We start from the raw sequence: 57,671 nt of genomic DNA, 5'->3' as shown, positions 1-57,671 counted from the left end.
CGACCGTCAATCTCTCCAGCGATGCCGCTGGCCGTCGCGTCGCGGTGGTCACGTGGACGACGGGTCCGCGCGCAGGCATCTACACCTTCACCTCGGGGCGCCTCACCGCGATCGAAGGCACGCCGGAGCCGCCGGTCGTCGCCAGGCCGGTGAAGCCGAAGGCGAAGAAGAAGGCGGCGACCTGACAGGTCGCCGGGGCGGCTATGATCGCCCGTTCATTGCATCTTCGAACGACAGGGGGTGGCCGCTCCGTCCCCGGAACGTGATTGTTTCGGACTAAGTGGTTCCGATCTCGCTGAGCAGCTGGCGTGCGAGCGGTCTCCAATCCGCATCCGGCTTTTGCGAGTAAATGCTCAGCGTCATGCCTTCGTCCGCAAGAGGAGAACGCGAGTACGCGAGCCATGGCGCGTCGTAAACGTCGATGTTAACTCCGGCATCGTTGCACAGGTTCAGGCTGCGCCACATCAGGCGTCCTTCTTGCGTGTGTTCATCGCGCAGAAGCGACAGCTCATGCGCTTGACCAAAGTCAGCAAATTTTTGCTCGAGCTTTTGCCAGGCGTCGGCCGGCACTTTCAGATTTGCGAAGATTTCTGTTCGGGCCGACGTGAAGATGACGTGGCAGCTTCTATCCCTCACGACGATGGGGAGTATGAATATGCCGCAGGTCAGCGCAGCGGCGGCAGACACGATGCTCCACGATTTCGCAATGGACTCGGAGGGCCGCGTGGTTGCCCAAAAGGCGACGCCGCCGACAAGGCCCGACAACCCCGCGAGTCCCACGCTTCGGACGTAATCAGTCCAGCCAAACTCAGTCGGCAAGTCATTGCTGAATGTCGGCTTGCCGCCACTGATCATGGACAGCAATGCCAGGATGCCAAATGGCGTTGCGCCGACGAGGAAGCCTCCGAGCGCGCAGGCAACAATCCCGACGCGCGACCGTTTGCGGCGGACCAGCAGAAAGAGTGGAAGACCAAACAGCAGGGCGTGCGCAATTGCGGCCGTGAACATCATCATGGCCGCGTTCAGACCTTGCGTCACAAGAACGATGGTGATCGCGTCCTCGACCTGCAGAAAATGCGGGATGACTGCAAGCGTCGCCGCGAACGACGCGAAAACGGCGGCGGCAAGCAGGCGCATCACTTGCTGGACTCGCATCTCCATGCGCTCATCCTTGGCGCCGACCGCCAGGATGCGAGGGGACAGTACCACCAATCATCAGGCGGCCTTGCGTCCCTTGATCGCGGTGGCCGATGCATGCACCGTGATCGCACCAGACGCGCTTGACGGCAGTCGCGACTGTAGTCGGCGCCTGAGCTCCGCGCTCTCCGCGTCCGAGAGCTTTCCCACGATGCCGCTCGGGCTGCTCACCACCATCGACAGCCAATAGTCGTCGAAATCGGCAAATGTCCGCTCGACGACCAGCTCGCGTGTCTCGACCTCGCGCAGACCGAGCTCCGCCCAGAGCGCCTTCAGCGCCTCAAAGCGAGAGATATCCGCACTCGGCGGGCGCGCCGCGGGGATGCGCAGGGCATCCAATTCTTCCCACAGCGGCTGCGTGGGCGTGCCGCCCCGCATGATGTCCCAGGTATAGGACGCAACCATGCCGCCGGGCTTGGTGACGCGGACCATTTCCGATGCACCCTTGCGCGGGTCGGGAACGAAAAACAGGACCAGCGCCATCACCGCGACGTCGAAGCGATTGGCGTCGTAGGGAAGGGCCATCGCATCGCCGATCGACAGCTCGACTGGCTTTGCCGTGAACTTTTGCCGCGCCGTCGCAATCTGTGCGTCGGAGGGATCGATCGCGCAAACCGACGAAGGAGTGGCCTTCGCAAGAATAAGCTCGGTGAACGCACCGTTGCCGGCGCCTATATCCGCCCAGGCCAGTCCCGGGCGCCTTACCAACCAGTCGAGGAACAGATTGCCGGCCGATCGGCTCCAAGGCGCCATGAAACGTTCGTAAGCCGCGCCGTCGGTGAATCTGATCGGTTCAGGTGACGACATCTGCGATCTCCCTCAAAATTGCCTATTCAAAAATGTTCCTTGGCCGAAAAGGTTACTGCCTGCTCCGTAGCACGGTGCGCGACCTGCCGCAGCAAATTCCGCAAAGGCATCTTTACCGAGCGTGTCGACATAGTTTCGCAATGCGAACCGAGCGCATCGCAACGTGCGCGCGCCATCACGTCCGCCGCGGTCCAAGATCGGCGCGCAGGAAATCTGGAGGAAATCTCCAGAAATAAACACGCCCGTCTCAAGCAGCCATTCAAGAATGTCGTGTTCGCGGCTGCTACGCCTCGAAGGAGGGGCTAGATCGATCGAAGGATAATTTGGATGTCTATTACCTCGGTTTTTTCCCCGGTTACGGGGCAACTCACCATCTTCGGCGACAGTGCGAATAACGGCCTCGTGATCGGTCGCGACAAGTCCGGTCGCATCCTGGTCAATAACGGTTCTGTGAAAACGGTCGGTGGCGATCCCACTGTTGCCAACACCAACGCGATCGAGATTTTCGGGCAAGGCGGCGACGATACGATCACCGTCGACGAAAGCCACGGACCGATGCCGGCGGTTCAGATTTTCGGAGGCGACGGCAACGACAGGATCACGGGCGGCTCGGGCAACGATCTTCTGTTCGGTCAGGCCGGCGACGATGTGATCAAGGGCGGCGGCGGCAACGATCTGCTGTTCGGCGGCGCGGGCAACGACACGCTCGACGGCGGCAGCGGCAATAACCAGCTTTTCGGCGAGGCCGGTAACGACCTCATGATCTGGAATCCCGGCGGCGGCAGCAACGTGTTCGAGGGCGGCGACGGCAACGACACCGCGCAGATCAACGGCAGCAATGCCTCGGAGACCTTCACCATCACGGCAAACGGGACGCGCGTGCGGTTCGACGAGACGAGCCCGGCGCCATTTTCGCTCGACATCGGCACGACGGAAAATCTCGTGTTGCACGCCGGCGGCGGCGACGATGTCATCACGGCCGGCAACGGTCTCGGCAGCCTGATCTCGCTCACGCTCGATGGCGGCGCCGGCAATGATACGATCACCGGCGGTGACGGCAGTGATCTCTTGATCGGCGGCTCCGGCAACGACATCGTCAGCGGCGGACGCGGCAACGACGTCGCCCAACTCGGCTCAGGCGATGACACCTTCATCTGGAATCCCGGCGACGGCAGCGACACGGTAGAGGGCGGATCCGGCAACGACAAGCTCGTGTTCAATGGCGCCAATATCAACGAAAACATCGATATCTCGGCCAATGGCGGCCGGGTACGCTTCACCCGCGATGTCGCCAACATCACAATGGACCTCAACAGCATCGAAGCGATCGAGTTCGATGCGCGCGGTGGCGCCGACAACGTCAACGTTGGCGACCTTACCGGGACCGGCGTTAAGCAGGTGCTGGTCGATCTCGGTGCCGTTCCCGGCGGCACGCAAGGCGACGGCGCGGCCGATACGGTGACCGTCAACGGGACCAACGGCAATCAACATATCCAGGTCACGGCCGTCGGCACTACGGTCACGGTCACCGGTTTGCCTGAAGTCGTGACCATCGCGAATGCGGAGGCCGCCAACGACCGGCTGGTTATCCAGGCGCTCGGCGGCAACGACGTCGTTGACGCATCCACGCTCGCAGCGGTGATCGGCCTCACCATCGACGGCGGCGCAGGCAACGACACCATCACCGGCAGTCAAGGTGCCGACCTCCTGATCGGCGGCGATGGCAACGACAAGGTCACCGGCGGCCGCGGCAATGACGTGGCGCTCCTCGGTGCGGGTGACGATCTCTTCACCTGGAATCCCGGTGACGGCAGCGATACCGTCGAGGGAGGGGCGGGAACGGATACGCTCGTGTTCAACGGCTCTAATGTAGCCGAGAACATGTCGATCTCGGCGAACGGAAGCCGTGCGCTTCTCGCCCGTGACGTCGGCGCTGTGACCATGGATCTCAACGGCGTCGAGCACGTGCAGATCGCCGCGGCCGGCGGTGCCGACAACATCACGGTCAACGACCTCTCCGGCACCGACGTCACGCAGGTCGCCATCGACCTCAGCGCCGGCCCGGGCAGCCAGAGCGGCGACGGTGCTGCGGACCGCGTGACGGTCAATGGCACCGCCGGCGATGACACCATCAAGGTTGTGACCTCAGGCGGATCGATCGTGGTCAACGGTCTGGCCGCCCAGGTGACGGTCGCGCACGCCGATGCCGGTGATGTGCTCGCCGTCAACGGCGGAGGTGGCAACGACGTCATCGATGCTTCCGCGATCAAGGCCGGCCAGCTCGCCAGCTTCAACATCAACGGCGGCGACGGCAACGACATCATTACCGGGAGCGCCGGCAATGACATCGTAAATGGCGGACGCGGCAACGATGTCGCCAATCTCGGCGCCGGCGACGATACCTTCGTCTGGAATCCCGGCGACGGCAGCGACACCGTCGAAGGCGGCAAGGGCACCGACACGCTGCTGTTCAACGGGGCCAACATCAACGAGAACATCGGCATCTCGGCCAATGGCGATCGGGTGCTATTCACCCGCGACGTCGCCAGCATCGCGATGGACCTGCACGGGGTCGAACACATCGACTTCAACGCGCTCGGCGGCGCCGACAACATCACCGTCAACGATCTCTCCGGCACCAGCGTCAACCAGGTCAATCTCGACCTCGGCGCTAACGACGGCGCCGCCGATACTGTGACCGTCAACGGAACCGCCGGCAGCGACGTCATCACGGTGACCGAGCACGACGGCATCATCACGGTGTCGGGCCTCGGCCAGGACATCAACATCACCGATGCGGGGGCCGGCGACCGGCTCGTCATCAACGGCCTCGACGGCGATGACGTCATCACAGCCTCAGGCCTGCAGGGTGGCATCCAGCTGGTTGCCAACGGCGGCAATGGCGACGACGTCCTGATCGGTGGCTCCGGCAACGATACGCTGCTGGGTGGGGCAGGGGACGATGTTCTGATCGGTGGCCCCGGCCAGGACGTCCTCGATGGCGGCACCGGCAACAACGTCCTCATCCAGGATGGCGCGGCGATGGCGGCCGCGATGCTGCTCAACCAGGCCATGGCGGGGAGCTTCGTTCCCGCAGGCGATGGCCATGGCGCAATGCCCCTGGCCGATCCGCACACGGCGCAGACCCAGACGCTCGCTCCGCCACAGCACGCCTGACGGCAAGGCCGGCCGGAATGAGCCCGTCCAGCGCGCCGACGAAGGTGCGTTCCCTCCCCCCTTGTGGGGGAGGGCTAGGGAGAGGGGTAGCCCAGAAAAAGGTGCAGGTTGTTGATGACGCAGCAAGCGCGAAAGCGACGGAAAGAGTCCCCGTATGGCACCCCCCTCCCTGACCTCGAGAGCGAGCTTCGCTCGCCTCGGACCCCACAAGGGGGGAGGGAACGGAGAGAGTGCTGCCGTGGGCCAAACTCGATTCAATGTAGACCCGTCTCGCTCAAGCCGCTCCACTCCAGAGAACGCCCATGGCAGTGAATGCGGTGTCTACCGATACCGGTCTCGACGCTCTCCTGACCTTGCTTCATCTGCAAGGCGTGGCCGCCGACCGCGATCAGCTCAGGCACCGGCAAGGTGCGGCAAGCTTCGGCGCAGCGGACATCATCCGCTGCGCCAGATCTCTTGGACTGAAAGCCCGGACCTATCGCACGCGGTGGAGCCGGCTGGCGGACAGCCCGCTGCCGGCGATCGCGGTCCTGCGTGACGGCAGCTTCATGGTCATCGCCAAAGCCTCCGCCGACAAGGTGCTGGTGCAGTCGCCGCATGCGCAGCGGCCGGTATTGATGGAGCGCGACGAGCTGTCTGCCATCTGGGACGGCGGCTTGATCCTGATGACCCGGCGGGCCGGGTTATCCGACCTCGGACGGCGTTTCGACATCACCTGGTTCATCGCCGCGATCGGCAAATATAGAAGGCTGTTCGGCGAGGTGGTGGCGGCCTCGTTCTTCCTCCAGCTCTTCGCGCTGGTCTCGCCTTTGTTCTTTCAGGTCGTGATCGACAAGGTGCTGGTACATCGCTCGCTGTCCACGCTCGATGTGCTCGTCATCGGTCTCGTCGTCGTCTCGCTGTTCGACACCGCGCTCGGCATTCTGCGCAACTATCTGTTCTCGCATACGACCAACCGCATCGACGTCGAGCTGGGCGCACGCCTGTTCCATCATTTGCTGGCCCTGCCGATGGCCTGGTTTCAGGCGAGGCGCGTCGGCGATTCCGTGGCGCGGGTCCGCGAGCTCGAGAACATCAGAAATTTCATCACCTCGTCGTCGCTGACGCTGCTGGTCGACCTGGTCTTCACCTCGGTGTTCCTGGCGGTGATGTTCGCCTATTCGCCCGTGATGACCTGCATCGTGCTGGCCTCATTCCCGTTCTACATCGCGATCTCGGCGGTGGCGACGCCGCTGTTTCGCCGCCGGCTGGAGGAGAAATTCCGCCGCGGTGCCGAGAACCAGGCGTTCCTGGTCGAAAGCGTCAGCGGCATCGAGACGCTGAAGGCAATGGCGGTCGAGCCGCAGATGCAGCGCCGCTGGGAGGAGCAGCTTGCAGGCTACGTCTCCGCGAGCTTTGGCGTCACCAGTCTCGGCAACACCGCAAGCCAGCTCGTGCAGCTCGTCAGCAAGGTCGTCACCGCGGCGATCCTCTATGCCGGAGCGCGGCTGGTGATCGGCGACGCCCTGACCGTCGGCGAACTTGTGGCCTTCAACATCTTCGCGGGGCGCGTCTCGGCGCCGGTGCTGCGGCTGGCGCAGGTGTGGCAGGATTTTCACCAGGCGCGGCTCTCGATCGCGCGTCTTGGCGACATCCTCAACAGCGCGGCGGAGCCAGCCTATTCCGCTGGCCGCGCCGGGCTGCCACCGCTCCGGGGCAACATCCGCTTCGAGCGCGTCGCGTTTCGCTACCGGCTCGAAGGGCCGGAAATCTTGCACGACGTCTCGTTCGAAATTCCGGCCGGCCAGACCGTCGGCATCGTCGGCTCCTCGGGCTCGGGCAAGAGCACCTTCGCAAAACTGGTGCAGCGGCTCTACGTGCCGCAGAGCGGCCGCGTGCTGATCGACGGCATGGATCTGGTGATGACTGATCCAGCCTGGTTGCGGCGGCAGATCGGTATCGTGCTCCAGGAGAACATGCTGTTCAACCGCTCGGTGCGCGACAACATTGCGCTGGCCGATCCGACCCTGCCGATGGACCGCATCATGGAGGCGGCAAGGCTTGCGGGCGCGCATGATTTCATTCTGGAGCTGCCCGAGGGCTACGACACTGTGGTCGGCGAGCGGGGCTCGACACTCTCGGGCGGGCAGCGCCAGCGCATCGCGATCGCCCGCGCACTGGTGACCAATCCACGCATCCTGATTTTCGACGAAGCGACCAGCGCGCTCGACTATGAGAGCGAGCGGATCATCCATGACAACATGAAGGAGATCGCGAAGGGGCGCACCGTCCTGATCATCGCGCATCGTCTCTCCACCGTTCGCGGCGCCGATCGTATCTTCACGCTGGAGCACGGCCGCCTGGTCGAGGACGGCACGCATGACGCGCTCATCAGGAACGGCGGCCGCTACGCCACCCTGCACAGGCTTCAGGGAGGGATTTATGAGGTCGGCTAGATTAGTGCCGGCCTCGAAGCCGGAACCGTCAGTCGTTCCCTTCAGGAGCGGGAAGAGCCGGCGAGCCGAGGAAACCGCCTTCCTGCCCGCAGCGCTGGAGATCACCGAGACCCCGCCGTCACCGCTCGGCCGAGGAATCGCGTTTACGTTGATGGCCCTGGTCTGCGTGGCGCTCGCATGGTCCGCCTGGGGCACGATCGACATCGTGGCGTCAGCGACCGGCAAGGTCGTGTCGAGCGGGCGAAGCAAGGTGGTGCAGCCGTTTGAGACGGGCGTTGTGCGCGCCATCCACGTGCAGGACGGGCAGGTAGTCAAATCGGGCGACGTGCTGATCGAGCTCGATCCGACCGTGAATGCAGCCGAGCGCGACCATCTGCACGACGATCTCATGGCCGAACGGCTCAACAGCGCGCGCCTCCGCGCCGCCTTGAGCGCCGGCGAAGATGGCGCCGCTGATCTCGTTCCGCCTGATGATGCCGATCCGTTGCTGGTCGCGACGCAGCGGCAGCTTCTCGCCAGCCAGGTCGGCGAGCACCGTGCCAAGCTCGCCTCGCTCGAGCGTCAGGAAGCGCAGAAGGAGGCCGAGCATCAGACCATCGCAGCGACGATCCACAAGCTGGATGCACTGCTCCCCGTGACCGAGCAGCGCGTCGATATCCGCAGGACGCTGATGGAGAAGGAGATCGGCTCGAAGCTGACCTATTACGAGACGCTTCAGCTCCAGATCGAGCAGCAGGAGGAGCTTGGTGTCCAGCGCAGCCGTTTGAAGGAAGCCGAGTCGGCCGTCGCCGCGATCCGGGAGACCCGCATCCAGGCGGTGGCCGAATATCGCAAAAGCCTGTCCGACGAGCTCGCCAAGAGCGAGCAGAAGGCAAATGGCCTCGCGCGCGACCTGATCAAGGCGCAGCAGCGGACCAACCTCCAGCAGTTGACATCACCGGTCGACGGCGTCGTCCAGCAGCTTGCGGTCCATACTGTCGGCGGCGTGGTCACGCCGGCGCAGTCGCTGCTCGTGATCGTGCCGTCAGACACGCACCTCGAGATCGAGGCGATGATCTCCAACCGCGACATCGGCTTCGTCGAGGCCGGGCAGGGCGCCGCGATCAAGATCGACACCTTCAACTTCACTCGCTACGGCCTGCTGCAAGGCCGCGTCGTCAGCGTCTCGCAGGACGCGATCATCCGCGACCGTCCGCCGGAGCGCGGCGACCGCGCGCCGGGCGCGCAACACGACAGCAGCGAGCCGAACGGGCAGGAACTCAGCTACAGCGCGACCATCGCGCTCGATCGCACACAGATGCAAGTGGACGACCGGCTCGTCAACCTGACCCCGGGTATGGCGGTGACCGCCGAGATCAGGACCGGCTCACGCACCATCCTGAGCTACCTGCTGTCGCCGCTCCAGCGCTACCGGCACGAAATCATGCGGGAACGCTAGCTTCGCCAAGCTATAGCTATTTCAATAGGTTGTGTCGCGGCTCCAGGGCGCTCCCGCAGCGGCCCGAGAGGCGGGTCTCAGCGAGTGCCGATGATTGCGATTGTGAGCATTGCGACAGCAATTGGTGATGTCTGTTCCCAATTGAGATGATTTATGCGTGGCGCCGGATGAAAGAGCCATCGGCGAAACCACATCAGCAAATCTCCCGCGATTTAGTCGTTTAGCTTTCGAGTGATGCTCAATTGCGGACCGATTGATCGGGGCGCTTGCGTTGCGCTGGATCAATTCGGGCTCTCAACACCTCCGTTATCGTCACGTGCTCGTACTGTGGAGGCTGGCATGCGCATGGCGTCCGAACATCATTCAATGTTCAAGAAGTCAATGAGCGGGAGCAGGGCTCGTCCCGTTACGGGCGCGGTTCATCCGGCCAGTCAGCGTCCGGCGCGCGGGTTCAAGCGGACGATCAGATCGGTGTTCCTTGCGTTGCTGGTCTCGCTTGCCGCCGCGGCGCCAGCGCTGGCGCAAGTGGTCGCCGACGGCAATGCCGCGCTTACCGGTTTCTCCGGCGTGACGCCGCCGGTGGTGGTGGCGCCTGGCGTCAATCCGCTCGACAAGACCTATATCGATCCCAACGGCGTATCGGTGCGCGTCGTCGATTTGCAGAGCATGGGCGGGCCGCCGCAGGCGCAAGTTGTGACTGCGCCGAAGCCGTTCGCGGCCACGGCCGCACAGGTCGGCCAGGTGTTCGGCATCACGCTCGACAATGCCAGCCCGCCAAACATCTATGTCGCGGCGACATCCGCCTACGGCCTGCCGATCGTGGTGCCTGACAAGGACGGCGATGGCTTGGCCGATCGTGTGCAGCAGGGCGCCGCGAATGCCAGCTTCATGAGCGGCCTGTTCGGTCCGTCGTCGGGCGGTCCCGGTTCGATCTGGCGCATCGACGGCACAAGCGGCGCGGTGCAGTTGTTTGCCAATGTCACGCTCAACGGCGCCGCCAATCCCGGTCCCGCGCTCGGCGGGCTCGCCTTCGATGGCGCTTCGCAGTCGATCTTCGTCGCCGACCGCGCGACCGGCATGATCCATCAATTCGGACTCGACGGTAGCGAGCGTGGCCGCTTTGATCATGGCGTGCAGGGCCGCCCGGCGGCCGGCGCGCAGCCGGTTCCGTACAATCCTGCGATGCGGCTTGATATTACTGCGCCCGCGTTCTCGACCGAAAATCCGGCGACCTGGCGCTACGCGCCGGCGGCGCGGCTGGTGTTCGGCCTCGCGGTGCATGACGGCCGTCTTTACTACGCGGTGACGGAAGGCCTGCAGGTGTGGTCGGTCTCGATCGCCGGTGGCAGCTTCGGCAAGGATCCGCGGATCGAGGTTACGGTGCCGCCGAGCCTGGCGCCGACCGAGATTTCCAAGATCCTGTTCGATGCGCGCGGCAACATGCTGCTCGCCGAGCGCGCCGCGCCGACCGGTGACTACGCCATGGTCGCGCTTGCCCAGGAGGGCGTTTCGCGCGTGCTGCGTTACACGCCGGTCTCAACCGGCAATCCGTCGGGACCGCGCTGGCAGGCCCAGCCCGATCAGTACGCGATCGGTTTCCCGGCGCAGATGACCAACGGCAATGGCGGCATCGCGATCGGATATCGATACGCGGCCGATGGTGCCATCGACCGCACGAGTTGCGGCGGCTTCCTGTGGTCGACCGGCGAGCGCTTGCGTGTCGCCAACGACACCGCGACCACGCTGAGGCTTTCACTCGGCGGCCCCGCCAATGTCAACGGCATGCAGGGCAATGGCGTCGAAATGGTTGCACCCGCCAACGTGCCGCCGTGGTCGAGCTATTTCATCGATAAGGACGATCGCTTCGACGATCCGGCCGCGCGCGGCCAGATCGGCGACATCGCGATTCCGCTTGGCTGCGCGCGCGTGACGCTGCGCCTGCCGCCGATCCTGCGCCCCTGGTATCCCGGCTTTGGTTTCGGCATCGGACTGCCGCTGCCGCCGGCCGGACCGTTCTGCCCGTGGCCAGGATCGCATGGCTGCACCTGCCTGCCGGGTCAGCCCTGCATCTGCCCGCCTGGCAGCAGCCAGCAGCCCGGCTTGCAATGCTGCCCCAGCTTCCAAACACCGGGGCCCGGCGGCCAGTGCACGTCGTTGTGTGCGAACGGCGCTAACGATGCGGCTTCGAGCGCGATGTGCTTCTTCGGCGCCATGCCGCCGCCGGATCCGAACAATATCGATTACACCGACATCACCTGTTTCGACGGCACGCAAATCAATGCACAGACCGGCGGTCTTTGTCCCAAGCCACCCGGTGCGGTGTGTATGGCCGGCTTCACGCTGGTCCCCGCCAAGCACGACGGCGGCGACATGTGGACGGACTACACCTGCGAGTCGACTCCACAGGAGAACATGTGTGCGCAGCCTGGACCGAATGGTCATCTCCAACAGATCGGGCTCGACGGCCAGTGTCACGAGCTGTGCTCGGGCGATTCGCTGGCATTCCCGACCACACAATGTTGCCCGGCCGGCATGGTGCCGAACGCGTTCGGTGTCTGCGGCCCGCAGCAGGGAGGCTGCCCGCCGCAGCAGCTGACCTCGACGGGCAAGTGCTGCCCGCAAGGTCAGAAACCGTTGCCCAACGGCGAGTGCGTCATAACGCTGAACTTCTGTCCGCCGCAGCAATTGACCTCGACCGGCCAGTGCTGCCCGCAGGGCCAGACGCCGCAGCCGGACGGCAGCTGCAAGCAGCAGCAATGTCCGCCGCAGCAGCTGACCATTTCGGGCCAATGCTGCCCGCAGGGCCAATTCCCGCAAGCCAACGGCAGCTGCGGCGGCCAGCAGCAGGTCTGCCCGGTCGGCCAGCTGACCTCAACGGGCGTGTGCTGTCCGGCGGGAGAGACGCCGCAAGCTGACGGGAGCTGCGGCCAGCACAGCTGGTTGCCGTCCTGTCCGCAACAGCAGATCAGCAATACCGGCATCTGCTGTCCGTCGGGCACCACGCCGCAGACTGATGGGAGCTGTCAGGGCTGTCCGGCCGGCACGGTCGCCAGCCCGCTGACTGGTGCCTGCATGCAGCAGCAGCCCTGCCCAAGCAATACCGTGCAGAAGGCGAACGGGCAGTGTTGTCCGTCGTCGCCGGGTATCGTCGCCGCTGGAGCCGCGCCGGCCTGCTTCTGCCCGACCGGACAGACCTTCGACGGCCAGAAGTGTGTCGGCGGCAGCCAGGCTGCAACCGGCTGCTTCCCCGGCTACACGCAACTGCCTGGCGGCGGCTGCTGTCTCGCGAGCCAGGCGACGCTTGACGGCGTCTGCTGTCCGCCGGGCCAGCATCCCGACGCCAACCGTCGCGCCTGCGTCGGGACTGCACCCTTGCCGCACGTCGCGCCGCCCATCATCAGGGCACCGCCGGTCGTGGTGCCTCCGCCCAAGGGCGTCGTCGTGCCGCCTCCGCACGTCGGCATCACTCCGCCGCCGCGTATCGGGGTGACCCCGCCACCGCCGAATATCGGCGTGAAACCGCCGCCGCGCATCATCGTGACGCCCCCGCCGCATATCGGGGTCACCCCGCCGCCCCGGGGCGGCACCTTCGCCCCCCGCAAGGAGCCGGAGAAGGTTCGCTGAGCAGAATCAGCATTAAGCAAGCAAAGAGGGCCGGTTGGCCCTCTTTGCACGATCAGGGTTTGCCGCGAGGTGCAGGCCTCGTCTGGCAAATCCCTCGGCTACTGTGCATGGGGTTGTTTTCAGATTTTAACGGGACGCCTAATCGGCCGGTCGCCAAAGCTAGCTGGCCGCCTCGTCGAACTGTGCGCTCGCCTCCAGCCACTGCTCCTCCGCCCGCGCCAGCGCGTCGGCGGCGTTGGCGCGCGCCTTCGACAGTTGCGCGGCCTGCTTGGGGTCGCGCGTGAAAATGTCGGGGAGGGCGAGCGCGGTGTCGATCTTGGAGATGATCTCGGTGACCCGGGCGATCTCGCTCTCGGCTTCGGCGATGCGTTTCTTCAGCGAGCCGCGATTGTCTGATTTCACACGCTGAGGCTTTTCGATTTGAGCGCTGCGCTCGCGCTGAGCGGGTTCCGCATTGCGCGCGGACAGCACCAGGCGCCGATACTCGTCGAGGTCGCCGTCGTAATTGGTCACGGTGCGGTCGGCGACGATCCAGAGCTGGTCGGCGCAGGCCTCGATCAGATAGCGGTCGTGCGAGACCATGATGATCGCGCCGGGAAACTCGTTGATGGCCTCGGCCAGCGCGGCGCGGCTGTCGATGTCGAGATGGTTGGTCGGCTCGTCCAGGATGATCATGTTGGGGCCGAAGAAGGTGGCAAGCCCCAGCAGCAACCGCGCTTTCTCGCCGCCCGAGAGCTTTCCCGCCTTGGTGTCGGCGGCCTTGCCGGAAAAGCCGATCGCGCCGGCGCGTGCGCGGACCTTGGCTTCGGGTGCATCGCTCCCCATCAGCTTGCGGACGTGGTCGTAGGTCGAGGCGTCCTCGTTCAGCTCGTCGAGCTGGTGCTGCGCGAAATAGGCGATCGACAGCTTGTCGGCGCGCGTCACCTTGCCGGAGAAGGGCGCAAGACGCGCGGCGAGCAGCTTGACCAGCGTCGACTTGCCGTTGCCGTTGGCACCTAACAGCGCGATGCGATCGTCATTGTCGATGCGCAGCGTGACGCGATTCAGCACCGGCGTTGCCGGATCGTAGCCGACGGACACGTTGTCGACGGCGATGATTGGCGGCGATAGCAATTTCTCAGGTGCCGGAAAGGTGATCTCGCGGACGTCCTCGGTCACCAGCGCCGTGATCGGCTTGAGCCGCTCCAGCATTTTCACGCGAGACTGTGCCTGGCGCGCCTTGGACGCCTTGGCCTTGAAACGGTCGACGAAGGCCTGCAGGCGGGCGCGTTCGGCCTCCTGCCGCTTGACGGCCTTGGCATCGAGCAGCTCGCGTGCGGCGCGCTGCTCCTCGAAAGAGGAGTAGCCGCCCTTGTAGAGCGTGAGCTTGCCGCGCTCCAGATGCAGGATCTGGTCGACCGAGCTTTCAAGCAGGTCGCGGTCGTGGCTGATCACGATCACCGTGCGCGGGTAGTGCGCGAGATGATCTTCCAGCCACAGCGTGCCTTCGAGATCGAGATAGTTGGTGGGCTCGTCGAGCAGTAGAAGGTCGGGGGCCGCGAACAACGTCGCGGCGAGCGCGACGCGCATACGCCAGCCGCCGGAAAATTCGGCGCAGGGACGCAGCTGGTCCGCGGCGGAAAAGCCGAGGCCCGAGAGAATTGCGGCGGCGCGGCTCGGCGCTGAATGGGCGTCGATGTCGACGAGGCGCGTCTGGATCTCGGCGATCCGGTGCGGATCGGTGGCGGTCTCGGCCTCAGTGAGCAGCGCTTCGCGTTCGAGGTCGGCCTTGAGCACGACCGAGATCAGGCTTTCGGGCCCGTTCGGGGCTTCCTGCGCCAGACTGCCGATACGCCAGCGGGGCGGCAGGGTCACCGAGCCGTGCTCGGCCGAAAGCTCGCCGCGGATCACCTTGAATAGCGTCGATTTGCCGGTGCCGTTGCGCCCGACCATGCCGACGCGTGCGCCCGGCGTGATCTGCACAGAGCTGTCGTCGATCAGAAGGCGTCCGGCGAGACGGACGGAGAGGTCGGTGATGGTGAGCATGCGGCCTTGTCACCGCAGGCGGGATCAAACGCAACCCGATTTTTTGTCAGTGCGGATCGAGGTCACGCTTCCTCAGCTCGTTCAAGAGCTGCTCGAGATGCGTCGGGAGCCGGGGTTCGGGGCGCATGCTCTGCTGAAGCCGCTCGCCCACGGCATCGCAGATGGAGCGGCTGGTGCGCCGGTCGATCTGTTCGCTGTCATCGGCAAAAAGGCCAGCCATCTCAGGGTTCCCAGTGTTCAAAGTAACGACACGGTACCAAGTCATTGGCCCCCAAAATGGTTTCGCCAAGCGTTGGGGATGGCTGGGATTCTAGTAAAAATTGTATGAATTCGCTGTATCTGCCCAAAGATAAGGCCCCGGTGGGGGGGGATCACCGGGGCCTCTCTTGGAAGGTACTGCGGGGGGAACAGTACCTCGGGTTGTCAGGGAATGAGTTGTTCGGGCTCAGTAGCACCGGTTGATCAGCCGCCAGCGGGGTCCCCAGGGGGTCGGGACCAGCCGGCGCACATAGCAGCCGCCGTAACCGTAGGAGACGGGTGCAGCGTAGACGCGCGGTCCGCCCCAGCCCCAGCCCCCGCCGTGATACCAGCCGCCGCCATGCCAGCCCCAGCCGCCATGCCAGTGAGCGGAGGCGGAGGTGGGGGCGAGTGCGGCCCCCAGGGCGACCGCGGCGACTGCAGCGAGCGAAAGTTTCCTCAACATCGTGATCTCCTCAAAACTGCCGGCGCGGGGCAATCGCGTCGATGGAAAGGCCGCCGAAACGGTCCGCCTCGTCAGAAGGCTTCGGTTTCGATGGAGCTGACGATACGCCAGCGAGGCTGAACCAAACCCTGACAGGGCCTTCAGATTGGGTTCATCTGGGTGAAATCGTTGTAATCCATGTTGGAATCCGGCCGGGATTTCAGGTCTTCGCCCGCGGCGAAGCGCCCTTCGGGGCGTTCCGGCACTCGCTTGCCGGATCGCAAAGGCGCCGATATAAGCCCCGCAACTCCGAACGACCCTTTTTCTCTTCAAGGACAAGATCATGGCCATCGAACGCACTTTCTCGATCATCAAGCCCGACGCCACCGCGCGTAACCTGACCGGCGCCGTGAACGCCGTGATCGAGAAGGCGGGCCTGCGCATCGTTGCACAGAAGCGCATCCGCATGACCAAGGAACAGGCCGAAACCTTCTACGCCGTCCACAAGGCCCGTCCGTTCTTCGGCGAACTGGTCGAGTTCATGACCTCGGGCCCGGTCGTGGTTCAGGTGCTGGAAGCCGAGAACGCCATCGCCAAGTACCGAGACGCCATGGGTGCGACCGATCCGTCGAAGGCGGCCGAGGGCACCATCCGCAAGCTCTACGCCAAGTCGATCGGCGAGAACTCGGCTCACGGCTCGGATGCTCCGGAGACCGCTGCGATCGAGATCGCGCAGTTTTTCTCGGGCAACGAGATCGTCGGCTAACCAGCCGATCGGTTAAGTCGACAGGGGACTCATTGTGAACTGGCTCGGGCAGATCTTCGATCCCGCCACGATCGGGGCATTCTTCACCCAGTTCCGCAATGAGATGGCTGAGCCGACCTTCTGGATCGCGGTCGGCAAGATCATCTGGATCAACATCCTGCTCTCAGGCGACAACGCGCTGGTGATCGCGCTTGCCTGCCGCGGCCTCAAGCCGCGGCATCGGCTGTGGGGCATGGCGCTCGGCGCCGGCGCGGCCGTCCTGCTGCGGATCATCTTCACCGGCGTCGTCGCAAGCCTGATGGCGCTGCCGTACCTGAAGCTGGTCGGCGGCCTGGCGCTGATCGTGATCGCGGCAAAGCTGGTGGTGCCGGAGAACGAGGAGGAGGACGTCGAGTCCGCCTCACATCTGTGGCAGGCGGTGCAGATCGTCGTCGTCGCCGACATCGTCATGAGTCTGGACAATGTCATCGCGGTCGCCGCCGCCGCCAATGGCAGCGTGCCGCTCCTGGTCCTCGGCCTTGCCATCAGCGTGCCGCTGATCGTAGCCGGTGCGGCGCTGATCATGGCGCTGTTGTCGAAACTGCCGATTCTGGTCTGGGCCGGTGCGGCGCTGCTCGGCTGGATCGCTGGCGAGGTGATCGCGACCGATCCCGGCATCGCGCCGAAGCTGCATTCGCTCTCGGAAGGTCCGTTTGGCGTTTCGCTGGACCGGATGCTCGGCACTCTGCATATCCCGCCGCAATTCGCCCATGGCGGCGAGGGCGCCGAATATCTTTGCGGCGCGCTTGGTGTCGTCGTCGTGCTGCTGGTCGGCGCGATCTGGCGCCGGCGCAGCCTGCATGCCGCCGCGCTCGAAGCCTCCGAGGCACACGCCAAGGCGTCTGCCGAAGGCTGATTGTTCAGTCGATGATGCCGAATTCCGTTACGGGCGTCGCCCAGTAGACGAGTTTGGTGCCGGCAAACGAAACCCTGAGCCGCTCGATCAGGCGGGTGGCGTCGTCCCGCGCCAGTACGACCTTCACCATGGCTTGATCGGCATGGCCCTGGACGCGTTCAGCGGCGGTGTGCAGTCGGACTTCGCCGCCGTGCCCGGCCGCGTGGGAGGCGGTGAAGCCCGAGACAAGGTCGCTCTGTTCGGCGAGATAGTCGAACACCTCTTCACGAAGCTGACGCGGCACGATCAGCGTGAGGCAGACCGGCTGGTCGGTCATTTGGCCACCTTCGAGGTGCCGCCGTAGCGGCGATACAGGATCGGCAGAAGGATCAAGGTCAGTACCGTGGAGGACAACAACCCTCCGATGACGACGACCGCAAGCGGTCGCTGGACTTCGGATCCCGGACCCGAGGCAAACAGCAGCGGAACCAAGCCGAGCGCCGTGATGCTCGCGGTCATCAGCACCGGCCGAAGCCTGCGCATGGCGCCTTCGACAACGATACGATGCTCGCTCAGGCCGTGGGCACGCAGTTGATTGAAGTGGGAGACCAGAACGACACCGTTGAGGACGGCAATCCCGAGCAGAGCGATGAATCCGACCGAGGCGGGTACCGACAGGTACTCACCCGTGGCGACTAGCGCGAACACGCCGCCGATCAGGGCGAAGGGAATGTTCACGAGCACAAGCAAGGCTTGGCGGATGGCGCCGAACGTGGTGAAGAGCAGCACGAAAATCAGACCGATTGCCACGGGGACGACCACGGATAAGCGTGCCGAAGCGCGTTGCTGGTTCTCGAACTGTCCGCCCCACGTCAGCCGGTAGCCATCTGGGAGCTGGAGTTCCGCGCCGACCTTCTGGCGGGCCGCTTCGACGAAGCCGACCATGTCGCGGCCCCTGATGTTGGCTCTAACGACGCTCATACGGGTGCCATCCTCGCGGTCGATCTTGACCGGGCCGTCGACGCGTTGAATTCGCGCGACTTGCGACAGCGCGACGTGCTGCCCCGATGCGAGCGTCAACGGAAGGCTCGCGAGCAGCGTCGGCGCCTCCCGGGTCGTTTCGCTGCCGCGGACGAGAATGGGAGTGCGGCGTCCCTCTTCCAGCGCGGTTCCGATCGTTCGGCCCTCGATCTGGGTGCGGAGCGAGTTGGTGATGGCGTCAACCGTCAGGCCGAGACGTCCGGCCTCCATTCGATTGACGGAAACCGTGTAATATTGAGCGCCTTCGTTGAGCGTGGTGTAGACGTCCTCTGCACCATCAATGCCGGAGAGGATGGCCGACAGCTTTGCTGCCGTTTCATTCAGCTTTGCGATGTCAGGACCGAATATCTTGACTGCGACGTCGCCTCGCACGCCGCTGATCATCTCCTGCACGCGCATGTCGATGGGTTGGGTGAAGCTGAGCGAGATGCCGGGAAAGCCGGCAAGAACATCGCGCAGCTTTTGGAGCAGGGCTTCGCGGTCCTCGGTCTGCCGCTCGGCCGCCGGCTTCAGCACCAGGAACGTGTCGGTCTGGTTGGGCCCCATGGGGTCGAGGCCGAGCTCGTCGGATCCGGTCCTTGCGACGATGCCGGCGATATCCGGCACCGCGAGGAGTGCGGTCTGCAGCCCCCGATTCATGGCAAGCGATTCGTCGAGATTGACGGAGGGAAGCGTCTCCACGCTGACAATGACGTCGCCTTCGTCCATCGTCGGCATGAACGTCTTGCCGAGTTTCGAATAGGCAAAGCCCGCGGCGACGAGGCCGATCAGCGCCGCGGCCATCACCTTGCGCTCGTTGCTCAAGGCCCAGTTCAAGGCCGGTGCGTAAACGCGCTGGGCCGCGCGAACCACCAGGGGGTCGCGATGTGAGGCAGATTTGAGCAGGAAGGACGTCGCGACCGGAATCACGGTGAGAGCAAGCAGCAGTGAGCCGGCGAGCGCAAAGATGATCGCCAGCGCGACAGGAATGAACAGCTTCCCCTCAAGTCCCTGGAGCGTTAGCAGGGGTACAAACACGATGATGATGATGAGGACGCCCGAGGCCACCGGCTCCAGGACTTCGCAGACCGAGCGGTACACCAGATGGATCAGGGGAGGCCCTTTGCCGGGGGCGTGCTGACCGAGGTTCCCGACGATGTTCTCGACTACGACGACCAGCGCGTCGATCAGCATGCCGATCGCGATCGCAAGTCCGCCGAGACTCATCAGGTTGGCCGACATTCCCACGACCCGCATGACGATCAGTGCAATGACGATGGCCAGCGGCAGGCTGAGGGCGATCACCAGCGAGGCTCGCCAGTTGCCGAGGAAGAGCAGCAGCAGAACGATGACAAGGGCGGTGGCCTCGCCGAGAGCTCGCACGACGGTCCCCACGGCACGATCGACCAGACGACTGCGGTCATAGAACACGTTGATGGAAACGCTTTTCGGCAGCGAGGACTGCAGCTCCGCAAGGCGTGCACGCACGTCGCGGACGAGCTGTCCCGCGTTGGCGCCGCGCAGGCCGAGCACGAGCCCCTCGACGGTTTCGCCGCGCCCATTCGACGTGACCGCACCATAGCGCGTCAGTGTCCCGACTTTGACGCTCGCCACGTCGTTGACGAGGATAGGCACCCCCTCGCGCACCTCCACCACGATGGCCTTGATGTCCTCGATCGAACGGATGCTGCCTTCGATCCGGACCAGGGCGCTGTCCTCGCCCTGGTTCACCCGTCCGGCGCCATCGTTGCGGCTGTTGGCCTCGATCGCCCGGCGAAACAGGTCGTAGGAAATACCACGGGCGGCAAGTGCATCATTGCGCGGAACGATCTCGAAGGCGCGCACGTAACCGCCGAGCGCGTTGACGTCGGCAACGCCCGGCACTGTACGCAGGGCCGGACGGATTATCCAATCGAGCAGGGTGCGGCGCTCGGCGAGCGAAAGCTCGTCGCTGTCGATCGTGAACATGAACATTTCGCCGAGGGGGCTCGTAATCGGCGCAAGACCGCCGGTCACCCCGTCGGGGAAATCACGTGAAATGTTCGATAGTCGTTCGGAAACCTGGTTTCGCGCCCAGTAGATGTCGGTGCCGTCTTCGAAGTCGACGGTGATGTCGGCCAGTGCGTATTTCGTGGTCGAACGCAGGATCTTCTTGTTCGGCAGTCCGAGCAGTTCGAGTTCGACGGGCACCGTGATGCGCTGCTCGACCTCTTCGGGCGTCAGGCCCGGCGCCTTCATGATGATCTTCACCTGAACCGGCGAGACGTCGGGAAATGCGTCGATCGGCAGGCTTGGCAGGAGGACGGCACCAGCACCGATCAAGAGCAACACGCTCAGCACGACGAATAGCCGCTGCGAAAGCGCGAATGCGACCAGGTGCCGGAGCATTTATTGCCCAAGCCCCGAGAGAATGCCGCGAAGCGCCGAGATGCCGCCGATCGCGATCTCGTCGCGGTCGGTGATCGGGCCGGATATCACGACATGGTCCTGGTCTTCGGCCAGGAGCGTGACCGGAACGAGTCGGAAACCGCCGTCGAAAGCGACGAACACCGACGTCTGCTCGCCCCGCCTGATCAGCCCCGCATAGGGAATCTCCCAAGCGCTTTCGCCGGCGGAGAGGAAGCCGATGCGTGCTGCGGCCGTCTGGCCGGGATGCAGCTCGCCGTCGTTGGGGACCTCCGCGCGGACCAGGATGGTCTGGGTCGCGGGATCTGTTGTCTCGGAAACCAGTACGACCTTACCGGGCGTGGAATAGCCTTCGATTTCGACTTTCGCGCCAGCGCGGATCGCGGGAATCTTGGTAGCGGGAACCGCGATTTCGGCCCATAGCGGCGACAGCCGCGCCAGCTTGATTAGCGGCGCGGATTGTTCGAGCCGCTGCCCCGGCGATATAACCACGTCGACCACGGATGCGCTCTGCGGCGCGTTGACGGTCAGCGTGGCGCTGATCGAGGCGTCCTGACCGAGGCGCGAAATTGCCTCGTCGGACATGCCGGTCAGACGCAGCATCTGTCGGCGTTCGGCGGCGACGAGCGTCGCCTGGCGCGCCTCGGCCTGGCTCGCCTCCAGCACGCGTTGCGGCACGGCTTTGCCCTCGAACAGATCCATGTTGCGCTTGAGCTGCTGGTTTGCGAGCAGCTCCTGCGCGATCGCGTGCAGGTAGTCGCGCTGTTGAGAGACGAAGCTTGGACTCTCCAGGGTGACCAGTGGCTGGCCAACCGAAATGCGATCGCCGCGGCCGACCGATAGATTGGCGACCATGCCGGCCACGGGGGCGCTGACGACCCACAATTGCGGCGTGGGAATCACGATCTGGACGGGGTATGGCAGCGTCAGGTCGGTCTTGCTTGCGATCGGATGAACGACGCGCACGCCAAGATTTCTCGCCTGCGGTTCACTCAGCTTGAGTTCGTCCTGCGCTCCTAGCGCCGAGGGTGAAAGGCCAAGGGCAAGTGCGAACAGGACACAAGCAGCCATTTTCCGACCGCGGATCGAGAGGCAAAGCCCAGGTTGCAGCTGCATGGCAGAAGTGGTCCGAAACAACGCGGCGACACGTTAATCCGGCATGGTTCGGTCGAGTTGATTTGCATCAACCGGCGCCGGTTCTGCGACAGAATGCAGCGCTGCTCAGCGTCTGACGATCGAACCGCTGCGCCCGATCAAGCGGGCGAGCTGCTTGAAGCGGCTACCAACGCGGTCGGCGACGAGATCGCCAAGCCGGTGCTCGAACACCAGCATCAAATTGCGGCCCCGGCTGCGGAAATGCGTGGCGGGCAATACGCCCGGGCGCGCGGCCGAGATCAGGTGCGCGACGCGAAACGCCGCGCCAAGCAAACGGGCGCGCTCGAGCTGCGCCGGCGTCAGCAACTCCTGCATGGTTAGTGGCGGCTGATTCTCTTCGCTGAGGCCCGCATAACGATAGAACACGGACAGTCCGACGAAGGCGCGCTCGCGGTGGTCGATTGCGCCGAAATTGGCGTTGACCACGAGGCTCAGCGTCTGCTCGCCGCGATGATCGGGATGGACGCGCCAGCCGATGTCGGACAAGAGACAAGCGGTGTGGCGCAAACGGCGGTCCTCTTCGGTCTCGCGCAGCTTCACCACGCGCGCGAGACGATCGGTCCAGGCGATCAGCTCGCGGGCATGCTTGGCCGAGCGTGACAGCAGCTGATTCAGCTCTTCGGCGGCGCAGATCAGCCCGTCCTTGTTGCGCTCGGTCTCCGGCAGCTTCTCATGCAGCAGGCCTTCGCGCACGCCGAAGGTCGAGAACACGATAGTTTTCGGCTTTGCGACGCGGATGACGTGCTCAAGCACGAGCGCTGCGTAGGTGAGGAGAGGGCGCCGCGCATCGGCGACGACCTCGATATCGGCGAGCATGTTGGCGGCAGCGAGGCGCCGCAAGCGGCGCGCAAAATCGAGCGCCTCGGCCGCTTGTATGGAATAGCCGTGCATCACCTGGAGCGGATAGCCGCTTTGGATGATGTGGATGCGCGCAAGCGCGCGCCAGGTGCCGCCGACGGCATAGAAAGTGCGGCCGCGGCCGGCGGTGAGCAGGTCGACCTCGTCGATCGCCTCGCGCACGATGCGGTCGGCGCGCTTGAGCGATTTGTGCGCGAGGTCCTGCAGCGCGAGGCCGCCGAGCGGCAGCGTCACGCCGCTGCGCACGGCGTTCCTGCGTACGTCGATCAGCTCGAGCGAGCCGCCGCCAAGATCGCCGACGATGCCGTCGGGATAGTGGATGCCCGAGATAACGCCGAGCGCCGACAGCTTGGCTTCGCGCGGTCCCGACAGGATCTCGATGTTCACGGCGCAGATGCGCTCGGCTTTTGCGATGAAGTCGGGGCCGTTGGAGGCATCGCGGCAGGCGGCGGTCGCGATCGCGAACACGCGGCCGACCTGCATCACGCGGCACAGCGCGCGAAAGCGCTTCAGCGACGTCAGCGCCTTGTCGACGGCGTCAGGCGCGAGCAGGCCCGTGCTCTGCACCTCGCGTCCGAGACCGCACAGCGCCTTCTCATTGAAGATCGGAATCAGGCTCCGCGCCAGCGCCTCGTAGACGACGAGACGAACCGAGTTGGAGCCGATGTCGATGACCGCGACGCTAGCGCCACGCTTGCGCGGCCGTTTCACGGCAAAGATCTCCGGTCAGGACTGATGGCGTTCGTTCCGGCGCGTGAGACGGCGCGGCGAGGATTCCTTGAGCGACTTTCCACGGCCAGACAGACTCGGATTTGTCATGAAGTAATTGTGCACGTTGAAAGGTTCATCGCCCTTCGCGGCCTTCATACGCGTTGAGGACCCGTCCGGCAACAATTGCCAGCTCTGCTCATTGTCCTTGAGATTCGCGACCATGATCTGTTCGAGAACCTGCTGATGCACCGTCGGATTTTGCAGCGGACACAGCACCTCGACACGGCGGTCGAGGTTGCGCGGCATCATATCGGCCGACGAGATATACACAGCCGCTTTCGCGCTCGGCAGGCCCTGGCCCATGCCGAAGCAGTAGATTCGGCCATGTTCCAGGAATCGTCCGATGATCGACTTGACGCGGATGTTCTCCGACAGGCCGGGAATGCCGGGGCGCAGGCAGCAGATACCGCGGACCACCAGCTCGACCTGCACGCCGGCCTGTGAGGCCTCGTAGAGCGCGTCGATGATGTCGGGGTCGACAAGTGCATTCATCTTCATCCAGACCGCGCCGGGCTTGCCGTGACGGGCGTGCTCGGTCTCGCCCTGGATGTGCTCGATGATGCGCTTGCGCAGGGTCAGCGGCGACACCGCCATCTTTTCCAGGTCGCTCGGCGCGGCATAGCCCGTGATGAAGTTGAACACGCGCGCGGCGTCGCGGCCGATGGTCGGTTCCGAGGTGAAGTAGGACAGGTCCGTATAGATACGCGCGGTGACCGGGTGATAATTGCCGGTGCCGGTATGAACGTAAGTGGTAAGGCTGCCGCCCTCGCGGCGCACCACCATCGAGAGCTTTGCGTGAGTCTTCAGTTCGAGGAAGCCGTAGACGACCTGCACGCCGGCGCGCTCCAGGTCGCGCGCCCAGCGGATGTTGGCTTCTTCGTCGAAGCGCGCCTTCAGCTCGATCAGCGCGGTGACGGATTTGCCCGCCTCGGCCGCTTCGGCAAGCGTGCGCACGATCGGCGAGTTGTTGGAGGTGCGATAGAGCGTCTGCTTGATCGCGACGACGTCGGGATCGCGTGCGGCCTGTTGCAGAAACTGCACCACGACGTCGAAGGATTCGTAAGGGTGGTGGACGATCAGGTCCTTCTGCCTGATGGCCGCGAAGATGTCGCCGCCATGCTCGCGCACGCGCTCGGGATGGCGCGGCACGTAAGGGGTGAATTCGAGGTCGGGCCGGTCGAGCCGGGTGAGCTGCGACAGCTCGTTCATGGCGAGCACGCCGTCGACCAGGAATACCTCGTCGTCGGCCGCCGACAGCGCGTGCTGCACGAAGCTGCGCAGCTGCTCCGGCATCTTGGCGTCGATCTCCAGGCGGATCACCGATCCGCGGCGGCGTCGCTTCAGCGCGGTCTCGAACAAGCGGACGAGGTCTTCAGCTTCTTCCTCGATCTCGAGCTCGGAGTCGCGGATGATGCGGAACGCACCCTGGCCGTGGAGACTGTAGCCGGGGAACAGGCGGTTGATGAAAAGTCCGGTCAGCTGCTCCAGCGAGATCAGGCGGACCTTGCCCTCAGCCGGCAGGCGGATGAAGCGGTCGATCTTCCCGGGCATGCGGATCAGCGCGTTCATCGGCTTGCCGTCGGCCTCCCGCGTCAGCTGGAGCGCGATGGTGAAGCCGAGGCTCGGGATGAACGGGAAGGGGTGGGCGGGATCGATCGCCAGCGGCGTCAGCAGCGGAAACACGTTGTTGAGAAAATAGTCCTCGAGCCAGATCCGCTCTGTCTTGGTGACCTCCTTGCCGTCCACCAGCACGATGCCGACCTCGGCCAGCGTGCCGCGCAGGTCGCGCCAGATTGCCTGTTGGTCGGAGGCGAGCTGGGAAACGGTGCGGTTGATCAACGCCAGTTGCTCCGACGGGGTCAGGCCGTCAGGGGCACGCTCGGCAATGCCCTCGCGGACCTGCGCCTTGATGCCGGCGACGCGGACCATGAAGAACTCGTCGAGGTTATTGGCCGAAATCGACAGAAATCGCACCCGCTCCAGCATGGGGTGGCTGGGGTTGACCGATTCCTCCAGGACGCGACGGTTGAAATGCAGCCAGGACAGCTCGCGATTGATGAATCGCTCGGGGCTCGATGCGATCGCCGGCAGGCCCCCGGTCTCCGTGGCTTTTTCTTTCGTTTCAACAGCTTGCGCGGAGTCCATGAGAAGTCGGTCCATCCAGTTTGCCCCAATTTGCGACTTATGCGCAAAACCGGCCGGAGCATGTGTTAATGCGATGACGTTTCGATGACATTGATGTTCCGCCGCCGCGCCGCGTCAAGCGGGCCCAAGGGGAGGTTAAGGGGAGGTCGAAACGTCGCGAAGCAGTTCGGCGGCGAGCGCCCGGGTGACGGGGCGGCCGAGCCGCAGCGCCTCGCTGTCGAGCAGTTCCACGGCATGCCGGGCGGCGGCCGAGGAGCGCTCCAGCCGGGTCGCGAGGTAGCTCACAACAGCTTCATCCACGGCGAGCTGGCGGTCGGCGCAGAACTTGACGATCAGGCCGCGGAACAGCTGGTCATCTGGTGGCGCGAGTGAAATCACAGGGATGGTCCGGAGCCGGGAGCGCAGGTCGCGGAGCTCGACCTCTACCGCCGCAGGTGCCTCGCGTCCGGTGAACAGCACAAAGGCGCCGTCCTCGCGGGCGAGGTTCATCAGATGGAAGAGAGCACGCTCGTCAAAATCACCGGCCTTGAGATCCTCGACCACCAGCGCGCTGGTCGCGAGCGCGCCGGGGACGGTTGGGGCACTCAGCGCGTTGGCCGTGGTCGAGCGAGCGCCTGATACCTCGGCCCAGATCGCGGCGAGATGGCTCTTGCCCGAGCCTTCGGGGCCGGCGAGCCACATGATCCGGTTCGGCCATTCCGGCCAGCTGTCGACCAAGGCGAGACCGGCGGCATTGGCAGGGCCCTCGAGGAAATTGTCCCGGCTGAGGCTCTCCGCATGCGGAAGCGAAAACGCCAATTGTCGGGGATGAACGCGGCCTGCCACGCTTGCTTTGCTCCGAGCCGGCGCGCCGGCCTTGTCTGACGATGATGGACTTATTCGATCGGGAGTTGGCCTTTTGCGGGGCCGCATCCCCTCTCATTTGGCTTCGATCGTGCTCATGTGACGCAGCCACTCCACGAGATAGAGCGACACCGAGGACAGGGTGAACACCGTGACGAGGCCCATCAGGACTATATCATACGGCGACGGCTTGAAGCCGAAGGCGAGCGCGGCCAGCACCAGCGCCGCGTACGCAACCTGTGCCGCTGTGTTTAGCTTGGATACTTTCGACGGCCTCATCTCGACGGGCTTGTCAAACAGCCAGGACACGATCACCGCAGTGACGATCATGATGTCGCGGGACACGACCAGGATCACGATCCAGCGTGGGATGTCGCCCCAGATGCCGAGCGACAGGTAAATCGACACCAGCAGCGCCTTGTCGGCCAGCGGATCGAGCAGGGCGCCGAGCTCGCTGGTCATATTGAAACGCTTGGCCAGAAAGCCGTCGACGGCGTCGCTGATGCCTGCGATCAGGAAGACGGCGAACGCCACCTCCATTTGGCTCGACACGATGGCCCAGACGATGATCGGGACCAGCATGATGCGGCCCAGGGTAATGATGTTCGGAATACTCACACGGCGCTTCCCGGCACCCGACCTGACCTTGAATCCGACCTCTAAGAGGCTGAACCGGTTGATATCTCTACATAGTATAGGGCGGCGCGCCACGCTTGCCATTGCGCGTCCCCGGAATTCGACGTAACCAGCCGCAAACCCACTGGAAATCGGGCATGACCGACCGCAAAAACGGCCTCACTTACGCCGATTCAGGCGTCGATATCGACGCGGGCAACCGCTTGGTCGACCTGATCAAGCCGATGGTGCGCGCCACCGCACGGCCGGGCGCCGATGCCGAGATCGGCGGATTCGGCGGCCTGTTCGACCTCAAGGCGGCCGGCTTCAAGGACCCCGTCCTGGTCGCGGCCACCGACGGCGTCGGCACGAAGGTCAAGATCGCGATCGAGACCGGCCTGCATGGCGGGATCGGCATCGACCTCGTCGCCATGAGCGTCAACGACCTCGTGGTGCAGGGTGCCGAGCCGCTGTTCTTCCTCGACTATTTCGCCTGCGGCAAGCTCGACCCGGAGGCCACGGCCGCGATCGTCGCCGGCGTCGCCGAGGGTTGCCGCGAATCCGGCTGTGCCCTGATCGGCGGCGAGACCGCGGAAATGCCCGGCCTCTACAAGGACGGCGATTACGATCTCGGCGGCTTTGCCGTCGGTGCCGCCGAGCGCGGCACGCTGCTGCCGCGCAAGGACATCGCTGCGGGCGACGCCGTGATCGGCCTGGCCTCGTCGGGCGTGCATTCCAACGGCTTCTCGCTGGTGCGCAAGATCGTGGAACAGTCCGGCCTTGGCTTCGAGGCGCAGGCACCGTTTGCCCCGGTCATGACGCTCGGCGGCGCGCTGCTGACGCCGACGAAGCTCTACGTCAAATCCTGCCTGCGGGCGATCCGCGAGACCGGTGCGGTCAAGGGCCTCGCTCATATCACCGGCGGCGGTTTCACCGACAACATTCCGCGTGTGCTGCCCTCGCATCTTGGCGTCGGCATCGATCTCGCACGCCTGCCGGTGCTGCCGGTGTTCAAATGGCTGGCCGCGCAAGCCGGCATCGCCGAGCTCGAAATGCTGCGCACCTTCAACTGCGGCATCGGTATGATCGCGATCATCGAGGCCGAAAAGGTTGATGAGGTGGTGCGGGTCTTCACCGATGCCGGTGAGACCGTCGCCCAGCTTGGCACCGTGATCCCGGCCGAGGGCGAGCACCGCGTCGTCTATAACGGCCACCTCGACCTGGCACTGTGATGACTGGCGCTGCGGTGAAACGGCCCGTCGCCATCCTGATCTCCGGCCGCGGCTCCAACATGTCCGCGCTAATCAAGGCAGCCAGCGCGGCCGATTTTCCGGCAGAGATCTCGCTCGTCATCTCGAACAAGGCCGACGCGCCCGGGCTCGAGCGAGCCAAGGCGGCCGGCGTCAAGACGCAGGTGATCGAGAGCAAGCCGTTCGGCAAGGATCGCGCCGGGTTCGAGAAAGTGCTGCAGGCCGTGCTCGATGAGCACGGCATCGAGCTGATCTGCCTCGGCGGCTTCATGCGCCTGTTCACTGCCGAATTCGCCAGGGCGTGGTACGGGCGGATGCTCAACATCCATCCGTCGCTGTTGCCATCATTTCCCGGCCTCGACCCGCACGGCCAGGCCTTGCGCGCCGGCGTGAAACTGTCTGGCGCGACGGTGCACTTCGTGATCCCCGAGACGGACGCCGGCCCGATCGTCATGCAGGGCGCTGTCCCCGTCAGCGACCACGACACGGCCGAGACGCTGTCCGAGCGCATCCTCGAAGTCGAGCACCGCATCTATCCCGCGGCGCTGAGCCTGCTTGCGACCGGCAAGGTCAGGATCGAGGGCGACGTCTGCAAGACGGCGGGGAGTGGGGCATCAGAGAATTTTCTGATTGCGCCGGTGGCGAACTGAAGCACACTCGTGTTTCGTTGCTCCAAAACAAAATCCCCCGGCGGAGCCGGGGGCATCGTCGTGAGCTCTCGCTGATAGCTTTGAGAGAGATCAGGAGACCTTGAGGTTCTCCGCGGACGACTTGCCGCGGTTCTCCACGAGGTCGTATTCAACCACCTGGTTTTCATTGAGGGTGGAAAGTCCGGCACGCTCGACGGCCGAGATGTGGACGAACACGTCCTTGTCGCCGCCGTTCGGCTTGATAAACCCGTAGCCCTTGGTTGGGTTGAACCATTTGACGGTGCCCTTTTGTGGCATCCTCAGTCTCCTCCGCTAGATACTAAAAAGACGCGGCCGCTTTTCGCGTGCCACGTCACAAACGGGCTTCCGGAAGTCTGTTCGAGTCTTGAGCCTGTCGCGAAACGCACAGCCGAGCGGCCAATTCCGATTGTGTACGATATTCCAACACGAAAACCGCGCGCTAGCAAGCTGCGTGCAAACTTCAAGACCGCACTGGAGACATCCCGCTGCAATTTGCGACCTGTGGCAGCGGAACCACAATTGGAGGAATCACCCGGCGAAAGCACGCGGACCGGTTGACCCCTTGTGGCAGTTCAGCACAAATCGTCGCACCTGCTCGCCCTTCGTGTTGCATTTTTGCGGGCCGCCATTTTGCTTCGGGAATAGTCGTCATGTGCTGCACTCGGCGGCCCCAAGGGATACTGCAGACGATCGGGCTGGACCGTGTCCGCCGGATCGTGATGGCGATCGCCATGACGCTTGCGGCCGTCACGTTGATCCCGGCGACAGCCGCCTTCGCGCAGACCCCGACGCCGACTTCGTCTCCGACACCCACGCCAACGCCGACGCCCAGCCCGACACCGTCGCCTTCGCCATCACCGACCCCGGGGGCGACGTCGACCAATGCCAATCAGTCAGCCGGCAACAGCACGCTTAATCTGGGTTCGAATTTTCTGGAGCGGCTGGGCGGCCAGGCCTCGAGCGGCTTCAACCGGGCCTCGCGCACCAATCCCGGCGGCGGTGGCGCGTCGGAGAGTGCAGAGGATCCGCGCTACCGCACCTGGTACGAGGGGTACGGCATTTCGGTCCGCACTGATCCGCAGGGTGATTTCGTTGGAGACAAGCGTACGACATTCGGCGGTGTCGCCGGCTTCGGTGCACGGGGCGCGCCAGGCGTCAATCTCGGCTTCTCCGTTGACCAGAGCCACACCGACATCGACGTGCCGCTCGCGCTTCAGTCGGCGACGCTCGACCTGACGCAGATCGGTTTCAACGGTTCCGTCGACAAGGGGCCTTGGACCTGGGCCTTCGCTCTGGTGCACGGGTTCGGCAAGGTGCATTCCAGCCGCGATACCGGCTTCGGCCTTGCCGTCGCGGGGTATCACGCCACAGTCGACGGCGCGCTCACCGAGATCAACTATTACTGGACCAAGGATCAGATGCGCATCGTGCCCAAGGGCGCGCTCGAATATGTGCGCGCCACCAGCGCGGCATTTCAGGAGGCCGGGGGACTTGATCCCCTCAATGTCGGCTCGAGCGCGATCTCGCGCGCACGCGTCATGATCGGCGCCGAGGTCGGGCGCTACTTCATCTTCGACCGGAAAATCCTGGATCTCTCGGCTTACGGCAAGTTCGTCGACAATTTTTATCAAGACCTCGGCTCGGTGCAGGTCAGCCTCGGGACCCAGAACATCATCGTCCCCGGCATCGGCGAGAGCCGTTACGGCATGGACGCCGGCGCGTCGGCGTCGCTCAGCCTGACCAACACCGCGCGCCTATATGTCAATTACGACGGCAAGTTCCGCAACGAGCTGACATCGCATCAAGGCACCGTCGGCTTCGAATATCGGTGGTGAAGGGACTGCTCCGTCCCACTCACGTCGGCGTCGCCGCAATGTATCCGGACAATCCAAAGCCTTCGCGCGCCGCTGTCATCATCGGCACCAAAGCGTTCGGATGGATGAAATCGTCGCGGAAGCAGGGATGGGTTTTGGGATCGAAGATCTTCTTCAGCCAGTCGACCACGATCTTGTGCCGCTCGGAGGTGCGGAACTCCTTGTGATAGGTGAGCCAGAGGTCAGCGTGGTGGCTGACGCCGAGGTCGACAGCAACGAGCGGGGCTCCGAGCGCAATCGACACCGTCGGCAGGAAGCCGATGCCGGCGCCGCGCTCGACCGCGTAGAGCACGCCGACGGACGAGTTGGTCTTGATCCCGACGATGCCTTCGAGCGATTTGAGCCCTAGGATGCGCGCATAGGCACTGTCGTCGACCTGTGGCGCGTTCTGCTTGACGATACGATGGTTCGGCAGTTCGGCAAGCGTCGTGGGCAGGCCGTAGAGGTTCGCATATTCCCTGGAGACGAAGGGGTAGATGTGCAGCCGGCCGAGCTTGGCCACGATGAGATCGGGATTGGTCGGTGGCTCGAGCTGGATCGCGATGTCCGACTCCAGTCGCGCGACGTCAGCCTGCTCCATCGCGCAGCGCAGATCGACGGTGATCTTGCGATAGGTCTTCTGGAAATCGATCAGCCGCGGCAGGATCCAGAAATTCCCGGGACCTTCCGTCACCGCGACGCGCACGGTGCCCGACGTATCGTTCGATGAGCGTGAGGCGCGGCGGAAGACATTGAAGGCGTGACGCTCCATATGCGCGACGTCGGCAATCATCGCGGTGCCTTCGTCGCTCAGCGTGAGCCCGCTCTGGTCGCGCAGGAAAAGCTTGCAAGCGATGCTCTCTTCGAGCCGGTCGATCCTCCGCATCAATGTGGTGGAGGTGAGCCCGAGCTCTTCGGCGGCGTTGCGGAAACTTTTAAACTTTGCGCAAGCTAAAAACAGCTTCAAATCGTCCCAGGACGCATTTAGCGCTTCTTCATGGTGCTGCATCAATGCAGCACCCCGGTGCGATACTTGCTGCATACTCCTGATCTCCAGCCGCTAAGCTTCTGCTGGTTGCGGCGTACAAAACCCCTGAACGATAGAGGGACGACATGAGGATGGAAAGGGGCTCGTTTGCCGCAAGGCATGATTTCGATGCCTTGCCGCTGAGCCCCGAGGTGGATGTCCATTGCGCGCAATTCGGGGAAATCGGCGCGCTTTCGGATATGGCGCATCGGCTGGTGCCGGGCGTGCAGATCGAGGCGATCGAGCTTGCAAGATATTTCGCTTTCGATCGCCAGAGCATCCTGACCTTCACCCGGAACGGTACGCTGCTCGGCGGCATGGCGTTTCTGTTTCTCAATGACCGCGGGCATGACGCGTTGTTGCTCGACGAGATCTGCCTGACGGCGCCCGACACGCGCCATCTCGCCGCGGCGAATGAGGAGGTTTCCGCGATCTACATCTGGGCGATCGCCGCGACCGGCCGCGGCATCGCCGGTCTTGGCAAGGCTGCGGCTCATCTTCGCCAAATAAGGTTTCGCGGCGCGGACTGCTATGCGCAGCCGTCAACCGTGGCCGGGCGCGAAATCATGAAGGCGACGGGCTTCGAGCCGATCGCCAGCTTTCAGCCTGACCTCTGGTGTTACGAGCGACCGTGGCATCGACAGCCGATGCGTATGCCTGGCGCGATCATCCAAGCAAGGAGTTTTTCAGATGCACGGCACTAGGATTCCTCTCGCCAAGCCTGACTCCCGCGCCATCACCATCCGCCTCGCGCGCGATCCAAGCGACCTCATGCTGGTCACGGCCATTCGCTCAGCGGTCTATCTTGCCGAGCAGGATTGCCCTTTCGATGAGGAGTTCGATGGCAACGACATGGTTGCCGCCCATTTCATCGGCTACATCGGCAACGAGCCGGCGGGCTGTTTGCGGGTGCGTTTCTTCGGCGACTTCGCCAAGGTGGAGCGGCTTGCGGTGCGTCATCAATATCGGCGCTCGCGCCTCTCGTTCAAGCTGGTGCAGGCCAGCATCGACTTCGTGAAGCGCAAGGGGTTCCGCAAGATTTACGGCCAGGCGCAGGACCGGCTGGTCGACTTCTGGGCCCATTTCGGCGCCAAGCCGCTCGGCCACAACAGAAAGATCACGTTTTCGGATTTCTCCTACACAGAGATGCTGCTGGAGATAGAGCCGGGGCCGGATGCCATCACGCTGGACAGCGATCCCTACGTCATTATCCGTCCCGAGGGCGACTGGGATCGTCCGGGTGTGCTGGACGCTTCGGCGGGGCGGACGGTAACCTCGCCGTTGCGGGACCTCGCACTCGCCGACCGCTGAAATAGGTGCAACTCTGCGCAAGACAATGCCGGTCTCCCACGACGATCCGCTGGTCCTGATCTGCGCGGACCTCCAGATGGAATATCTGATCCCGGGGCGTCGCCATGTCATTCTCGACGGCGACGCCGCAATCCTGCGCTGCCTGGAGCTGCTGGCGTTGTGGCGGAGCAACCTCTGGCCAGTGATGCATCTGAAACGGGTTGCGGAGGCAGCGTGGTTCGATCCGTCATCCAGGCTGACCGATTGGATCGCCGAAGCCAAGCCCCGGCCCGGCGAGATGACGTTCGAGCACGCGTTGCCTTCGGCTTACAGCTCCTCCCGTTTCGCCGACCACATGTCCAGCCTCCGTAACGTGCGCTGCGTGATGACGGGCTTTTCCCTCGACGAGACGATCCTTGCCACTGTGGTCGAAGGGTTTCATCGGAGCCACCGTTGCCGGGTGGTCGGCGATGCCGTGGCCTGCCGACAGCCGGCCACGGGCGAAGCGGCCGACTACAAGCAGTCGCTGATGAATGTCATCGGCAATTTTGCTACTGTCCAGTCCAGCGCTGAATTGATCAGAAGCAGCGGCGCCGTCGCGGTCTAGGCGGACGCGATCGGCGGATGGACAGGCGGGACATTGTCACGGGGAAACGAGCTCAAGGAACTGGCGAGCGACCTATCGCGTGCCCTCGAGGCAGCGCGCCGGATCGGTCTGCCCACGACCGTCTATTTGCTGTCGATGGCGCTGGTCGAGGTGAAGGAAGCTATCAACGCTGTCTGCGATGACGACGACGGTACGGCCTGATGTTTGCGTGCCAGCGGCCGAGCGATCTCGTCAGGATCGACCGACGGCGCGCCCCAGGATCTGAGATGCGTCGGCGCCGTCGTTGTTGCCCGCGTAAGCAACAAACTGATCGGGCCTCACCAGGATCAGCCGCGCCTCATATCTCTCACGGCCGTCTGAGGCGGTATCCCGGATCACCTTCAGCGGGATGCCAAGCCCTGCGGCGGCTCGCTCGAAGGCGGCTCCCGCGGTGTTTTCAGTCAAATCGATCAACGTGAAGCCGTCGCCTATTTCCTCGAAGACATTCTTGCCCGACGACAGAGGCTGCGGCGCCAGATGATGGCCGGCGCGCGCCGCATAGGCGTGCGAGCCGATCGCGCTGCTGACGCCGCCGGTCGGGCCGAATACGATCGGCGATCCCTCGTAATTCGGCTCGAAGGCGTTGACCTCCGCGCGCGCGCCGGAATGACGTGCGTGCCAGGCAGCATCGAAATCCGCCGGGTCCCGCGCCGGATCGTGTTGCCGCAGAAAATCCCGATCGCGGAAGATCGATGCCTCGATGAAGTCGCGCGCAGTGGACGCAAAGACCGGGCGGCGCTCGGCATCGTAGCTGTCGAGCAGAGCGGCGGGTGCCCAGCCATGCAGGGTTGCAGCGAGCTTCCACGCCAGATTAACGGCGTCCTCGAAGCCGCTGTTGATGCCATAGCCGCCGTAGGGCGGGTGGCTGTGCGCGGCGTCTCCGGCGACGAAGATGCGGCCTGCGCGGTAGCTGTCTGCGAGCGTGAAACGCAGATCCCAAAATCCGATGTGCTCAAATTCGACGTCGAATTCTGCGCCCGCGGCCTCGTGAAGCAGGCGCCGGAAATCGAAATTGTCGCGCGTGGTGTCATTGGGCACTGGGGCGTGGAAGAACCAGGTGGTGCCGAGATCGACGCGGCCGAAGAACTTCCAGTAGCCCTCGAGGTCCGGATGCAGCACGTTGTAGAAGGACTTGCCCGGATATTTGCTGAGCAAGCGATGCAATTCGGTTGAACGGAACACCAGGAGAACCATCAGGCGATCGTGGTCGGAGCGGGTCTGGGTGATACCCGCGTGCTCGCGCACGATTGATCGGCTGCCGTCGCAGCCGACAACATAATCGGCGCGCAAGCTCTGCTTCGTCCCTTCGCCGTTGACGATTTCGACGACGACGCCATCGGCATCAGACCGCACGTCCTGACAAGTCCAGCCATAGCGCAGATCGATATCGGGAAGCTGCGCTGCCCGCTGCCGCAGCACGGCTTCGGTTGCGTATTGCGGCAGGCGCTCATTGTCGGTGAAATAAAACGGCCGAACCAGTTCGCGCTGGAGCCAATTGTAATTGGTGCCGCTGAGCAGCGTGCCGTAGCTGGTCATTCCGCCGATGCCGTAATCGGGTGGAATGGTGCGGGCTGCCCGCAGCGCCGCCTCCGCGCCCCAGAAATCGAAATGTTCCATCGTCCGCTGCGTGAGGTTCTGTCCCTTGGGGATCGGCAGCGGTTGCTCATAGCGCTCGACCACGATGGTCTTGATGCCGCGCTGGCCAAGTCCGATCGCCAGACCCATTCCAACCGGTCCGCCGCCGACGATCACGACGGGCGCCCCGTTGTTCGCCTGAGCCTGTGTCACGTCGCTTCCCCGTACCTGTTGCCGCGCCTGGCGCGACCGCTTGTTCTGATGGGTCGTCACTGACATTTCGTCAAGTTGAATCTCAAATGATGAGATTATTTTGCATCATCGTCGGCTGCGGCCGAGATCTGCCGTGCCGCTTCGCGGACCTCCGAACTAATGCGGTCGATCAATTCGCCATTGGCATGCTGCCCGCCGATCGTGATGCAGAGGCTCGCGATCGGATATCCAGTATCGAGGATCGGTGCGGCAATCCCGACCGCGCCGGCCGTCACTTCGCCGAAGGCAACGGCAACGCCCGCGCGCCGCACGCGCTTCAGCGCCGCCAGGACGTCGTCGGGCGTGTCGCCGACGCCGACGTTGCGCAGATCATCGGCGTAGCGCGAGACCAGCGGCATGACGCGCTGCTTGGGCAGGAAGGCCATGATCGAGCGCGCAATCGCGCCGCGTCCCATCGCCATCGGTCTGCCGCGCGGATAGCTGCTCGCCGGCGCAACGGCCGATGCGATCGAGGCTACACACAGCATCTTGTCGCCGTACCAGCGCACGATGAGTGCCGTGCAGGGATACGCCGCGGCGAGGCGTTCGAGGTGCGGCGTGGCAGTTGCGATCAGCGGATCGGAGCGGCGGCTGAGATAATCCATCTCGACCACGCGGGGCCCAAGCGCGAACCGCCCGCCGCGCGTCGGCATGACGAAGCCGCTGTCCTTCAGGCTCTTCAGATAGCGATACAGCGTCGGCCTGGTGTAGCCGAGTTCCTTCATGAGTTCCTCGGGCGACCATTGCGGACGTGCCTCGGTGAAGAGATCGAGCAGGGCAAGGACCCGATCCTGACTGTTTGCCTTGACCAATTTCGGTTCGTTTCCAGCTTTGCGTTTGACCGTATGAGGCGCGTTTGGAGAGGCCGTAAAACAACGAAATCCTCGCAGCTTGCGCTGACAATAATCTCACTATAAGAGATTAGTGAAGGAAAAATAATGCAGGGTGACCGGGGAGGGCGCGCATGGCCGTCACAGCAATGAGCGAGGCCGCAGCCGATACGGTCGACGTTCCCGCCTTTGTCGACCGGCAGCCGGTCGGTGCCTTTCAGATGCGGGTGCTGCTGGTGTGTGCCGCCGTGCTGTTCATCGACGGCTTCGACACCCAGGCTATCGGCTATGTCGCGCCAGCCGTGGCGCAGGAATGGAAGCTCGTGCGCAGCAGCCTCGGGCCGGTGTTCAGCGCCGGACTTCTCGGGCTCATGATCGGCGCGCTGATCTTCGGTCCGATGGCCGACAGGATCGGCCGTCGTCGCATCATCCTCGCGAGCACGCTGGTGTTTGGCATCGGGACTTTGCTCAGCGTGTTCGCGCCGGACGCAAATTGGTTGATCGCGTTACGTGTGCTGACCGGGCTAGGGCTGGGTGGTGCTATGCCGAACGCCGTCGCGCTCACCTCCGAATTCAGTCCGCATCGCCGTCGCGCCACGCTTGTGATGATCATGTTCGCGGGCTTTTCGATCGGTGCGGCCCTGGGCGGGCTGCTCGCCGCTGCGCTGATTCCCGCCTTTGGCTGGCGCTCGGTGTTTCTGGTCGGCGGCGTCGTGCCGCTCCTGCTGCTGCCGTTCCTGCTCAAGGCACTGCCGGAATCGATCCGGTTCCTCGCGATGGTCGGCGGCCGCGACCACGAGGTGGCGAAGCTTCTGAAGCAGATCGCCCCGAATACGCCTTTTGCCAGCGAGGCGAAATTCGTTGTGCAGGAGCCGAAATTGGAGGGCCTGCCTGTCGCACATCTGTTTGCGGAGGGGCGCGGATGGGTGACTCTTTTGCTCTGGATCGTGTTCTTCATGAGCCTGCTCGACCTTTATCTGCTCTCGAACTGGCTCCCCACCGTGTTGAATGATCTCGGCGTCTCGGTGTCGGCGGCCGCCGCGATCGGCGCCATGCTGCAGGTCGGCGGTGTCGTCGGCACCTTCACGCTCGGCCATTTCATCGATCGCTTCTCGTTTCGTGCGCTGTCGCTGACCTATCTCGTCGCCGCGGGGGCGGTCGTGGCCATCGGCCTGGCCAGCCAGTCGATCGTCCTGGTCACGATCGCGATCTTTGCGTCCGGATTCTGCATTGTCGGGGGGCAGATCGCCTCGAACGCGTTGACGGCGACATTCTACCCGACGGCGATCAGATCGACCGGCGTGGGATGGGCGCTCGGCATCGGCCGCATCGGCTCGATCGTGGGACCGCTCGTCGGCGGAGCGATGCTGGCCCGCGACATGGGGGCGCAGTCGCTGTTTGCCGCGGCGGCGGTCCCGGCGCTGGTGGCCGCGGTCGCGGCCTTCGTGCTGGCCCGGCGGAATTAACCGCGGCGACGCGGCCGGATGTCAAAACGCCAGCGCTGCTTTCCTGCAACGCTCATGTGCACGCGCTGTCAACGAAATGACGTTGCAAGTTGCGGCGCAGCGCAATAGCCAAGGTATCGACGTTTTGTTTGGACAAGCCTCATCTTCGGATGGAGGCTGCGTCATGACGTCGGATGACGCACCAGTTAGGGAATCCCCGCGATGACGATGCTGCCCAATTCGCAAGAAGCCCGCGATGTGGCCTACCAGCTCCACGCCTATACCAACGCGCGCGCCCATCAGCAGGCAGGTCCCCTGGTGATTGAGCGCGGCGAGGGGCCCTACGTGTTCGACGCGTCGGGCAAACGCTATTTCGAGGCCATGGCGGGCCTGTGGAGCGTCGGGCTGGGCTTCAACGAGAAGCGGCTGGTGGAAGCCGCGCACAAGCAGATGCAGGCACTGCCGTTTTATCACACGTTCTCGGCCAAATCGCACGGGCCCTCGATCGACCTCGCCGAGAAGCTGGTTGCGCTCGCGCCTGTGCCGATGAGCAAGGTGTTCTTCACCAATTCCGGCTCGGAGGCGAACGACACCGTCCTCAAGCTGATCGCCTATCGTTCGAATTCGCTCGGTCAGCCGCAGAAAAAGAAGATCATCAGCCGGATGCGCGCCTATCACGGCGTCACCATTGCGTCCGCAAGCCTCACGGGCCTGCCCAACAACCACCGCTCGTTCGACCTGCCGCTGCCGAATATCCTGCACACGGGCTCGCCGCATTTCTACAAGGACGGCGCGCCCGGCGAGAGCGAGGAGGCGTTCGCAACGCGCCGGGCCGAGGAGCTCGACGCACTGATCCAGAAGGAAGGCCCTGACACAATCGCCGCTTTCTTCGGCGAGCCGGTGATGGGAGCAGGCGGCGTTATCGTGCCGCCGGCGACCTATTGGGATAAGATCCAGGCGGTGCTGAAGAAGTACGACATCCTGCTGGTTGCCGACGAGGTAATCTGCGGCTTCGGCCGCACCGGCAAGATGTTCGGCTGCGAGACCTACGGCATCAAGCCCGACGCGATCGTGGTCTCCAAGCAGATCACCTCCAGCTATTTCCCGCTCTCGGCGATCATCATGAACGACCGCATGTTCGAGCCGATCGCGGACGAGAGCAACAAGATCGGCGTACTCGGCCACGGCTTCACCGCGGGCGGGCATCCGGTCGGCTCGGCGGTTGCGCTGGAAAACCTCAAGATCATCGAGGAGCGTGGCCTGGTCGCGCATGCCGCCGAGCTCGGCGGCTACATGCAAAGCAAGCTTCGCGAGCTCACCAGCCATCCGCTGGTCGGCGAGGTTCGCGGCGTCGGCATGATCGCAGCGCTCGAACTCGTGCTCGACAAGGGCCGCAAGACTGCTGCCGCGACGCCGGGTGCCGTCGGCGGCATGGCGAGCCGCATGTTGCAGGAGCGCGGCGTGATCGCGCGCAACATGCTCGATGCCATCGCCATCTGCCCGCCGCTGATTACCACCAAGGCCCAGATCGACGAGCTGGTCGCGGCGATTACGGGGGTGCTGGATGATATGAAGCCCGAAGTCGCGAAGCTGCCGCAGGCGTGAGGTCTCTCCTCGTCATTGCGAGGAGTCCTTGCGACGAAGCAATCCAGAGTCCTTCCGCGGAAACAGTTCTGGATTGCTTCGCTGCGCTCGCAATGACGATGTGGCTGGCAATCGCGCCTGCTACGCAACGCCACTACGCCCGCTGAACTCCGATCACGCGGCCCTTTTCGATCGCCAGTGCCAGCTCGCCGCGCTTGAGCTTCAGTGCGGCATCGCCGAACAGCTCGCGGCGCCAGCCGCGCAGGGCCGGCACGTCGGCGTCGTCATCGGCCGCGATCTCTTCGAGATCATCGACGGTGGCGATCACCTTGCTCGCCACGGCGTGACGCTCGGCGGTCATGCGCAGCAGCACCTTCAACAGCTCGACGGTGGCCGCGCCATTGGAATTGTTGCGCGGCTTCTCCAGCTTCGGCAGCGTGGAATGATCCCGCGCCAGCCCGCGCTCGACGGCAGCGACGATGTCAGCGCCCCATTTGGACTTCTCAAAGCCCTTTGGCACCGAGCGCAGATGCGCGAGCTTCTCCAACGTGTTCGGCGCGTGAGTGGCGATGTCGCTGATAGCTTCGTCGCGCAGCACGCGGCCGCGCGGCACGTCGCGGCTCTGCGCCTCCTGCTCGCGCCAGGCAGCGACTTCCATCAGGACCGCGAGGTCCTTTGGCTTGCGCACCCGCGTCTTCAGCCGTTCCCAGGCGCGCTCGGGATGGAAGTCGTAGGTCTTGGGCGAGGTCAGGATTTCCATCTCGATGGAGACCCATTCGCTGCGGCGGCGCTTCTTCAGATCGGCGTCGAGCGCGGCGAAGACATCGCGCAAATGCGTGACGTCGGACACCGCATAGTGCATCTGCTCCTTGGTCAGCGGCCGGCGCGACCAGTCGGTGAAGCGGTGGGTCTTGTCCGGGCGGTGGCCGGTGACCTTCTCGACCAGAGCGTCATAGGCGATGCTGTCGCCATAGCCGAGCACCATCGCCGCGACCTGGGTGTCGAACACCGGATGCGGGATGATATTGGCCTGGTGCCAGATGATCTCGATGTCCTGGCGGGCGGCGTGAAAGACCTTCAGCACGCCCTCGTTGGCCATCAGCTCGAAGAACGGCTTGAGGTCGATACCCTCGGCCAGGGTGTCGATGACGATCGCTTCCTCGGGGCTGGCCATCTGCACCACGCACAACAGCGGGTAATAGGTGGTCTCGCGTAGGAACTCGGTATCGACAGTAATGACGGGGTGCTTGGCCAGCCGGCTGCAGGCAGCCGCGAGGTCAGCGGTGGTGGTAATCAAATCCATGAACGGCCCATGACACTTGATACCAGCCGTTCTGCCGAAAGCGCTGTGATGTCAAGGGGCTCTAAGCGAATTCGAGCCTTGCATTGGGGCCAGAATCGCCTGAAGCGGGCAAAATTCCTATTCGTAACGGATCCGGTGCGAGGATTTGCGGGCGCAGGGCAGCGCCACCACCACCAGGCACATGCCAACCAGCGCCAATCCCAGGAACTCGAAAACCAGCAAATCCACGGCGGAAATCTCCAGAAACATCGTTAGATTTGTCGGGGGTGCGTTGAGGGTCTGTTAATTCTCGTGGTTACCGGCGCCGCGGGCGGTCGGATGGTGGATGGGGGGTTAACGGGGGTACCCGACCAAAAGAAATTCGGCGCCCCGCGTGACGGAGCGCCGATGTTCGTTTGCCGGTGCGGGCAGCCTTACGGCAGCTTCAGCGACGTTTCCGCATTGTACGGCTTGAGCGTCTCATCCGCGGCTTTCTGAGCGGCGACGAGGGCTTCCTTCGGCTGCTTCTTGCCGTTGAGGACCAGCATCACCTCGTCCTCGAGGTTCTTGCGAACCGGCACGGTCTTGTAGGTCGCGAACCAGGGCTTGGCGACGTCGAGCTGCTCGACAGCGGTCTTGGCGTCCGGGTTCTTGTTGAGGAAGTCGACCATGTCAGGCGTCTTGTAGGCGGCCATGTTGGGCGCGAAGTAACCCGTGGCGCGGCTCCACCAGGCGCTCTTCTCGGGCGAGGTCATCCACTTGATCAGCGTCCAGGCGGCCTTTTGCTTGTCGGCTTCGACGCCGGCCGGAATGATCAGCGAGGCGCCGCCGATCGGCACGGCGTTGCGGACATTGCGCGGGATGAAGGCGACCTTGTAGTTGAACTTGGCGTTCTCGCGCACATAGGTCAGCGAGCCCGTCGACAGCATCATCATCGCGGCGTTGCCGGAGATGAAGGAGGTGCTGACGGCAGGGCCAGGCGTGGCGCCGGGCGGGTGAACCTTGTGCTTGCTCACGAGGTCGCTCCACCAGGTCAGCGCGCCGAGCATCGAAGGCGTGTCGTAATAGACTTCGCCGCCGAACTCCTCGTTGTAGTAGCGCCCGCCATTGGTCATGGTGAGCGTTTCCATCATCCAGCCGCAATAGTCATAGGCGCAGGGGATCGCGATGCCCCATTGCGTGACCTTGTCGCCCTCGCGCTTGGTGAGCTTCTTGGCCCAGTCGGTGAGCTCGGCCCAGGTCTGCGGCGGCTTGCTCGGATCGAGGCCGGCTTCCTTGGCCTTGTCGGCGTTGATGTAGAGCAGCGGCGTCGAATTCTGGAAGGGGACGCCATAGACCGAGCGATTGATCACCGCATTGCCGCTGAGCGCCGGGAAAAACTGGCCGAGGAATTGCTCCTTGGTGCTGCCGTCGGCGGCGATCAGACTGTCGAGATTGGTCAGCTCGCTCTCGATCTGCATGTCGAGCAGGAAGTTGGCCGACATGATCACGGCGGACGGCGGCTTGCCGGCCTTGATCGAGGCGCGCGTCTTGATCAGCGTGTCGTCATAGGAGCCGGTGTAGACGGCGGTCGCCTTGATGTCGGGGTGACCGTCGTTGAACTCCTTGATCAAGGTGCCCATGTCGCGGGCGAGCTTGCCGTCGACGGGCACGGGGAAGAACAGGTCGATCTCGGTCGGACCTTCACCGGCGAGGGCCGGAAAGGCGAGCGCACTTGCCAAAGAGCCTGCCAGGGCGAGGCCGAGCGTGAGCCGGCGGGAGAACAGCATCGGAAAATCTCCTATTTGATGCCTGAGGTGACGAAAGAACTGATGAAACGCTTCTGGAAGATCAGGAAGGTGATGAGCAGCGGTGCGATCACCATCAGCGTGCCGGCGGCGATGGTGCCCCAGGCCTGCGTGCCTTCGGCGGTCGCGGTGAAGACCGACAGGCCAACCGTGAGCGGCCGCTTGTCCGGCGAGTTGATCACCATCAGCGGCCACAGGAAGTCGTTCCAGTGGCTGGTGACGGAGATGATGGCGAAGGCGGAGAAGCTCGGGATCGACAGCGGCACATAGATGTGGCGGATGCGCTGGATCAGACTGGCGCCATCGATCAGCGCCGCGTCTTCCAGCTCGGTCGGGATGGCCTCGAACGCCTGGCGCATCAGAAAGGTGCCGAAGGCGGAGGCGAAGAACGGCATCATCACGCCGGCGAGCGTGTCGTAGAGGCCAAACTGCGCGATGATGCGCAGGTTCGGCACGATCAGCAGCACCGGCACCAGCATCAGCTGCATCAGGAACAGATAGAAGATCAGCGTCTTGCCGGCGAAATCGAGCCGCGCGAACGCGAAGCCCGCCAGCGTGATCGTGAAGAACTGCACCAGGAGGATGCCGGTGCAGATGATGGTGGTGTTGAGGAAGTAGCGCGGGAAGTCGCCGATCTCCCAGGCGTCCCTGATATTGTCGAGCGTCGGTTTGAGGCTCGGGATCAGCTCGGCCATCAGGTTGATGCCGTCGGAGGCCGGGCGCAGGCTCGCAACCCCCATCCACAGGAACGGGATCAACCAAGCGAGCGCGAGCAGCACCGTCAGCAGGAAGCCGAGTTTTGGCGTGATCTCGTTACGGGTGGCGAGCGGGGCGTCCTTGTACAGCTTGTCGATCAGCTTCATGGCCCGCCCTCGCGCTTCGCCATGGTGCGGAACGACAGCGCAGTGAGCGCCATCAGGGCTGCGAGGGTCAGTAGCGTTGCGGCCGAAGCCATGCCGATGTCGTAATGTTCGACGGCCTGCTGGTAGATGTAGAACAGCACGAGATTGGTGGCGTTCGACGGGCCGCCCTTGGTCATGACGAAGACGTGGTCGACCTGCGTCACAGCGTTGAGCGTGGCAATGACGGTGACGAACAGGAAGGTCGGCTTGAGCTCCGGCAGGATGATATAGCGCAGCCGCATGAAGGGACCGGCGCCATCGAGATGCGCCGCCTCCATCACATCCTCCGGCACAGCCTGGAGGCCGGCGAGGAAGAACAGCATGTAATAGCCCGCGTTCTTCCAGATGGTGATGACCATGATCGCGTAGAGCGCGATGTCGGGGTCGCCGAGCCAGTTCGGCAGCACCGGCAGCAGCCGGCCGAGATAGTAGTCGAGCAGGCCGACATTGGGCAGGAATATGAACAGGAATAGCGCGGATGCCGCGACCATCGGGATCAGCACCGGCAGGAACAGCGCAGCCCGCAGTGCGCTTGTCACCGCATTGGTGCGCGCGAGCGCCAGCGCGAACAAGAGCGCGAGGCCGATGCTGGGGATCGCGGTGCCGATGGCGTAGATCGCGTTGTTGACGACAGCGCCGGTGAAGGCCGGGTCCGCCAGCACCGCAGCGATATTGTCGAGGCCGACAAACCGCAGCGGCGCCTTCGGTGTGGCGCGCTGGTAGAGCGCATCGATGACCACGCGTCCCATCGCACCGTAAGTGAACAGCGCGAGGAAGACCACCGAGGGCAGCAGCAGTAGATAGGCTGGGAGTGAAGCTTTGAGGCGCGCGGCGAACCGCGTCACGATACGCAGGCGCGGCGGCGCCGATGCCGCGACCGGGAGAGCCGCGGGTTCTGCGAGGCTCATGTCACCGTGCCGGGAAATTGAGCGCATAGTCGCGGCCGTCGACGCCCGCGGGCGGGTCGAAGGGGAAGCGCAGACTGGTGTCGAGGAAGTCGTGGCTGTGCACGACGAGGTTCTCGTCGTCGATCAGCACCACGCCATAGGCCGGCGGCTCGTGGCTTGCCAGATGGTCGGCGGCAGCGGCATCGAGCTCGAACCAGACTTGGTGGTTGGTGCCGCGCAACGTCGAGAACGGGATCTTGCCGTAGCTGCCAAAGATCGGCCGGTGCACATGACCGAAGAAGAGGTGACGGATGCGCGCGCGATAGGGGGCGATCACCTCGGCGAATTCGGCGCTCTGCTTCAGCGCGATCTCGTCCATCGCGTGGACGCCGACCGGGAAGGGCGGATGGTGCATGAACACGACGAACGGCTGGTCCGCTGGCGCAACTGCGAGCGTCTTGGCCAGCCAGTCGAAGCGCTTTGCGCACATCTGGCCGGCATGGCTGGTCTCGTCCAGCGTGTCCAGGAACACGAACAGGCCGTGCTCGGTGGTGCGGGTGCCCTGCACGAAACCATTGGGATCGCGCGGCGCGGCTTTCAGGCTGTCGAGACAGGTCACGCGCTTGTCGTGATTGCCGACCATGGCGATGTACGGCATTTTCAGCGCGGCCATCGCCTCTGCGAAATTGGCGTAGGACTCGGGCTCGCCCCAATGGGTGAGGTCGCCGGTCACGACCGCGAAGGCGGCATCCGATTGGTGCTTGTTGATGTCGGCGATCGCCGCATCAAGCCGCGCGCGCGGGTCGAGGCCATAGAGCTTCAGCCCGGGGTTGGCGAGATGCGTGTCGGTGATGTGGATGAACTTGAAGGGCATGGCGGGCTTGTCAGGACTCTTGGAGGACGGGCGCCTCCGGCAAGACGGCCCGCCAGCCGGTTAGAGTGAGAGTGTTTCAGTTTGATGACAGTGGTTGCCTGTGCCTGGAATTGTTGGGCAGAACGGCAGCGAGCGTCAATCCGCTCATCTCGCGGTGCGGTAGTCGCCCGAACGCACAAGATCGAAAACAACCCCATGCACAGTAGCCGAGGGTAACCGGGCGAGCGGCTTGGACGCCGTTCGACATGCGTTGACACGTCGGGCAAAGCAGCAGCATTATAGCATTATCGGAAAATCCGCAGAGCGTCGCCGGGGCGCCTTGCGAGGGGGCTGGACGGACGGGCGAGGTGCGAAGCCTCGCCTACGTCACGTTCCGCAGAACGTCTGCAACACCCGCTGGTCCGGCAGCGGCGGATCGGCGTAGGCCGCATACTCCGGCTGGTCCTCGTACGGCTTCGCCAGCACCTTCACCAGTTCCTCGAACGGCGCGTAATTGTCATCGTTCACTGCGGCCTGGATCACGGCCTCGACGCGGTGGTTGCGCGGGATAAAGACCGGGTTGACGGCGTGCATCGCCGCCTGCCGCTCGGCAGGCGTCTGTGGCTCCAGCGCAATGCGTGCGCGCCAGCGGCCGGCCCACTCGTCGAAGGCGCCGGGCTCCATGAATTGCGCGCGGACGTCGGCGCTGTCATCAACGGCGGCGTCACCAAGCTTGCGGAAAGTCAGGGTGAAGTCGGCCTGGTTCTTGGCCATGGCGTCGAGCAGGTCCTGGATCAGCGCTTCGTCGCCGTCGCGCTCCGTGAACAGGCCGACCTTCCTGCGCAGGCCGGCCTGATAGGCGGCGCTGAACGTCTCGGAGAACGCGCCGAGAATGTCCTGCGCTTCCGCGACCGCCTTCTCCTGGTCGTCGGAGAACAGCGGCAGCAGGCATTCGGCAAGGCGCGTCAGATTCCACAGGCCGATGCGCGGCTGGTTGGCGTAGGCGTAGCGGCCCATCTCGTCGATCGACGAAAACACCTGGGCGGGATTGTAGGCATCCATGAAGGCGCAGGGGCCGTAATCGATGGTCTCTCCGGAGATGGAAGAGTTGTCGGTGTTCATCACGCCATGGATGAAACCGACCAGCAGCCAGCGCGCGATCAACTCGGCCTGGCGCGCGACGACGCCCGCGAGCAGGGCGTGATAGGGCCGCTCGGCGTGAAGCAGGTCCGGATAGTGCCTGATGATGACGTGATCGGCGAGCCGGCGGATCGCATCGGTGTCGCGGCGGACCGCGAAGAACTGGAAGGTGCCGACACGGATGTGGCTAGAGGCGACGCGGGTCAGCACCGCGCCCGGCAGCACGGTCTCGCGGATGACAGGCTCGCCGGTGATGACGGCGGCCAGCGAACGCGTGGTGGGAATGCCGAGAGCGTACATGGCCTCGCTGACGATATACTCGCGCAGCACCGGCCCTAGCGCGGCCCGGCCGTCGCCGCGGCGGGAGAACGGAGTGGGGCCCGAGCCCTTGAGCTGAATGTCGCGTCGGATGCCGTCGCGGTCGATGACCTCGCCGAGCAGGATGGCGCGGCCGTCGCCGAGCTGCGGCACGAAATGTCCGAACTGATGGCCGGCATAGGCCATGGCGATGGGATCAGCTCCGGCGGGAACCGTCTTGCCGGCCAGGATTTCGGCGCCTTCCGGGGTCTCCAGCATGTCAGGTTCGAGCCCGAGCTGGACCGCCAGCGGCCGGTTCAGCTTGATCAGCCGGGGCGCGGATACAGGGGTCGGCGCGACGCGGGCAAAGAAGCTGTCCGGCAGCGCGGAATAGGAGTTCTGGAAGGGGAAATGGACCGTCATGGCCTCAAGATAGGGCTGGAACGCCTGATGGCAAAGGCTTGGGCCCAAATGGCCCAAAAAGGGGCCGTTGGGGCCCGAAACAGGGCGTTCCCTCGGTTGCCGCCTTGGTCCTCCCGAGGTAAACCCTGCCGCAACTTCGGACCGGTCGTTTCAGGCCGTCCGATTCGCTTCCTCCGACATTAATTTTGGGACGACCATGCATCGCTACCGGTCACATACATGCGGCGCGCTCCGCGAGAGCAACATCGGCGAGACCATTCGCCTCTCGGGCTGGGTCCATCGCGTTCGCGACCATGGCGGCGTGCTGTTCATCGATTTGCGCGACCATTACGGCCTGACCCAGTGCGTGGTCGATCCGGACTCGCCGGCATTCGCGCTGGCCGAGAAGCTGCGCTCGGAATTCGTGGTGCAGGTGGACGGCAGAGCTCGTCGCCGTCCTGTAGGTACCGACAATGACGAACTGCCGACCGGCAGGGTTGAGGTCTATGTCGACAGGATCGAGGTGCTTGGCCCGGCAGCTGATCTGCCGCTACCCGTCTTTGGCGATCAGGAATACCCCGAGGACATCCGCCTGAAGTATCGCTTCCTCGACCTGCGTCGCGAGAAGCTGCACCAGAACATCATGACCCGCGTCGAGATCATCAAGTCGATGCGCCGGCGCATGGAGGGGCAGGGCTTCTTCGAATTCAACACGCCAATCCTGACCGCATCCTCGCCGGAAGGCGCGCGCGACTTCCTGGTGCCCTCGCGGATCCATCCGGGCAAGTTCTATGCGCTGCCGCAGGCGCCGCAGCAGTACAAGCAGCTGCTGATGATGTCTGGCTTCGATCGCTACTTCCAGATCGCGCCCTGCTTCCGCGACGAGGACCCGCGCGCCGACCGTCTGCCGGGCGAGTTCTACCAGCTCGACGTCGAGATGAGCTTTGTTGAACAAGAGAATGTCTTCGAAACGATGGAGCCGGTTATCACCGGCGTATTCGAGGAATTCGCGAAGGGCAAACCTGTTACAAAAGTCTGGCCGCGGATGTCTTATACCGCTGCTGTACGCGCCTACGGATCGGATAAGCCCGATTTGAGGTCCCCACTCATAATCCACGATGTGTCTAGGATATTTAGGCAGTCGGGGTTTGGCATTTTTGCTAGGGCTTTGGAATCGAACCCTTCCGTGAGGGTCTGGGCAATACCAGCTCCGGGCGGAGGATCGCGAGCCTTTTGCGATCGTATGGATAGCTGGGCAAAGTCAGAGGGGCAGCCAGGTCTAGCTTATATTTTCTGGCGTGATGGCGAAGAGGGTGGTGCCGGACCAGTGGCAAAGAACCTTGGCCTAGATCGTACTGAGATACTCCGGCGCGGCCTAGATGGAAGGTTGAGTGAGTGGATTGAGTTGCCTGCTCCCGAGATGAATGATCTCGGATTGGAGTTTTTCCCTGAGGAGCTTGCCGATCGGTACAGGCAACTTCGTCCGGTGGGTATGAACCCTGGAGATTCCGTATTCTTCGTGCTCGGAAAACCGGGGGATATGGCACGATTTGCTGGGCTCGCTCGCATGAAGATATCGGACGAGCTGAACCTAATGGACAAGGAGCGGTTCGAGCTTGCTTGGATCGTTGACTTCCCGATGTATGAGTACAACGAGGAGGACAAGAAGGTCGACTTCTCGCACAACCCATTCTCGATGCCGCAAGGTGGCCTAGAGGCATTGGAGACAAAAGATCCTCTGTCGATCATGGCATACCAGTACGATATTGTTTGCAACGGCTATGAGATCGCCTCGGGCGGCATCCGCAACCACGTGCCGGAAGCCATGGTGAAGGCGTTCGAGATTGCGGGCTACGGCGAGCAGGAAGTGGTCGAGCGTTTCGGCGGCATGTATCGCGCGTTCCAATACGGCGCGCCGCCGCATGGCGGCATGGCCGCGGGTGTCGACCGCATCGTGATGCTGCTCTGTGGCACCACGAATCTGCGCGAGATATCGCTGTTCCCGATGAACCAGCAGGCCATGGACCTGCTGATGGGTGCGCCGTCGGAAGCGACGACCAAACAGCTCCGCGAGCTGCATGTGCGGGTGAACCTGCCGCAGAAGTGAGGGTCTTGCCTCTCCCTGCTTGCAGGGGGAGGCCATGCTGCCTCCACACCGTCATTGCGAGCGCAGCGAAGCAATCCAGAGTCCCTCCGCGGAAAGATGCTGGATTGCTTCGCTGCGCTCGCAATGACGTGGAGAGAGCTGCGCCGCTCTCCTAAAGCCCCGTCGACGCCTCGATCCTGAACTGCGCCAATGCGCTCTGCGGATCGGTCTGCAGCAGCTGCATGATCTGCATCAGCGGCGCCTTGGCGCGGGGCGTGAGCTTGATGACGAGCGTCTGGCCCGGCGTCTCGATGAAACTTGCGATGGCGTCCACCGCCGCACCCGCATCCGGATTGGCAGAGGCGATCTCCTCCCGATGCACCCTGACGCTGTCGGCGAGCGTCTGGCGTGCGGTGTCACGGCTCACATTCTGGCTGCGTGCATATTGCGTCGCCGCGGCCTCGACGCCGCCATTGTCACGCAGCGCGAACGCGAGCGCGCCGGCCTCGATCCTTGCTGCCTGGCCCATGAGCTGCGCGGGATCGGTCGAAAACACCTCGCGCGACACGTTGCCGAGCGTGATGCCCAATTGCGCTTTTGCGATCCCTCCGATGTCGAGCGTCGCCGGCGCCAGGGCGAAGCTGTTCGACTGTTCTGTCCACGCCGCGCCAAGATCGAGGTCGATTGCGAGCTTGTCGATCCCGGCGCCGATCAACGGGAGTTGCTTCGGGTCGGACGGATCGGTCGGCGTGACAAATTTCGCAACCACGTGCGCCTTGCTCGGGATCGAGCCGACCAGCTGCCCCCAGTCGAGGCTCACTGTATCGATCGTGACCAGCTTCTTGGTGGTCTTGAAGGGCGCAACCACGCCCTTGATCTCGGCACCCGCCAGCACGCCGAATAGCCCTAGCATTTGATCCGGCGAGGGCGGCCGCCCGGCACTCTTCGTGAGGTCTGCGGCCCAGCGCATCAGGTTCGCGACGCTGAAGGACTTCAGCGCGAAGCGCTCCATCTTGAATTGACCCTGCGGAGACGGCGTGTCGACGCCCTCGATCGCGAATTCGCCATCCTGGTACCTGACGAGATTGATGCTGCCCATGCCTTGCGGCGTTGCCATCGACGTCTTGCCCATCTCGATCTTGCCGATGCGAAGGCCTTCGTAGAAGCTGGCAAGCTTCTCCATGATCTCGCGCGTTTGCGCCGGCGTCGGCGGGGCTGATTTGTCCTGCGGCAGCGCTGCAAACAGGTCGGCCAGGCGGAATTTCGACGGCTGAACGGCGATGTCGCTCATGCTGAAGCTGTCGATATCGACGCGCACCCCTTGTGCCGATTTGAGCACATAGGGGCCAGCGGAGACCTGCCGGTAGACACGACGGTAGTTGTCGTCAGCCTTCGTCTGCGGATCGAGCGCGGCGCGGATCACGGTCGCATCGAAATCGTTGACGGCGATGTTCGATAGTTCGCCCGTCAGCCTGTCCGGCTTGCCCGGCTGCTTCACGTCGATCGAAATGGTCGCGCGATCCGCTTTCATCGCGTCGACCTTGCCGTGCACGATGTTCTGGATCGCCAGCCCTGAGTAGGTGACCTCACCGCTGCCGCCGGCCGAGCCGCCGGAATCGAAGGTCATTGTCAGGGTCGGGGCCGTGAGCGATGACGCCCTGATACCGACATACTGGTCGAGCGCATAGCGGTACATCTCGATCAGGGAGTTGTCCGGCAATGCAGTCCAGCTGCTGTGGACGGGACCGGCATAGTCGCGGATCGTGAGCTGCGGGAGCTTGTAGGACACCTTCAGCTTGGCCGGACCAATCTGGTCCAGCGCGACCTCAACGCCCGTGATGTCGATGCTGTCGGCTGAAAACCTGAGTTCGTCGACCTGGCGAACGCCAATGCCTTTGATGCCGGCGATCCTGACCTGCGCCTGCGGCTGCTTGCCGGGATCGATGACGATGTCTTCGATAGCCAAGGTGCGCGTCCGCAAATCGAACTCGACCTTGCCGTGGCTCGCCTTGCCGCCTTGCTCGCGGATCTGCTCGAACGCCGCCTCGACCTCGGCGGTGGCGCGATGCTTGGCATAGGCGTTGAAGCCGAACCACCCGCCCACGGCGAGCACGGCTACAACGATCAGGCCGATCAGGATCCGCTTCATTCCCAGCTCCAGTTGCTCGTAGTGTGCTGCGCAACCTGCCATATTTGGGAAACGTCGCAAGGTCTAGGGAAAGCTAGCGCTTTCAGATATTTGACGGATGGCCCTGTTGATGGGGACACAATCGGATGTTGCCACCGGGCCGTCGGCCGTGCTTCATCCCGTTTCCACGACCCGGAAATAGCGTCCGCTTGGACGACCGCTCCGGATGATGCATTTTGAGGCCGGTAACGCGAGGCAAGAGACCGCATGTCGTCCTATTCTGATGATCTCCACCAGGCGGCGCTGGCCTATCACCGTCTGCCGCGCCCCGGAAAGCTCGAGATCCAGGCGAGCAAGCCGCTGGCCAACCAGCGCGACCTCGCGCTTGCCTATTCTCCGGGCGTTGCGGCCGCCTGTACCGAGATCGCCAAGAACCCGGCGGAAGCCGCGACCCTGACCACCCGCGCCAATCTGGTCGCCGTTGTCTCCAACGGCACCGCCGTGCTCGGCCTCGGCAATATCGGCCCGCTGGCCTCCAAGCCTGTCATGGAGGGCAAGGCCGTCCTGTTCAAGAAATTCGCCGGCATCGACGTGTTCGACATCGAGATCGCCGCCGACACCATCGACCGCGTGGTCGAGACGGTCGCTGCGCTCGAGCCGACTTTCGGCGGCATCAATCTGGAAGACATCCGAGGACCGGAGTGCTTCGAGATCGAGGCGCAGCTGAAGGAGCGCATGAAGATCCCGGTCTTCCATGACGACCAGCACGGCACCGCGATCATCGTTGCCGCTGCCATCACCAATGGGCTCAGGCTGAACGGCAAGAAGCTGTCGGACGTCAAGATCGTGGCGTCGGGGGCAGGGGCCGCCGCGATCGCCACGCTCAACCTTCTCGTGTCGATGGGCGCACAGCGCAAGAACATCTGGGTCTGCGACATCGACGGCCTCGTCCATGAGGGCCGCAACACCTCGATGGACCGCTGGAAGGCGGTCTATGCGCAGAAGACCGACAAGCGCACGCTCGGCGACGTCATCGGCGGCGCCGACATCTTCATCGGCCTGTCGGCACCCGGCGTGCTCAAGCCCGAGATGGCCAAGGCCATGGGCGAGAAGCCCCTGATCATGGCGCTGGCCAATCCGACGCCTGAGATCATGCCGGAAGAAGCGCGAAAAGTGCGTCCCGACGCCATGATCTGCACCGGACGCTCGGACTATCCGAACCAGGTCAACAACGTCCTGTGCTTTCCCTTCATCTTCCGCGGCGCGCTCGATGTCGGCGCCAGCGCCATCAACGAGGAGATGAAGCACGCCGCGGTCGAGGCCATTGCGCAGCTCGCGCGCGAGGCGCCGTCGGATGCAGTCTCCCAGAGCAGCCTCGACACCGGCGAGACGGGCGGCTTCGGCCCGGGCTCGCTGATCCCCAGCCCCTTTGATCCGCGGCTGATCCTGCGGATCGCGCCGGCGGTGGCGAAGGCGGCGATGGAATCAGGCGTCGCGACGCGCCCGATCACCAATTTCGACGAATATCGCGCGCTGCTCGAGCGCTTCGCCTTCCGCTCCGGCCTCGTCATGAAGCCGATGTTCGCCAAGGCCAAGACCCAGCCGGTGCGCGTGATCTACGCCGAAGGCGAGGACGAGCGCGTGCTGCGCGCCACGCAAGTGGTGCTGGAGGAGAAGCTGGCGACGCCGATCCTGGTCGGCCGCCCCTCGGTGGTGGAGGCGCGCATCAAGCGCTTCGGCCTCTCGATCAAGGCGGGCAAGGATTTCGATCTCGTCAATCCCGAGGACGATCCGCGCTATCGCTCCTATGTCCAGTCTTATGTCGAGGTCGCCGGCCGCCGCGGCGTGACGCCCGATGCGGCGCGCACGGTGGTTCGCACCAACAACACCGTCATCGCCGCGCTCGCCGTGACGCGCGGGGAGGCGGACGCGATGCTCTGCGGCGTCGAAGGCCGCTATATGAGCCATCTGCGTCATGTCCGCGAGATCGTCGGCTTCTCGCCCGGCATCAGCGATTACGCGGCGCTTGCGCTGCTGATCACCAGCAAGGGCGCGTTCTTCATCGCCGATACCCAAGTGAGGCCCAATCCGAGCGCCGAAGAGCTCGCCGAGATCGCCTCGCTCGCGGCGGTCCACGTCCAGCGCTTCACCATCAAGCCGAAGATCGCCTTCGTCTCGCACTCCGATTTCGGCAGCTACGACACCGACTCCTCGCGCAAAATGCGCCGGGCGACGCAGCTGTTGAAGGAGAAGCACCCGGAGATCGAGGCCGATGGCGAAATGCAGGGCGATACCGCGCTCTCCGCTGCGGCGCGGCGCATGGTTCTGCCGCACTCCAAGCTGGAGGGCGAGGCCAACATCATGATCATGCCGAACCTGGACACCGCCAACGTCGCCTATCAGATGATCAAGTCGCTGGCGGACGCGCTGCCCGTCGGCCCGATCCTGATCGGCCCGGCGCGGACCGCCCACATCCTCACGCCCTCGGTGACCGCCCGCGGCATCCTCAACATGACGGCGGTCGCGGTTGTGGAGGCGCAGGAGCGTGCAGCGCGGCAGCAGCCGACGCTGTTTACGTAAGGGTCGTGGCCTCCTTCGCCTCTCCCCGCGTGCGGGGAGAGGCCGGAGTTTGCGGAAGCAAATTCCGGGTGTGGGGGAGTCTCCGCTAGTCCACTCTCATCGTGATTGCCGAGGCAGCCCCTCACCCCAACCCTCGCAGCGCGAGCGAAGCCCGTCGCGGCCCCGTAACAACGGGGAGAGGGAGCAGCCACTCCACCATTCTTGAATAACTTTCAGTTTCCCATTTCCCCGTTTGAAAACCGCAAACGGACTCTTCATAATCCTAGAAGCGCGTTCCGTGCTCAGCATTTGCCAAGGGGCCGACCATGCCAGCGTTCGTGACTTTCGGGCGGATCCTGTTCGCCGTGCTGTTCATCTACACGGGCGCGACCAAGCTCATCGCCATCCAGGCGACGGCCGATTTCATTGCGGGCAAGATCGTAGTGCCCGATGTGATCGCGCCCTACGCCAAGCAGGTCGAGACGGCGACCGCGATGACCACGCCGCAGCTTCTGGCGATTGCGATCGGCGGGCTCGAAATCGTCGCAGGCCTGATGATCGCACTGAATTTCGGCGCGCGTTTCTTCGCAATGCTGATGGTGATCTACATCGCGGTGTCGACCGTCCTGTTCTCCGATTTCTGGAACCAGACTGCGCCTGAGAACGCCGCGGTGGTGATCGACGCGCTGAAGAATCTTTCGATCATCGGCGCGCTGTTCATGATCATGGGCTATGGCCGCGCGACGCGCTCGGCCGAGACGGCTTACGGGGACGTTTGAGCGCTAAAGCGCGATGAGATTGGGTTGAATCCTCATCGCGCTTCAGCTCTTTGTTTGAGCATGATCTCCGCGCAAACGCGTTCCGCGTTTGTCGCGAGGGAAAACCGCTTCACACTTTTCCGGATCATGCTCTAGGCCCGCCGCCATGGCGTGACCGTGACGTCATGCGTTGCGTCGAGCACGTAAGGCGTGCCTGGCGTCATCCCGTGTGACGTCAGCACCTCGTGCGGCGTCCGCCTGGGCACATCGACGAAGCAGCCCTCTCCGCCGGGCAACTGCACATGGGGGGCTTCCGACAGCCAGAAGGTGTCGTAGCGGTCCATGAACATGTCGAACACCACGGGGCCGCCAATGATCGCGACCCGCCCCGAGGCGACATCGGCAAACGCGCAGGCCTCCGCGAAGCTCGAATAGTGCGGATTCCACAGCGTCGCGTTTGGCATCTCGGGATCGACGGTGAGGGCCTTGATCTTGCGGGTCAGGATCAGCCGCTTGCGCTTGGGCGAGTTCGGCTGCCCCTCGTGCGAGTTGCGGCCGTGCACGATCAGCGCGGCGCCATCGAGCGCCTGCTCGAAGAACAGTTTGTCGCCTTCGAACTTCAGACTGTTGGGCATGACATGGCTGGCGTCGGCAAGCATGCCGTCCGCCGAGACGATGACGTAGCCTTCGAAATGGAACGACAAATGACGACTATTCGGAAACGGTCGTCACCACGGAATTGACCGGGCGCGTGCTGACCGTCGGCAGCTTGACGTCCTTCATCAGCTCTTGGTCGTATTCGGGGAGCGAAGCGACCGGCGCCTTGGCGCGCATCGCCACGATCTTGTAGCCGCCGGCCTTGAGGCGGTTCAGAAGCTCGGGCAGCGCTTCCGCCGTGTGCTTCTGGAAGTCGTGCATCAGGATGATGCCCTTGCCCTTGTTCTCGAGCTTCTTCATCACGGTCTCGATCACCTTCTCGGGCTTCGAGGCCTTGAAGTCGAAGGAGTCGATGTCGCAGGAGAAGATCGCAACGTTGCGGTTGCCGAGATAGGTGACCATCTCCGGCGGATGCTGCAGCGCCGGGAAGCGGAAGAACGCGGCCGGCGAGATGCCGCCGAGCGCCCATTTCACGGCGCTGATGCCCTTCTCGATCTCGTCCTTGCGCTGCGCTTCGTTCAGCTTCTTGTCGTTGAGGTTGGCGTGCGACCAGGTGTGGGTGCCGATGACGTGACCGGCCGCGTAGACCTGCTTCAGGATCTCCGGCTCGTAGGTGGCGTGCTTGCCGATCGAGAAGAAAATGCCGGTAGTGCATTGGTCGGCGAGCGCCTTCAGCACGGCAGGCGTGTTGCGCGGCCAGGGACCGTCGTCGAAGGTCAGGACGACCTCCTTGTCGCGCAGGAAGTCGAGCTCCTTGAAATGCTCGAAGCCGAAGCCGGGGCCGCCTGTCGTGTCGATCTCCACGGTGCGGGCGACGCCCAGCGCGTTCGGATTGTTGCAGGCGGCGCGCGCCGGCTGCGGCGCCTGTTGCGGCGGGGGCGGGAAGGCTGCGCTCGGTTGCGCAGCAGCTGCCGCGGGGGCAGCGGCTGCTGGAGCTGCGGCTGCGGCCGGTGCTGCTGCGGGCGCGGCCTGGGTGGCGGCTGCGGGTTTTGCGGCAGGGGTCTGCGACCATGCCGCGCCTGTCAGCGCAACAGACATCGCGCTTGCCAAAATCAGTTTTGCCGCCACACGCATGGTGTTGTCCTCGAGATTGATCCCGTTGGTCCGCCGTGGCTTTTCGCCTCCGGCCGAACCCTTCCTGCCCCTCACCATCTTAGCCTAGATGGTGCTCCATCGCCATTGCAACGGCTGTTTGGCGCTTCGCCGCAATTGTGCCCAACCGCGTTGCCGCCGGCCCATCAACTATCGGCCAATGCCCGGGCTATCGCGGTTTTGACGCGCGTGTCGGCCGGCTCCACGGCTGAAGGAAACACCTCGGCGATATAACCGTCGCGGCCGATCAGGTATTTGTGGAAGTTCCACTTCGGAACCTCCTTCGGCCGCGCCTCGGCCGCCCATTTGTAGAAGGGATGGGCCTTCGCCCCTGTCACGACCGCCTTGGCCGCAATCGGGAAGGTAACTCCGTATTGGTGGTGCGCGGTCTCCGAGATCTCGCTGGTGCCGCCAGGCTCCTGGCCGCCGAAATCATTGGAGGGCACGCCGATCACGGTAAGGCCGCGCGCGTGAAACTCGGTCCAAAGCTCCTGCAGCCCGGCATATTGTGGCGTGTAACCGCACAGCGAGGCCGTGTTGACGACCAGCAGCGGTTTACCGGTGAACGCGGCGAGCCTGATGTCGTCACCGGACAAAGCGGGGAATGAAAAGACGTAAGCCGGGATCCGGCTCATGCCGCCATCGGCCCGCACGCGCGTTGCCGATGTGGCTGCTGCGAGCAGCGCAGTGGTGATGACGGTTCTGCGGTTCAACATGGCGGTGTCCCCCGGATGTGATCCGGGGCGGAGCTTACCCCGCCGTTGCGACTGGCCTGCTCAACACCGCGTTATCGCGACACAGGCTCAGTACAGGCGGACGATGAAGTCGGTGCCTTCGCCGGTCTCGCCCTGGTTGATGCCCTGGTCGGACACGATCACCGAGCCGCCGGTGGTGAGCATCTCGTTGATCTTCGCCATGGCGTCGGCCGGGATCGTGATGCGATCCAGTGCCTCGGCCGGGCTATCAGGCGTGATGACAGGCTTTGCGGCAACGGGGATCACGGCAGCGCCACGCTGCCGGCGCACCACGTGACCATCCTCGTCGCGCGCGGCGGCGCGGACGGCGACGGGCAGCGACACCACCGACCAATGCAGCGCATTCGAGTCGGACTTGTCGACCTCGGCCGTGAAGACATGGGTCCCGAGCGGCCGATCGCTTGCCGCGATCGTGACGGGCACATCGAACAGCGGCGCAAAGTTCTGCCGCACATAGAGCTTGGAGTCCCTGCGGCTGATGAACACCGCGATCTGACCGGTCCGCTTCGGCAGGTCCGGCTTCACGGAAGGCGCGGGATCGGCGACACGGGTCTGGTCTTTCTTCGCATCCGGCGAAGCAGCTTGCGCTGGTGCCGTTGCGGTCACAGGCGCGTCGGGCTTCTTCTCGGTCTCTGCCGTATCGGCCTTGACCGGCTCGGACTTGACGGGGTCCACAACCGCTTCCGCCTTCGGCGCCTCGACCTTCGCAGGCTCGGACTGTTCGGACTTTGCCGCCTCGACCTTGTCGGCCGGTTTCTCGTCCGACGTCGTCTTGGGAGCGTCCGCAACGTCAGTGGGCTTTGCTTCGGTGCTCGCCGCATCGGC

Annotated in this window: 47 protein-coding genes (2 of these 47 cut by a window edge); 19 read left to right on the top strand and 28 right to left on the bottom strand. The window is 64.1% G+C overall.

Translation table 11 applies throughout. The annotated features are described in order from the left end of the window. On the top strand, positions 1-185 hold the final stretch of the coding sequence (locus L6637_RS04660; RefSeq protein WP_237859393.1) for a hypothetical protein. It extends 316 nt beyond the left edge of the window; the window shows 185 of its 501 coding nt (coding positions 317-501); the start codon falls outside the window, past its left edge; the stop codon is at positions 183-185. 91 nt (positions 186-276) lie between these two features. Here L6637_RS04660 and L6637_RS04655 read toward each other — a convergent pair whose 3' ends face one another. Beyond that, entirely contained in the window at positions 277-1,161 is an 885-nt protein-coding gene (locus tag L6637_RS04655; protein WP_237869383.1) for a hypothetical protein, read from the bottom strand. Positions 1,162-1,215: 54 nt separating this feature from the next. Beyond that, a complete protein-coding gene (locus tag L6637_RS04650; protein WP_237869381.1) occupies positions 1,216-2,004 on the bottom strand; it encodes a class I SAM-dependent methyltransferase in 789 nt (262 codons plus the stop codon). A gap of 327 nt (positions 2,005-2,331) precedes the next feature. On the opposite strand from L6637_RS04650, the gene L6637_RS04645 reads away from it, so the two are divergent. The 4 genes from L6637_RS04645 to L6637_RS04630 all read left to right on the top strand — a co-directional run bounded on the left by L6637_RS04645 (position 2,332) and on the right by L6637_RS04630 (position 12,678). Beyond that, on the top strand, positions 2,332-5,181 hold the full coding sequence (locus L6637_RS04645) for a beta strand repeat-containing protein (protein ID WP_237869379.1): 2,850 nt from the start codon (positions 2,332-2,334) through the stop codon (positions 5,179-5,181). Between the two features lie 302 nt (positions 5,182-5,483). Next, positions 5,484-7,616, top strand: coding sequence for a type I secretion system permease/ATPase (locus L6637_RS04640; RefSeq protein WP_237858299.1), 2,133 nt, complete (start codon positions 5,484-5,486; stop codon positions 7,614-7,616). Further along, positions 7,603-9,054, top strand: coding sequence for an HlyD family type I secretion periplasmic adaptor subunit (locus L6637_RS04635; protein ID WP_237858298.1), 1,452 nt, complete (start codon positions 7,603-7,605; stop codon positions 9,052-9,054). Before L6637_RS04640 ends, L6637_RS04635 begins: the two co-directional genes overlap by 14 nt. Before the next feature lie 471 nt (positions 9,055-9,525). Then, on the top strand, positions 9,526-12,678 hold the full coding sequence (locus L6637_RS04630; protein WP_237858296.1) for a hypothetical protein: 3,153 nt from the start codon (positions 9,526-9,528) through the stop codon (positions 12,676-12,678). A gap of 159 nt (positions 12,679-12,837) precedes the next feature. Here L6637_RS04630 and L6637_RS04625 read toward each other — a convergent pair whose 3' ends face one another. From L6637_RS04625 to L6637_RS04615, 3 genes are all read right to left on the bottom strand, one after another. Beyond that, entirely contained in the window at positions 12,838-14,703 is a 1,866-nt protein-coding gene (locus L6637_RS04625; RefSeq protein WP_237858294.1) for an ABC-F family ATP-binding cassette domain-containing protein, read from the bottom strand. A 46-nt stretch (positions 14,704-14,749) separates the two neighbouring features. Continuing rightward, entirely contained in the window at positions 14,750-14,923 is a 174-nt protein-coding gene (locus L6637_RS04620) for a hypothetical protein (protein ID WP_237858292.1), read from the bottom strand. Between the two features lie 225 nt (positions 14,924-15,148). Further along, a complete protein-coding gene (locus L6637_RS04615) occupies positions 15,149-15,406 on the bottom strand; it encodes a sulfur globule protein precursor (RefSeq protein ID WP_237858290.1) in 258 nt (85 codons plus the stop codon). 322 nt (positions 15,407-15,728) lie between these two features. Between L6637_RS04615 and ndk the strand changes: the two genes are divergently transcribed. Continuing rightward, a complete protein-coding gene (ndk, locus tag L6637_RS04610; RefSeq protein WP_018645406.1) occupies positions 15,729-16,151 on the top strand; it encodes a nucleoside-diphosphate kinase in 423 nt (140 codons plus the stop codon). Positions 16,152-16,185: 34 nt separating this feature from the next. Further along, positions 16,186-17,046: a TerC family protein gene (locus L6637_RS04605; RefSeq protein ID WP_237858288.1), complete on the top strand. Its 861-nt coding sequence runs from the start codon at positions 16,186-16,188 to the stop codon at positions 17,044-17,046. Positions 17,047-17,050: 4 nt separating this feature from the next. Here L6637_RS04605 and L6637_RS04600 read toward each other — a convergent pair whose 3' ends face one another. The 7 genes from L6637_RS04600 to L6637_RS04570 form a co-directional block, all read right to left on the bottom strand. After that, positions 17,051-17,362: a DUF3240 family protein gene (locus L6637_RS04600; protein ID WP_237858285.1), complete on the bottom strand. Its 312-nt coding sequence runs from the start codon at positions 17,360-17,362 to the stop codon at positions 17,051-17,053. Beyond that, positions 17,359-20,433, bottom strand: a complete 3,075-nt coding sequence (locus L6637_RS04595; RefSeq protein WP_237869377.1) for an efflux RND transporter permease subunit — start codon at positions 20,431-20,433, stop codon at positions 17,359-17,361. Before L6637_RS04595 ends, L6637_RS04600 begins: the two co-directional genes overlap by 4 nt. Beyond that, positions 20,434-21,522, bottom strand: coding sequence for an efflux RND transporter periplasmic adaptor subunit (locus tag L6637_RS04590; RefSeq protein ID WP_237858281.1), 1,089 nt, complete (start codon positions 21,520-21,522; stop codon positions 20,434-20,436). 150 nt (positions 21,523-21,672) lie between these two features. Beyond that, entirely contained in the window at positions 21,673-23,175 is a 1,503-nt protein-coding gene (gene ppx, locus L6637_RS04585) for an exopolyphosphatase (protein WP_237869375.1), read from the bottom strand. A gap of 15 nt (positions 23,176-23,190) precedes the next feature. Beyond that, complete coding sequence (locus L6637_RS04580) at positions 23,191-25,380, bottom strand: RNA degradosome polyphosphate kinase (protein ID WP_237870015.1); 2,190 nt, start codon at positions 25,378-25,380, stop codon at positions 23,191-23,193. A gap of 135 nt (positions 25,381-25,515) precedes the next feature. Beyond that, positions 25,516-26,205 (bottom strand): P-loop NTPase family protein, encoded by a 690-nt coding sequence (locus tag L6637_RS04575; RefSeq protein WP_237858277.1) that lies wholly within the window; start codon positions 26,203-26,205, stop codon positions 25,516-25,518. Between the two features lie 93 nt (positions 26,206-26,298). Then, on the bottom strand, positions 26,299-26,841 hold the full coding sequence (locus tag L6637_RS04570; protein WP_237858276.1) for a CDP-alcohol phosphatidyltransferase family protein: 543 nt from the start codon (positions 26,839-26,841) through the stop codon (positions 26,299-26,301). A 155-nt stretch (positions 26,842-26,996) separates the two neighbouring features. Between L6637_RS04570 and purM the strand changes: the two genes are divergently transcribed. Next, the gene (gene purM, locus L6637_RS04565; RefSeq protein WP_237858275.1) at positions 26,997-28,070 is read left to right on the top strand and encodes a phosphoribosylformylglycinamidine cyclo-ligase; all 1,074 of its coding nucleotides are present in this window, start codon (positions 26,997-26,999) and stop codon (positions 28,068-28,070) included. A gap of 14 nt (positions 28,071-28,084) precedes the next feature. Then, positions 28,085-28,738, top strand: a complete 654-nt coding sequence (purN, locus tag L6637_RS04560) for a phosphoribosylglycinamide formyltransferase (RefSeq protein WP_237858274.1) — start codon at positions 28,085-28,087, stop codon at positions 28,736-28,738. Positions 28,739-28,828: 90 nt separating this feature from the next. Here purN and L6637_RS04555 read toward each other — a convergent pair whose 3' ends face one another. Then, on the bottom strand, positions 28,829-29,035 hold the full coding sequence (locus tag L6637_RS04555; RefSeq protein WP_008551638.1) for a cold-shock protein: 207 nt from the start codon (positions 29,033-29,035) through the stop codon (positions 28,829-28,831). Positions 29,036-29,409: 374 nt separating this feature from the next. Here L6637_RS04555 and L6637_RS04550 point away from each other — a divergent pair, with 374 nt between their 5' ends. After that, complete coding sequence (locus L6637_RS04550) at positions 29,410-30,594, top strand: autotransporter outer membrane beta-barrel domain-containing protein (RefSeq protein ID WP_237869374.1); 1,185 nt, start codon at positions 29,410-29,412, stop codon at positions 30,592-30,594. 19 nt (positions 30,595-30,613) lie between these two features. On the opposite strand, the gene L6637_RS04545 is transcribed toward L6637_RS04550, so the two are convergent. Next, positions 30,614-31,654 (bottom strand): LysR family transcriptional regulator, encoded by a 1,041-nt coding sequence (locus L6637_RS04545; protein ID WP_237869372.1) that lies wholly within the window; start codon positions 31,652-31,654, stop codon positions 30,614-30,616. 71 nt (positions 31,655-31,725) lie between these two features. Here L6637_RS04545 and L6637_RS04540 point away from each other — a divergent pair, with 71 nt between their 5' ends. From L6637_RS04540 to L6637_RS04525, 4 genes are read left to right on the top strand one after another with little or no spacing between them, the layout of a single operon-like run. Then, on the top strand, positions 31,726-32,343 hold the full coding sequence (locus L6637_RS04540) for a hypothetical protein (RefSeq protein WP_237869370.1): 618 nt from the start codon (positions 31,726-31,728) through the stop codon (positions 32,341-32,343). Next, positions 32,330-32,950, top strand: coding sequence for a GNAT family N-acetyltransferase (locus L6637_RS04535; protein WP_237858269.1), 621 nt, complete (start codon positions 32,330-32,332; stop codon positions 32,948-32,950). The genes L6637_RS04540 and L6637_RS04535 overlap by 14 nt, the downstream gene beginning before the upstream one ends. 25 nt (positions 32,951-32,975) lie before the next feature. After that, positions 32,976-33,536: an isochorismatase family protein gene (locus L6637_RS04530; protein ID WP_237869368.1), complete on the top strand. Its 561-nt coding sequence runs from the start codon at positions 32,976-32,978 to the stop codon at positions 33,534-33,536. 33 nt (positions 33,537-33,569) lie between these two features. After that, on the top strand, positions 33,570-33,737 hold the full coding sequence (locus L6637_RS04525; protein WP_237858267.1) for a hypothetical protein: 168 nt from the start codon (positions 33,570-33,572) through the stop codon (positions 33,735-33,737). A 30-nt stretch (positions 33,738-33,767) separates the two neighbouring features. Here the strand turns inward: L6637_RS04525 and L6637_RS04520 are convergent, their stop codons facing one another. Next, entirely contained in the window at positions 33,768-35,423 is a 1,656-nt protein-coding gene (locus tag L6637_RS04520) for an FAD-dependent monooxygenase (protein ID WP_338076837.1), read from the bottom strand. Positions 35,424-35,458: 35 nt separating this feature from the next. Next, positions 35,459-36,214 (bottom strand): IclR family transcriptional regulator, encoded by a 756-nt coding sequence (locus tag L6637_RS04515; RefSeq protein ID WP_237858266.1) that lies wholly within the window; start codon positions 36,212-36,214, stop codon positions 35,459-35,461. 152 nt (positions 36,215-36,366) lie between these two features. On the opposite strand from L6637_RS04515, the gene L6637_RS04510 reads away from it, so the two are divergent. Together L6637_RS04510 and L6637_RS04505 are read left to right on the top strand one after the other, a co-directional pair. Then, complete coding sequence (locus L6637_RS04510) at positions 36,367-37,698, top strand: MFS transporter (protein WP_237869366.1); 1,332 nt, start codon at positions 36,367-36,369, stop codon at positions 37,696-37,698. A gap of 201 nt (positions 37,699-37,899) precedes the next feature. After that, positions 37,900-39,282 (top strand): aspartate aminotransferase family protein, encoded by a 1,383-nt coding sequence (locus L6637_RS04505; RefSeq protein WP_237869364.1) that lies wholly within the window; start codon positions 37,900-37,902, stop codon positions 39,280-39,282. Positions 39,283-39,415: 133 nt separating this feature from the next. Here the strand turns inward: L6637_RS04505 and rnd are convergent, their stop codons facing one another. The 7 genes from rnd to L6637_RS04475 all read right to left on the bottom strand — a co-directional run bounded on the left by rnd (position 39,416) and on the right by L6637_RS04475 (position 46,832). Continuing rightward, positions 39,416-40,564: a ribonuclease D gene (gene rnd, locus L6637_RS04500; protein WP_237858262.1), complete on the bottom strand. Its 1,149-nt coding sequence runs from the start codon at positions 40,562-40,564 to the stop codon at positions 39,416-39,418. Between the two features lie 117 nt (positions 40,565-40,681). Further along, the gene (locus L6637_RS42380) at positions 40,682-40,813 is read right to left on the bottom strand and encodes a hypothetical protein (protein WP_256439977.1); all 132 of its coding nucleotides are present in this window, start codon (positions 40,811-40,813) and stop codon (positions 40,682-40,684) included. A 164-nt stretch (positions 40,814-40,977) separates the two neighbouring features. Further along, positions 40,978-42,312, bottom strand: a complete 1,335-nt coding sequence (locus L6637_RS04495; protein WP_237869362.1) for an ABC transporter substrate-binding protein — start codon at positions 42,310-42,312, stop codon at positions 40,978-40,980. Between the two features lie 11 nt (positions 42,313-42,323). Continuing rightward, the gene (locus L6637_RS04490) at positions 42,324-43,193 is read right to left on the bottom strand and encodes a carbohydrate ABC transporter permease (protein WP_237858258.1); all 870 of its coding nucleotides are present in this window, start codon (positions 43,191-43,193) and stop codon (positions 42,324-42,326) included. Next, entirely contained in the window at positions 43,190-44,140 is a 951-nt protein-coding gene (locus L6637_RS04485) for a carbohydrate ABC transporter permease (protein ID WP_237869360.1), read from the bottom strand. Before L6637_RS04485 ends, L6637_RS04490 begins: the two co-directional genes overlap by 4 nt. A gap of 1 nt (position 44,141) precedes the next feature. Beyond that, on the bottom strand, positions 44,142-44,993 hold the full coding sequence (locus L6637_RS04480; RefSeq protein WP_237869357.1) for a phosphodiesterase: 852 nt from the start codon (positions 44,991-44,993) through the stop codon (positions 44,142-44,144). 366 nt (positions 44,994-45,359) lie between these two features. Next, a complete protein-coding gene (locus L6637_RS04475) occupies positions 45,360-46,832 on the bottom strand; it encodes a protein adenylyltransferase SelO (RefSeq protein WP_237869355.1) in 1,473 nt (490 codons plus the stop codon). Positions 46,833-47,028: 196 nt separating this feature from the next. Here L6637_RS04475 and aspS point away from each other — a divergent pair, with 196 nt between their 5' ends. Continuing rightward, entirely contained in the window at positions 47,029-48,918 is a 1,890-nt protein-coding gene (gene aspS, locus L6637_RS04470; RefSeq protein ID WP_237869353.1) for an aspartate--tRNA ligase, read from the top strand. Between the two features lie 151 nt (positions 48,919-49,069). Here the strand turns inward: aspS and L6637_RS04465 are convergent, their stop codons facing one another. Then, on the bottom strand, positions 49,070-51,046 hold the full coding sequence (locus L6637_RS04465; RefSeq protein WP_237869351.1) for a hypothetical protein: 1,977 nt from the start codon (positions 51,044-51,046) through the stop codon (positions 49,070-49,072). Between the two features lie 246 nt (positions 51,047-51,292). Here L6637_RS04465 and L6637_RS04460 point away from each other — a divergent pair, with 246 nt between their 5' ends. Continuing rightward, a complete protein-coding gene (locus tag L6637_RS04460) occupies positions 51,293-53,605 on the top strand; it encodes an NADP-dependent malic enzyme (RefSeq protein WP_237858246.1) in 2,313 nt (770 codons plus the stop codon). A gap of 305 nt (positions 53,606-53,910) precedes the next feature. Beyond that, positions 53,911-54,363 carry a DoxX family protein gene (locus L6637_RS04455; RefSeq protein WP_237858244.1) on the top strand — a complete coding sequence of 151 codons (453 nt, stop codon included), beginning with the start codon at positions 53,911-53,913 and terminating at the stop codon, positions 54,361-54,363. 131 nt (positions 54,364-54,494) lie between these two features. On the opposite strand, the gene L6637_RS04450 is transcribed toward L6637_RS04455, so the two are convergent. The 4 genes from L6637_RS04450 to L6637_RS04435 form a co-directional block, all read right to left on the bottom strand. After that, positions 54,495-55,046: a dihydrofolate reductase family protein gene (locus tag L6637_RS04450; protein ID WP_237869349.1), complete on the bottom strand. Its 552-nt coding sequence runs from the start codon at positions 55,044-55,046 to the stop codon at positions 54,495-54,497. Positions 55,047-55,053: 7 nt separating this feature from the next. Continuing rightward, the gene (locus L6637_RS04445; RefSeq protein WP_237858240.1) at positions 55,054-56,073 is read right to left on the bottom strand and encodes a polysaccharide deacetylase family protein; all 1,020 of its coding nucleotides are present in this window, start codon (positions 56,071-56,073) and stop codon (positions 55,054-55,056) included. A gap of 164 nt (positions 56,074-56,237) precedes the next feature. Further along, positions 56,238-56,807, bottom strand: a complete 570-nt coding sequence (locus tag L6637_RS04440; protein WP_237869347.1) for a glutathione peroxidase — start codon at positions 56,805-56,807, stop codon at positions 56,238-56,240. A gap of 87 nt (positions 56,808-56,894) precedes the next feature. Then, positions 56,895-57,671: the end of a L,D-transpeptidase gene (locus tag L6637_RS04435; RefSeq protein WP_237869345.1), read on the bottom strand. Its footprint extends 960 nt past the window's final position; only the last 777 of its 1,737 coding nucleotides appear in the window; its start codon lies off the right edge, out of view; its stop codon occupies positions 56,895-56,897.

Source organism: Bradyrhizobium zhengyangense (assembly GCF_022012435.1).
In the GTDB taxonomy this organism is placed as follows: domain Bacteria; phylum Pseudomonadota; class Alphaproteobacteria; order Rhizobiales; family Xanthobacteraceae; genus Bradyrhizobium; species Bradyrhizobium zhengyangense.
The sequence above is the reverse complement of the archived record's forward strand: the minus strand, read 5'-3'. Positions and strand labels throughout refer to the sequence as shown.

Bases quoted from the DNA above. Each gene is read 5' to 3' on its own strand.
- L6637_RS04650 (WP_237869381.1), bottom strand. From the start codon at position 2,004: ATGTCGTCACCTGAACCGATCAGATTCACCGACGGCGCGGCTTACGAA.
- L6637_RS04620 (WP_237858292.1), bottom strand. From the start codon at position 14,923: ATGGCTGGCCTTTTTGCCGATGACAGCGAACAGATCGACCGGCGCACC.
- L6637_RS04600 (WP_237858285.1), bottom strand. From the start codon at position 17,362: ATGACCGACCAGCCGGTCTGCCTCACGCTGATCGTGCCGCGTCAGCTT.
- L6637_RS04540 (WP_237869370.1), top strand. From the start codon at position 31,726: ATGAGGATGGAAAGGGGCTCGTTTGCCGCAAGGCATGATTTCGATGCC.
- L6637_RS04460 (WP_237858246.1), top strand. From the start codon at position 51,293: ATGTCGTCCTATTCTGATGATCTCCACCAGGCGGCGCTGGCCTATCAC.
- L6637_RS04595 (WP_237869377.1), bottom strand. From the start codon at position 20,433: ATGCTCCGGCACCTGGTCGCATTCGCGCTTTCGCAGCGGCTATTCGTC.
- ndk (WP_018645406.1), top strand. From the start codon at position 15,729: ATGGCCATCGAACGCACTTTCTCGATCATCAAGCCCGACGCCACCGCG.
- purM (WP_237858275.1), top strand. From the start codon at position 26,997: ATGACCGACCGCAAAAACGGCCTCACTTACGCCGATTCAGGCGTCGAT.
- L6637_RS04440 (WP_237869347.1), bottom strand. From the start codon at position 56,807: ATGTTGAACCGCAGAACCGTCATCACCACTGCGCTGCTCGCAGCAGCC.
- L6637_RS04480 (WP_237869357.1), bottom strand. From the start codon at position 44,993: ATGCCCTTCAAGTTCATCCACATCACCGACACGCATCTCGCCAACCCC.
- L6637_RS04580 (WP_237870015.1), bottom strand. From the start codon at position 25,380: ATGGACTCCGCGCAAGCTGTTGAAACGAAAGAAAAAGCCACGGAGACC.
- L6637_RS04635 (WP_237858298.1), top strand. From the start codon at position 7,603: ATGAGGTCGGCTAGATTAGTGCCGGCCTCGAAGCCGGAACCGTCAGTC.
- L6637_RS04465 (WP_237869351.1), bottom strand. From the start codon at position 51,046: ATGAAGCGGATCCTGATCGGCCTGATCGTTGTAGCCGTGCTCGCCGTG.
- L6637_RS04485 (WP_237869360.1), bottom strand. From the start codon at position 44,140: ATGAGCCTCGCAGAACCCGCGGCTCTCCCGGTCGCGGCATCGGCGCCG.
- L6637_RS04505 (WP_237869364.1), top strand. From the start codon at position 37,900: ATGACGATGCTGCCCAATTCGCAAGAAGCCCGCGATGTGGCCTACCAG.
- L6637_RS04535 (WP_237858269.1), top strand. From the start codon at position 32,330: ATGCACGGCACTAGGATTCCTCTCGCCAAGCCTGACTCCCGCGCCATC.
- L6637_RS04445 (WP_237858240.1), bottom strand. From the start codon at position 56,073: ATGCGTGTGGCGGCAAAACTGATTTTGGCAAGCGCGATGTCTGTTGCG.
- aspS (WP_237869353.1), top strand. From the start codon at position 47,029: ATGCATCGCTACCGGTCACATACATGCGGCGCGCTCCGCGAGAGCAAC.
- rnd (WP_237858262.1), bottom strand. From the start codon at position 40,564: ATGGATTTGATTACCACCACCGCTGACCTCGCGGCTGCCTGCAGCCGG.
- L6637_RS04555 (WP_008551638.1), bottom strand. From the start codon at position 29,035: ATGCCACAAAAGGGCACCGTCAAATGGTTCAACCCAACCAAGGGCTAC.
- L6637_RS04530 (WP_237869368.1), top strand. From the start codon at position 32,976: ATGCCGGTCTCCCACGACGATCCGCTGGTCCTGATCTGCGCGGACCTC.
- L6637_RS04475 (WP_237869355.1), bottom strand. From the start codon at position 46,832: ATGACGGTCCATTTCCCCTTCCAGAACTCCTATTCCGCGCTGCCGGAC.
- L6637_RS04625 (WP_237858294.1), bottom strand. From the start codon at position 14,703: ATGCTCACCATCACCGACCTCTCCGTCCGTCTCGCCGGACGCCTTCTG.
- L6637_RS04615 (WP_237858290.1), bottom strand. From the start codon at position 15,406: ATGTTGAGGAAACTTTCGCTCGCTGCAGTCGCCGCGGTCGCCCTGGGG.
- L6637_RS04645 (WP_237869379.1), top strand. From the start codon at position 2,332: ATGTCTATTACCTCGGTTTTTTCCCCGGTTACGGGGCAACTCACCATC.
- L6637_RS04490 (WP_237858258.1), bottom strand. From the start codon at position 43,193: ATGAAGCTGATCGACAAGCTGTACAAGGACGCCCCGCTCGCCACCCGT.
- L6637_RS04545 (WP_237869372.1), bottom strand. From the start codon at position 31,654: ATGCAGCAAGTATCGCACCGGGGTGCTGCATTGATGCAGCACCATGAA.
- L6637_RS04455 (WP_237858244.1), top strand. From the start codon at position 53,911: ATGCCAGCGTTCGTGACTTTCGGGCGGATCCTGTTCGCCGTGCTGTTC.
- L6637_RS42380 (WP_256439977.1), bottom strand. From the start codon at position 40,813: ATGTTTCTGGAGATTTCCGCCGTGGATTTGCTGGTTTTCGAGTTCCTG.
- L6637_RS04550 (WP_237869374.1), top strand. From the start codon at position 29,410: ATGTGCTGCACTCGGCGGCCCCAAGGGATACTGCAGACGATCGGGCTG.
- L6637_RS04590 (WP_237858281.1), bottom strand. From the start codon at position 21,522: ATGGCTGCTTGTGTCCTGTTCGCACTTGCCCTTGGCCTTTCACCCTCG.
- L6637_RS04495 (WP_237869362.1), bottom strand. From the start codon at position 42,312: ATGCTGTTCTCCCGCCGGCTCACGCTCGGCCTCGCCCTGGCAGGCTCT.
- L6637_RS04510 (WP_237869366.1), top strand. From the start codon at position 36,367: ATGGCCGTCACAGCAATGAGCGAGGCCGCAGCCGATACGGTCGACGTT.
- L6637_RS04640 (WP_237858299.1), top strand. From the start codon at position 5,484: ATGGCAGTGAATGCGGTGTCTACCGATACCGGTCTCGACGCTCTCCTG.
- L6637_RS04655 (WP_237869383.1), bottom strand. From the start codon at position 1,161: ATGGAGATGCGAGTCCAGCAAGTGATGCGCCTGCTTGCCGCCGCCGTT.